General features: G+C 68.8%; 52 protein-coding genes (2 of these 52 only partly in view). 20 read left to right on the top strand and 32 right to left on the bottom strand.

Annotated elements, in window-relative coordinates:
* Positions 1-635 carry the beginning of a phosphoenolpyruvate synthase gene (ppsA, locus tag IGS68_RS11195; protein WP_201079940.1) on the bottom strand. 1,774 nt of this gene lie to the left of the window's left edge, so the window shows 635 of its 2,409 coding nt (coding positions 1-635); its start codon is at positions 633-635; the stop codon falls past the left edge of the window.
* A 159-nt stretch (positions 636-794) separates the two neighbouring features.
* Between ppsA and glgP the strand changes: the two genes are divergently transcribed.
* A complete protein-coding gene (gene glgP / locus IGS68_RS11190) occupies positions 795-2,483 on the top strand; it encodes an alpha-glucan family phosphorylase (protein WP_201079938.1) in 1,689 nt (562 codons plus the stop codon).
* A 25-nt stretch (positions 2,484-2,508) separates the two neighbouring features.
* Here the strand turns inward: glgP and IGS68_RS11185 are convergent, their stop codons facing one another.
* A complete protein-coding gene (locus IGS68_RS11185; protein ID WP_201079935.1) occupies positions 2,509-2,784 on the bottom strand; it encodes a hypothetical protein in 276 nt (91 codons plus the stop codon).
* 57 nt (positions 2,785-2,841) lie between these two features.
* Complete coding sequence (locus IGS68_RS11180) at positions 2,842-3,159, bottom strand: DUF5335 family protein (protein ID WP_201079933.1); 318 nt, start codon at positions 3,157-3,159, stop codon at positions 2,842-2,844.
* A gap of 741 nt (positions 3,160-3,900) precedes the next feature.
* Between IGS68_RS11180 and IGS68_RS11175 the strand changes: the two genes are divergently transcribed.
* From IGS68_RS11175 to IGS68_RS11165, 4 genes are all read left to right on the top strand, one after another.
* A complete protein-coding gene (locus IGS68_RS11175) occupies positions 3,901-4,152 on the top strand; it encodes a hypothetical protein (protein WP_201079931.1) in 252 nt (83 codons plus the stop codon).
* A gap of 245 nt (positions 4,153-4,397) precedes the next feature.
* Positions 4,398-4,820 (top strand): molybdopterin-binding protein, encoded by a 423-nt coding sequence (locus tag IGS68_RS11170; protein WP_247881280.1) that lies wholly within the window; start codon positions 4,398-4,400, stop codon positions 4,818-4,820.
* Positions 4,757-4,897, top strand: coding sequence for a hypothetical protein (locus tag IGS68_RS35515; protein WP_247881279.1), 141 nt, complete (start codon positions 4,757-4,759; stop codon positions 4,895-4,897). Before IGS68_RS11170 ends, IGS68_RS35515 begins: the two co-directional genes overlap by 64 nt.
* 35 nt (positions 4,898-4,932) lie before the next feature.
* Positions 4,933-5,643 (top strand): Crp/Fnr family transcriptional regulator, encoded by a 711-nt coding sequence (locus tag IGS68_RS11165; protein WP_201079929.1) that lies wholly within the window; start codon positions 4,933-4,935, stop codon positions 5,641-5,643.
* A gap of 19 nt (positions 5,644-5,662) precedes the next feature.
* Here the strand turns inward: IGS68_RS11165 and IGS68_RS11160 are convergent, their stop codons facing one another.
* The 8 genes from IGS68_RS11160 to IGS68_RS11130 form a co-directional block, all read right to left on the bottom strand.
* Complete coding sequence (locus IGS68_RS11160; protein WP_201079927.1) at positions 5,663-5,995, bottom strand: metal-sulfur cluster assembly factor; 333 nt, start codon at positions 5,993-5,995, stop codon at positions 5,663-5,665.
* Positions 5,992-7,299, bottom strand: coding sequence for a hypothetical protein (locus tag IGS68_RS11155; RefSeq protein ID WP_201079925.1), 1,308 nt, complete (start codon positions 7,297-7,299; stop codon positions 5,992-5,994). The genes IGS68_RS11160 and IGS68_RS11155 overlap by 4 nt, the downstream gene beginning before the upstream one ends.
* Entirely contained in the window at positions 7,296-8,132 is an 837-nt protein-coding gene (locus IGS68_RS11150) for a DUF2249 domain-containing protein (RefSeq protein ID WP_201079923.1), read from the bottom strand. Before IGS68_RS11150 ends, IGS68_RS11155 begins: the two co-directional genes overlap by 4 nt.
* Before the next feature lie 106 nt (positions 8,133-8,238).
* A complete protein-coding gene (locus IGS68_RS35955) occupies positions 8,239-8,367 on the bottom strand; it encodes a hypothetical protein (protein WP_256445764.1) in 129 nt (42 codons plus the stop codon).
* Between the two features lie 463 nt (positions 8,368-8,830).
* On the bottom strand, positions 8,831-9,139 hold the full coding sequence (locus IGS68_RS11145) for a type I restriction endonuclease subunit R (protein ID WP_201079921.1): 309 nt from the start codon (positions 9,137-9,139) through the stop codon (positions 8,831-8,833).
* 143 nt (positions 9,140-9,282) lie between these two features.
* Positions 9,283-11,364 carry a hypothetical protein gene (locus IGS68_RS11140; RefSeq protein WP_201079919.1) on the bottom strand — a complete coding sequence of 694 codons (2,082 nt, stop codon included), beginning with the start codon at positions 11,362-11,364 and terminating at the stop codon, positions 9,283-9,285.
* 205 nt (positions 11,365-11,569) lie between these two features.
* Complete coding sequence (locus IGS68_RS11135; protein ID WP_201079917.1) at positions 11,570-11,863, bottom strand: hypothetical protein; 294 nt, start codon at positions 11,861-11,863, stop codon at positions 11,570-11,572.
* Between the two features lie 1,221 nt (positions 11,864-13,084).
* Positions 13,085-14,653, bottom strand: a complete 1,569-nt coding sequence (locus IGS68_RS11130) for a sigma 54-interacting transcriptional regulator (RefSeq protein WP_201079915.1) — start codon at positions 14,651-14,653, stop codon at positions 13,085-13,087.
* A 233-nt stretch (positions 14,654-14,886) separates the two neighbouring features.
* Between IGS68_RS11130 and alr the strand changes: the two genes are divergently transcribed.
* The 4 genes from alr (at position 14,887) to mgrA (ending at position 19,214) form a co-directional block, all read left to right on the top strand.
* The gene (gene alr / locus IGS68_RS11125; protein ID WP_201079913.1) at positions 14,887-15,996 is read left to right on the top strand and encodes an alanine racemase; all 1,110 of its coding nucleotides are present in this window, start codon (positions 14,887-14,889) and stop codon (positions 15,994-15,996) included.
* Between the two features lie 35 nt (positions 15,997-16,031).
* The gene (locus tag IGS68_RS11120) at positions 16,032-17,330 is read left to right on the top strand and encodes a D-amino acid dehydrogenase (RefSeq protein ID WP_201079911.1); all 1,299 of its coding nucleotides are present in this window, start codon (positions 16,032-16,034) and stop codon (positions 17,328-17,330) included.
* Positions 17,331-17,354: 24 nt separating this feature from the next.
* A complete protein-coding gene (locus tag IGS68_RS11115; RefSeq protein WP_201079909.1) occupies positions 17,355-18,110 on the top strand; it encodes a class I SAM-dependent methyltransferase in 756 nt (251 codons plus the stop codon).
* Positions 18,111-18,188: 78 nt separating this feature from the next.
* Entirely contained in the window at positions 18,189-19,214 is a 1,026-nt protein-coding gene (gene mgrA, locus IGS68_RS11110; RefSeq protein ID WP_201079907.1) for an L-glyceraldehyde 3-phosphate reductase, read from the top strand.
* A 58-nt stretch (positions 19,215-19,272) separates the two neighbouring features.
* Here the strand turns inward: mgrA and IGS68_RS11105 are convergent, their stop codons facing one another.
* The 4 genes from IGS68_RS11105 to IGS68_RS11090 form a co-directional block, all read right to left on the bottom strand.
* Positions 19,273-20,244: an ABC transporter permease gene (locus IGS68_RS11105; RefSeq protein WP_201079905.1), complete on the bottom strand. Its 972-nt coding sequence runs from the start codon at positions 20,242-20,244 to the stop codon at positions 19,273-19,275.
* 74 nt (positions 20,245-20,318) lie between these two features.
* Entirely contained in the window at positions 20,319-21,830 is a 1,512-nt protein-coding gene (locus IGS68_RS11100; RefSeq protein ID WP_201079903.1) for a sugar ABC transporter ATP-binding protein, read from the bottom strand.
* Positions 21,830-22,792, bottom strand: a complete 963-nt coding sequence (locus tag IGS68_RS11095) for an ABC transporter substrate-binding protein (protein ID WP_201079901.1) — start codon at positions 22,790-22,792, stop codon at positions 21,830-21,832. Before IGS68_RS11095 ends, IGS68_RS11100 begins: the two co-directional genes overlap by 1 nt.
* A gap of 123 nt (positions 22,793-22,915) precedes the next feature.
* Positions 22,916-24,751, bottom strand: a complete 1,836-nt coding sequence (locus IGS68_RS11090) for an ABC transporter ATP-binding protein (protein WP_201079899.1) — start codon at positions 24,749-24,751, stop codon at positions 22,916-22,918.
* Between the two features lie 70 nt (positions 24,752-24,821).
* Here IGS68_RS11090 and IGS68_RS35510 point away from each other — a divergent pair, with 70 nt between their 5' ends.
* On the top strand, positions 24,822-25,649 hold the full coding sequence (locus tag IGS68_RS35510; protein WP_201079897.1) for a flagellin: 828 nt from the start codon (positions 24,822-24,824) through the stop codon (positions 25,647-25,649).
* A 106-nt stretch (positions 25,650-25,755) separates the two neighbouring features.
* On the opposite strand, the gene IGS68_RS11080 is transcribed toward IGS68_RS35510, so the two are convergent.
* Positions 25,756-26,043: a hypothetical protein gene (locus IGS68_RS11080; protein WP_201079895.1), complete on the bottom strand. Its 288-nt coding sequence runs from the start codon at positions 26,041-26,043 to the stop codon at positions 25,756-25,758.
* Positions 26,044-26,422: 379 nt separating this feature from the next.
* Here IGS68_RS11080 and IGS68_RS11075 point away from each other — a divergent pair, with 379 nt between their 5' ends.
* On the top strand, positions 26,423-27,076 hold the full coding sequence (locus tag IGS68_RS11075; RefSeq protein WP_201079893.1) for a terminase small subunit: 654 nt from the start codon (positions 26,423-26,425) through the stop codon (positions 27,074-27,076).
* On the opposite strand, the gene IGS68_RS11070 is transcribed toward IGS68_RS11075, so the two are convergent.
* A complete protein-coding gene (locus IGS68_RS11070; RefSeq protein ID WP_201079891.1) occupies positions 27,054-27,923 on the bottom strand; it encodes a pirin family protein in 870 nt (289 codons plus the stop codon). The genes IGS68_RS11075 and IGS68_RS11070 overlap by 23 nt on opposite strands.
* An 82-nt stretch (positions 27,924-28,005) precedes the next feature.
* Between IGS68_RS11070 and IGS68_RS11065 the strand changes: the two genes are divergently transcribed.
* From IGS68_RS11065 to IGS68_RS11045, 5 genes are all read left to right on the top strand, one after another.
* The gene (locus tag IGS68_RS11065) at positions 28,006-28,560 is read left to right on the top strand and encodes a DUF488 domain-containing protein (protein WP_201079889.1); all 555 of its coding nucleotides are present in this window, start codon (positions 28,006-28,008) and stop codon (positions 28,558-28,560) included.
* An 84-nt stretch (positions 28,561-28,644) separates the two neighbouring features.
* Positions 28,645-29,823 carry an N-acetylglucosamine-6-phosphate deacetylase gene (gene nagA, locus IGS68_RS11060; RefSeq protein ID WP_201079886.1) on the top strand — a complete coding sequence of 393 codons (1,179 nt, stop codon included), beginning with the start codon at positions 28,645-28,647 and terminating at the stop codon, positions 29,821-29,823.
* A 116-nt stretch (positions 29,824-29,939) separates the two neighbouring features.
* On the top strand, positions 29,940-30,581 hold the full coding sequence (locus IGS68_RS11055) for an NADH-quinone oxidoreductase subunit C (RefSeq protein WP_201079884.1): 642 nt from the start codon (positions 29,940-29,942) through the stop codon (positions 30,579-30,581).
* Positions 30,581-31,786: an NADH-quinone oxidoreductase subunit D gene (locus IGS68_RS11050; protein WP_201079882.1), complete on the top strand. Its 1,206-nt coding sequence runs from the start codon at positions 30,581-30,583 to the stop codon at positions 31,784-31,786. The genes IGS68_RS11055 and IGS68_RS11050 overlap by 1 nt, the downstream gene beginning before the upstream one ends.
* A gap of 129 nt (positions 31,787-31,915) precedes the next feature.
* Positions 31,916-32,380: a TauD/TfdA family dioxygenase gene (locus tag IGS68_RS11045; protein ID WP_201079880.1), complete on the top strand. Its 465-nt coding sequence runs from the start codon at positions 31,916-31,918 to the stop codon at positions 32,378-32,380.
* 22 nt (positions 32,381-32,402) lie between these two features.
* On the opposite strand, the gene IGS68_RS11040 is transcribed toward IGS68_RS11045, so the two are convergent.
* From IGS68_RS11040 to IGS68_RS11010, 7 genes are all read right to left on the bottom strand, one after another.
* Positions 32,403-33,254, bottom strand: a complete 852-nt coding sequence (locus IGS68_RS11040; protein WP_201079878.1) for a sugar phosphate isomerase/epimerase family protein — start codon at positions 33,252-33,254, stop codon at positions 32,403-32,405.
* Positions 33,251-34,570, bottom strand: a complete 1,320-nt coding sequence (locus IGS68_RS11035) for a DUF6005 family protein (RefSeq protein ID WP_201079876.1) — start codon at positions 34,568-34,570, stop codon at positions 33,251-33,253. Before IGS68_RS11035 ends, IGS68_RS11040 begins: the two co-directional genes overlap by 4 nt.
* Positions 34,567-35,820 (bottom strand): AMP-binding protein, encoded by a 1,254-nt coding sequence (locus IGS68_RS11030; protein WP_201079874.1) that lies wholly within the window; start codon positions 35,818-35,820, stop codon positions 34,567-34,569. Before IGS68_RS11030 ends, IGS68_RS11035 begins: the two co-directional genes overlap by 4 nt.
* A gap of 36 nt (positions 35,821-35,856) precedes the next feature.
* The gene (locus tag IGS68_RS11025; RefSeq protein ID WP_201079872.1) at positions 35,857-37,575 is read right to left on the bottom strand and encodes an IucA/IucC family protein; all 1,719 of its coding nucleotides are present in this window, start codon (positions 37,573-37,575) and stop codon (positions 35,857-35,859) included.
* Positions 37,559-39,343 carry an IucA/IucC family protein gene (locus tag IGS68_RS11020; protein ID WP_201079870.1) on the bottom strand — a complete coding sequence of 595 codons (1,785 nt, stop codon included), beginning with the start codon at positions 39,341-39,343 and terminating at the stop codon, positions 37,559-37,561. Before IGS68_RS11020 ends, IGS68_RS11025 begins: the two co-directional genes overlap by 17 nt.
* A gap of 42 nt (positions 39,344-39,385) precedes the next feature.
* On the bottom strand, positions 39,386-41,638 hold the full coding sequence (locus IGS68_RS11015; RefSeq protein ID WP_201079868.1) for a TonB-dependent receptor: 2,253 nt from the start codon (positions 41,636-41,638) through the stop codon (positions 39,386-39,388).
* A gap of 187 nt (positions 41,639-41,825) precedes the next feature.
* Entirely contained in the window at positions 41,826-42,830 is a 1,005-nt protein-coding gene (locus IGS68_RS11010) for a FecR family protein (protein ID WP_201079866.1), read from the bottom strand.
* A 263-nt stretch (positions 42,831-43,093) separates the two neighbouring features.
* Between IGS68_RS11010 and IGS68_RS11005 the strand changes: the two genes are divergently transcribed.
* From IGS68_RS11005 to IGS68_RS10995, 3 genes are all read left to right on the top strand, one after another.
* Complete coding sequence (locus IGS68_RS11005; protein WP_201079864.1) at positions 43,094-43,615, top strand: RNA polymerase sigma factor; 522 nt, start codon at positions 43,094-43,096, stop codon at positions 43,613-43,615.
* Positions 43,616-43,741: 126 nt separating this feature from the next.
* Positions 43,742-45,481 carry an ABC transporter ATP-binding protein gene (locus IGS68_RS11000; protein ID WP_201079862.1) on the top strand — a complete coding sequence of 580 codons (1,740 nt, stop codon included), beginning with the start codon at positions 43,742-43,744 and terminating at the stop codon, positions 45,479-45,481.
* Between the two features lie 221 nt (positions 45,482-45,702).
* Entirely contained in the window at positions 45,703-46,578 is an 876-nt protein-coding gene (locus IGS68_RS10995; protein ID WP_247881278.1) for a DMT family transporter, read from the top strand.
* A 308-nt stretch (positions 46,579-46,886) separates the two neighbouring features.
* Here IGS68_RS10995 and IGS68_RS10990 read toward each other — a convergent pair whose 3' ends face one another.
* The 4 genes from IGS68_RS10990 to IGS68_RS10975 all read right to left on the bottom strand — a co-directional run bounded on the left by IGS68_RS10990 (position 46,887) and on the right by IGS68_RS10975 (position 50,533).
* Entirely contained in the window at positions 46,887-47,225 is a 339-nt protein-coding gene (locus IGS68_RS10990) for a hypothetical protein (protein ID WP_201079858.1), read from the bottom strand.
* A 241-nt stretch (positions 47,226-47,466) separates the two neighbouring features.
* Positions 47,467-48,459, bottom strand: a complete 993-nt coding sequence (locus IGS68_RS10985) for a mechanosensitive ion channel family protein (protein ID WP_201079856.1) — start codon at positions 48,457-48,459, stop codon at positions 47,467-47,469.
* Positions 48,460-48,498: 39 nt separating this feature from the next.
* Positions 48,499-49,038, bottom strand: coding sequence for a DUF421 domain-containing protein (locus tag IGS68_RS10980; RefSeq protein WP_201079854.1), 540 nt, complete (start codon positions 49,036-49,038; stop codon positions 48,499-48,501).
* A gap of 496 nt (positions 49,039-49,534) precedes the next feature.
* On the bottom strand, positions 49,535-50,533 hold the full coding sequence (locus tag IGS68_RS10975) for a CAP domain-containing protein (protein WP_201079852.1): 999 nt from the start codon (positions 50,531-50,533) through the stop codon (positions 49,535-49,537).
* A 159-nt stretch (positions 50,534-50,692) separates the two neighbouring features.
* Between IGS68_RS10975 and IGS68_RS10970 the strand changes: the two genes are divergently transcribed.
* The gene (locus IGS68_RS10970) at positions 50,693-52,525 is read left to right on the top strand and encodes a chloride channel protein (RefSeq protein ID WP_201079850.1); all 1,833 of its coding nucleotides are present in this window, start codon (positions 50,693-50,695) and stop codon (positions 52,523-52,525) included.
* Between the two features lie 9 nt (positions 52,526-52,534).
* Here the strand turns inward: IGS68_RS10970 and IGS68_RS10965 are convergent, their stop codons facing one another.
* The 4 genes in view from IGS68_RS10965 to ctaD are tightly spaced (at most 10 nt apart) and all read right to left on the bottom strand, a layout consistent with a single transcriptional unit that may run on beyond the window.
* The gene (locus IGS68_RS10965) at positions 52,535-53,806 is read right to left on the bottom strand and encodes a c-type cytochrome (protein ID WP_201079847.1); all 1,272 of its coding nucleotides are present in this window, start codon (positions 53,804-53,806) and stop codon (positions 52,535-52,537) included.
* Positions 53,806-54,519, bottom strand: coding sequence for a cytochrome c oxidase assembly protein (locus tag IGS68_RS10960; protein WP_201079845.1), 714 nt, complete (start codon positions 54,517-54,519; stop codon positions 53,806-53,808). Before IGS68_RS10960 ends, IGS68_RS10965 begins: the two co-directional genes overlap by 1 nt.
* Entirely contained in the window at positions 54,516-54,893 is a 378-nt protein-coding gene (locus IGS68_RS10955; RefSeq protein ID WP_201079843.1) for a hypothetical protein, read from the bottom strand. The genes IGS68_RS10960 and IGS68_RS10955 overlap by 4 nt, the downstream gene beginning before the upstream one ends.
* Before the next feature lie 10 nt (positions 54,894-54,903).
* Positions 54,904-56,469 carry the 3' portion of a cytochrome c oxidase subunit I gene (ctaD, locus tag IGS68_RS10950; protein ID WP_201079841.1) on the bottom strand. The gene runs 984 nt beyond the window's last position, so only the last 1,566 of its 2,550 coding nucleotides appear in the window; its start codon lies beyond the right edge, outside the window; the stop codon is at positions 54,904-54,906.

Here is a 56,469-nt window from a genome sequence, read left to right as displayed (position 1 = left end):
CCCGATTCCGTGTCGAGCGTGAACATCACCCCGGCCGACGCCAAGTCGGACCGCACCATCTTCTGCACCCCGACCGAGAGGGCCACCTTGAAATGGTCGAAGCCCTGGTCGACCCGGTAGGAGATCGCGCGGTCGGTGAACAGCGAGGCGTGGCACCGCCGCACCGCGTCCAGCAGCATCGCCTCCCCGGCGACGTTCAGGTAGGTTTCGTGCTGGCCGGCGAAGCTGGCGGTGGGCAGGTCCTCCGCGGTGGCGGAACTGCGGACCGCGACCGTCAGCCCCTCGCCGTACTCGGACAGCAGCCTGCGCCAGGCGGCCTTCACCTCCGCCTCGATGCGAGGGGTCAGCCCCGCGGCGTAGACGATCTCCCGGGCCCGAGCCCCCGCCCTGGCCAAGCCGGCGACATCCGATTTGTCCAGCCCGTCGAGCAGACCGTGCAACTCGTCCCAAGCCCTCGCCTCGGTCAGCGCGTCGCGGAAGGCGTCCGCGGTCAGGGCGAAGCCGTCGGGCACGTCGACGCCGAGCGGCTTCAGGTTCCGGTACATCTCGCCGAGCGAAGCGTTCTTGCCACCTACCGACGGGACGTCATCGCGTCCCAGTTCGGAAAACCAGCGGATATAGGTCTCGTCCGGCATCGCCGCCTCCCCTACTATCATATCCTTTTATGCCGTCGGGGAGGATAGGCGGGTCAGCCGCGGGCGCCTTAACCTCGATCAAGGCCGTCGTCGACCGGATCTGATGACGTTGCCCGCCGCGGCACGGAGAACGCCGGACGGAGAGACGAGGAGAGACCCATGATCGACGAGTTCACGCGTCGCAGCCGGATCGCCTATTTCTCGATGGAAATAGCGCTCCGCCCCGAAATCCACACCTATGCCGGCGGCCTCGGCATCCTCGCCGGCGACACGGTGCGATCCTGCGCCGACCTGGAGCTTCCGGTCGTGTTCGTCACCCTGGTCAGCCGGATGGGCTACCTGCGGCAGGAGATCGACGCCGGGGGCCGGCAGGTCGAGCATCCGGACCCGTGGGAACCGGATCGCTGGGCGCGGAGACTGGGCGCCAAGGTCGCCGTCGTCATCGAGGGGCGCGACGTCTGGATCCAGCCCTGGCTGTACCGTCACCGGGGAAGCCTCGGCTACGAGATCCCCGTCCTTCTCCTCGACACCGTCCTGGACGAGAACGCGCCGGAGGACCGGGACATCTGCGCCAGCCTCTACGGCGGCGACGACGCCTATCGCCTGAGCCAGGAGATCGTCCTGGGCATCGGCGGCTACCGCCTGCTGCGGTCGCTCGGCTTCGACATCGAAACCTACCATATGAACGAGGGGCATTCGGCCTTGCTGGCGATGGAGCTGCTGCACGGGCACCGCCGGCCCAACGGCGGCCCGGCGGACCATGCCGGCTTCGACCCGGAGATGGCGAGGCAGCAGTGCGTCTTCACCACCCACACGCCGGTGGAGGCCGGCCACGACCGGTTCCCTTACGATCTCGTGATGCGCAAGCTGGACGGCACCCTCGACATTCCGGCGCTCAAGGCGCTGTCGGGTCCCGACTGCCTCAACATGACGCGCCTGGCGCTGAACCTAAGCGGCTACGTCAACGGCGTCGCCAAGCGGCACGCGGAGATCTCGCGTCGGCTTTTCCCCGGCTACCGCGTCCACGCCATCACCAACGGCGTCCATGTCGAGACCTGGACCTGCGACAGCTTCGCGCGGCTTTACCAGGACCACTTCCCCCAGTGGCGCCACGAGCCCGAAGCGCTGATGCTGGCGGACGGCCTGGACGACGGAGAGGTCTGGAAAGCCCACCGGCAGGCCAAGCTGGCCTTTCTGGACCGCATCGCGGCGGAGACAGGAACCCGCCTGGCACCGGATGTCCTGACGCTGGGCTTTGGCCGCCGGATGACCGGGTACAAGCGCCTCGACCTCCTGTTCAGCGACCTCGACAGGCTTCGGACGCTGGCCCGCGGGCAGCCATTCCAGGTCGTCGTCTCGGGCAAGGCGCACCCCCGCGACGAGGGCGGCAAGCGCATCATCGAGGCGATTCACCGCTGCCGGGACGCCCTGGGCGGCGACGTGCCCGTGGTCTTCCTGCCCAACTACGACATGGACCTGGCCCGCTCCCTGGTGTCCGGCCCGGACGTGTGGCTGAACACGCCGCTGCCGCCGCTGGAGGCGTCCGGGACCAGCGGCATGAAGGCGGCGCTCAACGGCGTGCTGAACCTGGGAGTGCTGGACGGCTGGTGGATAGAGGCGTGCATCGACGGAACGACCGGCTGGGCCATCGGCGACGCCGATCTCGGCACCGCCGGAGACGACGCCGAGGATCTCTACCGGAAACTGGAAGCCGATGTCCTGCCGCTCTTCTACGGGGACCGGCCGCGCTGGATCTGGATGATGAAGCAGTCGATTAGCAAGATCGCCAGCCAGTTCAACAGCCAGCGCATGATGCGGAGATACGCGTCGGAAGCGTATCTCCGCTGAGGCCGTCTGGCCCGCCGGGGCGGCGTCAGCCGCCCGCCTGCGGCCATTCCAGTTCCCGGACGGACCGGCCGAGATAGCTCCTGGCGATGGCGTCGGCTGTGGTGGCGAGAAGGGTTTCCCGTTCGCCGTGCCGTTCGCGGCAGCCGACCCGGTACATCGTTCTCGCCAGTTCCCTGATCCACTCGCGGGTCTGTTCGCCGTCTCCGAACATGGTCCGGAAAAGGCGGACCGAAGCCATCGCGTCCGCGACCAGCAGGTGTTCGTCACGCTCCCGTCGCAGTTCCTCTTCCGTCAGGGTCATCGCGTCCTCCCTGGATGAGTGCATGTCCGTGCGATCGAAATCCGGGCCGGGGCCGGCCTACGCCCCGACCACCTGGACGATGTGCTTCCGACCCTCTCCGTCGACGGCTTCGAAGACCATGGCCCCATGGGGGGATTCGTCGACATAGATCTCCTGGGGATGCCGGATCAGATGATCCAGCCCGTCCAGGGCGATCTCCAGTAGCTGGTCCTTCGAATCATAGGTGACCCCGACGATCCGGAGTCCCTCCGCCGCGAGCTGGGCACCGATATCCGGCCCGATCACCTGGACCGTCGCCTTCCGGCCATGCAGCGCACCGCCGTTGGCGTCGAAGTACCGGCGCCAGTCCGCCTGCTCGATCTTCTTCGTGGTCATCGTCCCGACCTCCCTCCTTCCCGCACCTCCCGGCGCCAGATCCCGGGCCGGAAACCATAGGCGAACAACGATTTCCGTGCGTTGATGCAGGTTAAGTCCCGGGAGACGAAGGCACTCGATCGGCAAGGGTGGAACGCCACCGCAATCAACCGGTAGGGTACTTGACGGGCGATGTCATGGGAAAGTGGCGGGTAGGGTGGGACTCTCCGCCACTTCGCCCCGCAGAACCGCCGGAATCCCTGGAAATCCGCGGCCCGCCGGGCGGCCGCCCCGCTGGACTGGTACACACGGCCGGTACACACCGGGGCTCCGGCCCGGCGGTCACGCTGGGCCTTCGGGCGGAGCCACGGCGTCGACGACGGCGTGCCCTACCCGGTGCCTGGGACTAGGTCTTGCGGCGGCGGGCCCAGCTGGCGATCGGCGATTACCGCGAGATCAGGGTGAACGCCGAAGACCTGCTGGCGCGGCACCGGCTGGCGGAGGCCGCCGACCAGGACGACATGGACGCCGTCTGCGAAACCCTGATGCGCGCCGAGATCGAGGCCGCGGCCCGCGCTGCGCCGTCCCGAGCAGGCGCCCGACCACGCCGACGAGAGCCCCGTCGCCTACGTCGAGCGGATCATCCGGGAGAAAGACCTGAAACCCAAGACCGCCGAGAAGTGCAGGGTCGCGGCGCGCCGCGCCGATGCCCGACTTCCCGGGGACCAGCAGGTACCCGTCCCGGAACACGCGAGGCCAAGCATGCGGCAGGCGCGCGAGGACAACCTGCGGCGACCCGAGCCTGAGCGGCTGCCGGTCCTCAAGCGCGAAACGATCAACGACGGCTACATCACCTTCCTGCGCCAGCTGTGGGGCTTCGCCGTCGGCAACCGGGGAGCCGAGGTGAACATCTTCAAGGATGTCAGGGTGGTTTCCAAATGGCATCGGCAGGGAGATCCTGGACGATCGCTCCCTGGAGCAGAACGACCAGGTCGTTCGCCGGCAGGGAGTTGAAGACAGGGTGGCTGGAGATCCGATCCCTGTCCGAGTTCTTCATGTCACGGCACCTCGTCCAGTAAAATCGCGGCAGGTTGATAGTCAACAGAATTGATATTTATCAATCCATATCTCAACATTCGCCAAAATCCAACAGCTTGTCGAAATTACTGCCAAGTTTGACCTGAATCAAGCTTGCCGGCCCCTCGTGATCCTATAACGCCTCGGGAGAAAGGCACGACCGCCGGAGCGTCGTCGGGACTTTGGCCGAGGCCGCCTGCGGCCACGACCTGATCGTGACATCAGGCGGCATGTCGGTCGGCGAGGAGGACCACGTCAAGGCCGCCGTGGGCGAACTGGGCTCGCTGGGGTTCTGGCGCCTCGCCGTCAAGCCGGGCAAGCCGGTGGCGGTCGGGCATGTCGGCGCGGTCCCGTTCGGGGGCCTGCCGGGCAACCCGGTCGCGGTGATGGTGACCTTCGCCCTGGTGGCCCGGCCGCTGATCCGCCGGATCGCCGGAGCGGTCGCCGCCGAACCGCGGCGCTGGCAGGTCGCGGCCGATTTCGCCCACGACAAGCCGGCCGGCGCGACTATCTGCGCGGCCGGCTGCTGGACGGCGGCCGGGTGGCGAAGTTCCGCCACGACGGCTCCCATGTCATCTCCTCCATGGTGGAGGCCGACGGGCTGATCGAGCTGCGGGACGGGACCACCCGGATCGAGCCGGGCGACAGCGTGGACTTCCTGCCCTTCGCCGAGCTGCTATAGTCGGCGGCGCCAGCCCGAAGGAGCACGCGACCGCCATGCCCGCCCAACTCGCCGACCTGTCGCCCCGCGACTCCGCGCTGCTGCGCAACCTCCCGCTGTTCCAGCAACTCGCCGAGCCGGTGCTGGCGTCCCTGCTGGCGACCGCGACGGTGCGAACGGTGGAGCGGGGAACCGACCTCTTCGTCCAGGGCGATCCGGCCGACCGGTTCTACATCGTGCTGGAAGGCTGGGTGAAGCTGTACCGGATCAACCGCGACGGGGCGGAGGCCGTGGTCACCATGGTGAACGCGGGCGAGAGCTTCGCCGAGGCGGCCATGTTCGCCCAGGGAAACTTCCCCGTCTGCGCCCAGGCCGTCACCGACGTGCGCGCGCTGTCGATCACGTCCCAGGCCTTCGCCCGCTGCGTCCAGGCCGACGTGCGGACCGCCTTCGCGATGCTCGGGTCGCTGTCGATGCGGCTTCGCACGCTGGTCCAGCAGATCGAGCAGCTCCAGGTCCAGTCCGCCCCGCAGCGGGTCGGCGGCTTCCTGCTGAAGCTGTGCCCGGCGGGCGCCGGCAACGCCTCCTTCATGCTGCCGCTCGAAAAATCGCTGGTCGCCCGCCGGCTCGGCATCCAGCCGGAAACCTTTTCCCGCGCGCTCGCCAAGCTGCGGCCGATCGGCGTCGAGGTGCAGGGCGCCGTGGTGTCGGTATCCGACATCGACGCCCTGCGGGAGTTCTGCCAGGAAGAGCCGGCGGAGGCGTGACGGCGCCCGGCCCTCGCCCTCAGCGCTCCCCGGCCAATCGGCGCCGGCCCTCCTCCGTGATCCGGTCGGGGGTCCAGGGCGGCTCGAAGGTCAGCTCGATCCGCGCCGGTCGGCCGGTTGCCGCGATGTCGGCAAGCGCCGCCTCCGCCCGCTCCACGATCAGGCCGCCCATGGGGCAGCTCGGATGGGTCAGGCTGAGCAGGACCCGCAGGCCGTCCTCCGTGTCCTCGACCCCGTAGACGAGGCCCATCTCGACGACGCTGAGATCGGTTTCGGGATCGAACACCCGGTTCAATGCCCGCCATGCGGCGGCGACCGGGGTTTCGGATGAAGTCGGGATGTCGGTGGTCATGGGCCGGCCTTTCCGGAACTGGTCCTGGCGATCGGGGCGGCGGCCCGGGCGGGCGGCAGGTCGCCGATGCGCAGGTAGAGATCGATCGCGTAGATGATGAAGGCACCCGCCCCGGCGGCCCCGGCAAGCGCCCCCGCCCGGATCGCCCCTTCCAGGTTGAGGACGATTCCCGCCCCGACGCCCGCGAGAGCCGCGCCGTGGAGAGCCGCCTGGACATACAGGATCGGACCGGCGCCGAGTTCCGACACCTTGGGGATGCGCCGGCCGGCGCGGGCGGCATGGATCGCGGCCAGGAACGGCAGGATGCGCTGGAGCATGCCGAGCACGAGGCTCAGCAGCCATCCGCCCACCAGCGTCAGCGCGAAGAGCGCCGGCCCCCAGGCGGGCAGCAGGTCGAGCGCCAGCAGCAGCCCCAGGACCAGGCTGGCGGGAAGCAGGACCCAGGACAGCCGGATCAGCAGGAACGATGACCCGAGATCGCGCCGCGTCCTCCGGCGCATCAGGCCGGCCATGCCGTGGACATGCAGGCACGCGGCACCCAAGCCGACGACGGCGGCGGCGGCGAAGGACCCGGCGCCGGCCAGCAGGAGCCCCGCGACGGCGAGCCCGAGCACGAGATTGACCCGGCTTTCGGGCGGCGGCCCGACCAGGGCGAACATGGGCACCAGCACCTGGACGAAACCGGCGGCCAGCAGTCCCAGGAAGCCGTAGCAGGCGACCGCCAGATGGATCGCCGCGACGGTCCGGTGATCGTCCAGGTAGCCGTGGGCGAAGTCGCCGAGCAGGGTAAGGCCCAGCGCCGCCAGCGCCGCGACGCAGGCCAGCGCCGCCCAGAGATGGCGCACGACCGGCCGGATCTGCGGCCTGGAGCAATCGGCGCGCCGCAGCGCCATGCCGACCACGACGGCGAACACCGCCAGCGCCAGGGCGACGGCGCTTCCGCCGATCCCCAGCAGCGGGAGATCGCCTGTCGCCATGCCCCAGGCCAGCGCCGCGACCCCCGGCAGCAGCAGCCAGCTCGCCAGCCGGCACGGCCAGACGGCGGGCAGGTCGGCCTGGATCGCCACCGGCAGCAACTGGAACCCGGCGCCCATCGCGGCGGCGGTCAGCACGCCGAGCGTCATCAGGTGAAGGCCCGCGACCTCCAGGCCCAGCCCGCCGCTGGCTCCGGCGAGCACCGGCGCCGCGGCGGCGAGCGCGGTCCACCCGACGAGGTGGAACAGAAGCGCCGCCGCCAGGAAGCGGAACGGGATCGAGGCCGGGAGCAGCCGCGAGCCCGGAGCCATACCCCCGACAGCGATCACCACTCCTCCCGCGCCAGCGTGACCCGGACCTCGCCCTCCAGGTGCTCGACCGACAGGCAGGACCAGCCGCGCTCGGCCAGCATGGGGAAGAGGAAGACCGGTTCGCGGTCATGGTGCAGGACGAGGCACTCGGCGGTGCCCGCGTCGATCAGGTCGAGCACCCGCGTCATGGGCTCCGGCGGCTGGAGACCGCGCACGTCCAGATGGGTGCCGTCCGCCGCCTGCCACGGCTCCGGCCCCCGGCGCGGCTCCGGCACCGGCGGCTGCGCCGCGTCGTCGAGCCCGGCCGGTTCCTCGCGGCGCCAGCAGATGCGCCAGTGCCCCGCGCCCAGTTGCCGGCCGAGCGAGGTGAAGCCCTTGCCGGCCAGCACCCGGCGCAGCGGGGCCGGGTCGAAAGGCGCGTCCACCACCATGAAGCCACCGGGCGGGACCCGCGCCGCGGTGGACATGACGTGGGCGAAGGGGTCCTGGCCGGACGCCAGCAGCGGCCGCACGTCCAAGTGGGGAGCGGACTGGCTCAAGGCCTGCTCGAACCAGTCCCCGACCGGCGCGCCGGCCGCGGGGCCGGCGTGACCGGAAGCGTCGGGACGGCCGATCCCGGCTGCGGACAGCCGGCCCTGAAGCACGGCGCACAGGATGTCGAACGGCACCTCCGCGATGCGGGCCGCCTCGCCCAGCCGGATCTGGCCGGCCATGGCGTTCTTGTGCTCCGGCTCCAGCAGGACGGCGAAGACGGGGTTGAGCCCGGCCAGCCGGCCTATCGCCTCGCCGTCCCCGGCGATCACGTCGGCCAGCAGCATGTCGGTGGTAAGGGGGAAGGACGTCACGCTCATCGTCAACTCCGGGTGATCTCGCCGCCATCCTGCCGCATCGGCGGCGGCGGCCCTTGACAGCGGTCAAGCGCCCGGTCTTTTCGTCGGCCGCGGGCGCCCGTCGATGTCAAAGGTAGGCCAGCGGGTCGGGGCCGATCACCACGGGATGGAGCAGCAGCAGCGCCGCCCAGAGGACGACGGCCAGGAGCGGCCGTGCCCCGCCGATCTCGCCCCAGGCGATTCTTTCGCGCCCCAACAGGATGCCGGTGAAGGGCTAGATGCCGTCCCGGGGTGCTGCCCGGGAGATGTCGAGGTGCTGGCGGCCAATGGCCTGGGGACAAACTTGACTGCGCCGGTCGGAGATCCCTTGACCGTGGTCAAGCGGCGCGCATTTGCCGGGCCGTGCCGTCCCCCTATGGGCGATTCAGTACTTGCGCCGCCTGCCCGCAGTCCATCGCATCAACGCGGAGCGTGAAGCCGGCGCCCACGACGATATCGCGGAGTGCTGTCCCGGAGTGATCTGCCGGCACGATCGGCGGCACTCCCGCTACACGGAACCTTGCCGTCACGGGAAGTCCGGTCACGTCGGCTCCGCGGGTGACCGCTTCGGCCTCGACATCCGACGGGATCACCGAAAGCCGTCCGAATGCCCCAAATCGCCTTTCGGGCGCGGTTCAGTTCACTTCGATGCCCTCACGCCGCACTTGCGAATCCATGGTTCATTGCCTGCTGCCAGACATAGGTATAGACGTTGCCAGCGCCTCCCGCAGGCTTTTCAGCATGCCGTTGCAATCGACGATCAGGCCGAAATCCCTGCCGGGATAGACCCGATTGGCCCGCGCGATGGCCTGCATCAGATTATGCGCCTTCATCGGCTTGTCGATATACAGCGTGAACAGGGATTCCCCGTCGAAGACGGTCAGCCACATGGCGCAGACGATGGCGACGCGGAACGGGTGTTTGGGATTCTTGAATGCGGTCTCGACAGCGACCCGCTGGCCGTCCATGGTGGCGAAGCCCTGTTTCATCAGGGCGCGGTGCGGGATGATGTCGAAGCCCCATTTCGCGAAGTCGGAGACCTCGTTCTGCGCTTCGCTGATGACGATCTCGACGATCGTCTCGTCATGGCCGGACTCGATCCATGGCTATCCGGCAGGAACGCCGAAAGCTGTCAGTCGTCCAACGCAAGCAAATTCTTGAGTCCTGCAATCAATTCGGCGGGAAGATGATCGCCCACCTGTTCGATGAGCCTCGCCATGTCGGCTTTCAACGGCCCTAATCGCGGCCGAATTCCGTCCAGTACCGAGAAATCGTCGGTGCCGGCCGCATACAAGGTAATTACTATTGCGGCCCTGGCCTGATTCTCGCGTAGGGCCAACTCGCCGGGGTGGCCCCGGGCGAGCTCTTCCAGCCGGTCGTAGAGCCCGCGCGCCGCCCACGGGTCCGTCGCCCCGAGGTCATAGATCAGGTTGACCGCCGCCTTGGCCTGTTCCTCGCGGAGGGCCGGCTCGCCGGGGTGGTCCCGGGCGAGCTCTTCCAGCCGGCCGTAGAGCCCGCGCGCCGCCGCCGGGTCCGTCGCCCCGAGGCCCCTGATCAGGTTGACCGCCGCCTGAGCTTGTTCCTCGCGCAGGGCCGGCTCGCCGGGGTGGTTCCGGCGGAGCTCTTCCAGCTGGTCGTAGAGTCCGCGCGCCGCCGCCGGTTCCATCGCCCCGAGGTCAAGGATCAGGTTGAACGCCGCCTTGGCCTGTGCCTCGCGCAGGGCCGGCTCGCCGGGGTGGCCCCGGGCGAGCTCTTCCAGCCGGTCGTAGAGCCCGCGCGCCGCCGCCGGGTCCGTCGCCCCAAGGCCGTTGATCAGGTTGACCGCCGCCTGGGCCTGTGCCTCGCGCAGGGCCGGCTCGCCGGGGTGGTCCCGGGCGAGCTCTTCCAGCCGGCCGTAGAGCCCGCGCGCCGCCGCCGGGTCCGTCGCCCCGAGGCCATGGATCAGGTTGACCGCCGCCTGAGCTTGTGGCTCGCGCAGGGCCGGCTCGCCGGGTTGTTTTTCCGCCAGCGAAGCCAGATCCCGGTACACTCTCGTGGCTGTTTCAGACTTGGTCGGCCCCAGCCGGGCAGTCGCATTGACGGCCAGCATGGCCCAGGCCACCGCTCCATCTCCCGGCACTGCGGGGGGATGCAGGAAAGCCGGAAGGCCGGCCTCGTTCCCGAAATCGACCACCATCCGGTCGAGGGTCGGCCAAGTCGTCCAGGGAGCGAGATGCCAGGCGCAGTCCAGCCATGGCCGGACCCTCGTTTCCCGGGTAGCGAGATGCCCGGTGTCGAAATGGTCAAGGATGAACTGTTCGCCGAGAATGTCGGGCACGAGGCCTGGCAGGACATTCTCGACTGCCGGGATACCGGCCATGGCCCGATAGCGGTTCGCCGCTTGCGGGTCCTCCGGACTCGGCAGCCGGTCCAGCAGGGGTTTCAGCGCGGGATGGCCATACCATTCCAGGTGAAAGCCACCGGTCAGGGTCGCCAGCATCAGCAGGTTGCGGTCCTCCTCGGTGGCGCCGGCCTTTCTCCAGACGCTTCTCTCGTGCTGCAGCACATGGCCGAGCAGCGCCGCCTTGTCCCAGGCCCGCGGGTCTTCGCCCCTGGCAAGCGCATCCCCCAGGAAGGCGGCGAAGAGCGCACGGGAGTCAGGGTCGATCCCCTTCAGAAGGCCCACGGCGTCGCGCGCGAGATGGGCCTTTCCGCCCGCCATGGCGGCGATCACCTCGGCGAGAGCCTCGTCGTCCAGGTCGGGCAGCGGCAGCGGTTCCTCGTGGCGGTATTCCCGGGTCAGCACGCCGTCGGTCTCACCGGCACCGCCTTCCAGACGGTCGAGCCATGTCCGGTCGGCCGAGCGTTCCAGCAGCAGAAGGCGCACGGGATGGCGGAGGTCCCGCCGCCCGCCCAGGGTGCGGCCCAGGGTCCGGATGACCTCGCCCAGCCGCTCGGCACGAGTCTGGGCATAGTCGACCACGATCAGCGTCGGCCGGTCGGGCTGCCAGGAACTCCAGGAAGCTTTGTCCGCCCAGGCCAGGAAGCCCGCATGCCAGCCTTTGCCATCCCCCGCCTTTTCCAGGCAGAGTTCCAGCCCGATGCGGCTCTTGCCGGCACCGCCAGGCGCCGTCACAAGCCACCAGAGGAACGGGGCCGGCTGGTCCAGGAAAGAACGAAGCCGCGCCATCTCCCCCTCGCGGCCGACGAAGGGCGTGCGGCGTGCGAAATACACGAACCGGTTTTCGTCACGGGCCGAACCCAGACGGGGAATGCTCAGGTCGGGTTTCCAGGGCGGGTCGGACGGAGAAGCGTTGACTGTGACGGATAATTTTGAGTTGTCACCCACCGTCGCCTGCACGATCTGCCCGGAGTTATCCTGCCCCCTCAGGCTGTTCCCGGCACCGCCGAGCAACTTTCCGAACCACCCGATCATCGGGTCAGTCGCCCTTGGCGCCCGGCAGGAGGCTGAAGATCGCAAGCACCAGCCCGAGAATGCTGCATAAGGAGCCGATGACGGTCAGCAGGCTGTCTTTCGACCGCGCCGGTGCCGGCTCATGGGCCGGTCCGGGGGGAGCGGTACCCGATACGCTGACATGGCCGTTGCCGCTGCTCTGCACCACCGTCCCACTGATGTCGCGGGCACGCAACGTGTTCCCGCCGCCCCGCCCCTTTCCAAGCAGCAGCAATCCGACGATGAAAAGAAGCCCTCCGGCAATCAGAGTCGTATCCATCCCGCCGTCCAGTCAAAACCCAAAGATGCCGAACCTCTATCACCATTCAAAAAATGAGATTTTTTCTACAAATTGCAAGCGCCAGGTTTCGAACCAGAACATCAGTGATGTCCAAACCGAAAAACCGTGGTTCTTCCCCGATCATTCGAAACTCGGAAAATCATGATCCTTGCACCGATCCGGGCGCACCGTATCGGGTTCATGGTCCACCATCAGGTCAGAACATTTCTTATCCGGATTGAAGCGGCTTATCATTGCCGGCAGATCGGGATGGCAGTTGGGCGACGCCAAGGGGCGGAATGCGAAAGACCTCGATGTCGGACAGGGCTCCGCGACCGCGCCACCGCCGCCTCCCGAAGAGGATCGGACTATACAGCGCGATATTCGGTATATCATCGGGTTGAAACGATCAGTGGTTGATCGCTCGGCAGGGAAAGCGCCAATTCCGCCGTCCGGCGGCGTCCAAGCCCCCCCGCTCCTTGACATCCCGGGGTAACCCCTTCAGACTCGCCGCAGCCCCGCACCCCGCGAGGCGGCCGGGAAGCGGAACGCCAATTCCGCCCCCCGGCCTGACCAACGATAGCCTGTCTTGAGGAGTCGTATCGATGGCTGAGGCGAGCAATAGCACACCGCCTGGTGTGTTTTCGCACCGTTTTTTGTGGACCGTCGCCGCGGGGGTTTCGACCCTCGCGGCGGCGGGTGAACCGTTCGGCGCCGCGGATTTCCGCGGCGCCACGGTCGGGGCACGGCATCCCGCTCCCATCCCGTCCTGAGATCCGGCGCACCTTTTCCCTCTCCGCTCCGGGCGTAAGCCGCACCCGTTCCGGGTAACGGCGGCCCCCGTGCGCCCACGCCTTCCCGTCGCTTCCCTCCAACGGAGACGCGGACCCGCCCCCATGCCCATATCCCGCCCGCCCGAACCAACCCGACTCGGCCCCCCCCTACACCCCTGCCCGGACCGGAGGCACCCATGCGAACGATAGGCAAGCTGCTGGTGATCTGGGGTGTCCTGCTGCCGCTGATCGCCCTGCCCTTCACCGCCTTCGGCTACTACGCCGTCATCCCGCTGCTGGGGGGTCTCCCTGCACCACATGCCGGCCCGGTTCGGGCCGCTGACGGTCGCCTACGACACCATCATCGTCGGTGCGCTGGTCCTTGTCGGCGTCGGACTGTCCTGCTGGGTCCTGCCGCGCCGCGCGCCGTGACGGGCGTCGGCTCGCCCTACCCCCGCCCCTGCGGAATCCCGTATTTCCGCAGCTTGTTCGCCACCATCGTGTGCGACGTCTTCAGCCGCGCCGCCAGCTTGCGGCTGGAGGGGAAGCGCGGGAACAGGCGGTCCAGCAGTGCGCGCTCGAACTCGGCGACCGCCTCCTCCCAGCTCCCGGCGCCCTCGTCGCCGGCGCCGTCCCCGCCCCGCCCCGGCTCCGCCGCCATGCGCGAGGTGGCGATCTCCAGGTCGGGCGCGTCCAGCCAGGGGCCGTCGGTCATGGTCACCGCCCGGAAGATCACGCTTTCCAGCTGCCGCACGTTGCCGCGCCACGGGTTCGCCAGCAGCGCCGCGGCGGCGCCCGCGGTCAGCCGGCAGGGCCGGCGCTGGACCTGGGCGCAGGCGCGCAGGATGAAGTGGCGGGCCAGCAGCAGGATGTCGTCGCCGCGCTCCCGCAGCGGCGGCACCTGGAGCGCCAGCACGTTCAGGCGGTAATACAGGTCCTCGCGGAAGCCGCCCTCCGCCACCATCTGGTCCAGCTTGCGATGGGTGGCGCTGATGATCCGCACGTCCACCTTCATCTCGTGGTCGCCGCCGACCCGGCGGAAGCTGCCGTCGTTCAGGAACCGCAGCAGCTTGGCCTGGAGATAGGGCGACAGCTCGCCGACCTCGTCGAGGAACACGGTGCCCTGGTGCGCCAGCTCCAGCAGCCCCGGCTTGCCGCCGCGCTGCGCCCCCGTGAAGGAGCCGGGCGCATAGCCGAACAGCTCGCTCTCGGCCAGGTTCTCCGGCAGCGCCGCGCAGTTCAGCGCCAGGAAGGTCCTGCCCATCCTGCTGCTGGCCCGGTGGCAGGCATGGGCGATCAGCTCCTTGCCGGTCCCCGTCTCGCCCAGGATCAGCAGCGGCGCCTCGACCGCGGCCAACCGGGCGGCCCGGGCCTTCAGCCCCGTCATGGCGGGGGAATCGCCCAGGATCGCGTCGAAGCCGCCCTCGTCGAAGTTCCGCAGCGCCTGGAGCCGCTCGCCGATCCGGCTCGGCGCGTGCAGCGTCAGCACGCCGCCGGCCACCCGGGACGGCTGGTCGGCGATCGGCCGGACATCGACCTGGAACGGCTGCCCGCGCAGCATCACCTCCCGCGCCGGCACCTGAAACCCGTTGGCGACCATCTCGCGCTGGAAATCCCCGTCGCCGGTCAGCTCCGCGATCCCCCTGCCGGCCAGGCCCCCGCCGGACAGGGCCGCCTCGCCCACGATGTCGTCGGCGGCGGCGTTGGCCAGGATCACCGTCCCCTCGGCATCGACCGCCAGCACCGGATCGGGCATCGCTGCCAGCACCGCCGCCAGGTGCAGGCGGCGGCGCATGCCCGGCAGCATGTCCACCGGGGCGACGCCCTCCACGCCCTCGACCTCCAGCAGGGCCTGCCGCAGCCCGTCCAGCGCCTCGCCGGCCAGCTCGGGCGCGTCGATGAAGATGTCGGGCGGATCGACCTCCACCGCGACGACGTTCAGCCGCCGGGCGGCGAGGACTGCCAGGACCTCGTGGGCGATGCCGACGCGGTCGGTGAAGCTGATGGCGATGCGCACGCCGGGATACTCCGTACAAGATCGCTTACAGTGTAACGAATCCGATACGGACTTCCCATACTCTTGCGTTCCAGGGAAAAGCGCGCCGGAAGCCCGCCCCATGCCGCCCGCCGTAAACATTCGCGTACAGCCCGGCACCCGCCGGAACCGCCCGCCCCGCCGGCCAGCGGCGTTTTCCCGCTTGGCACGGCGATTGCTGAATACATCTCTACCGAAACCGGAGAAAGCACCCCATGCTGGACACCCGTGAAGCAAGCGCAGGCGCCGTGCTGACCGTCGATCTCGACGCGATCCGCGCGAACTACCGTCTGCTCCGCGACCGGCTGGGCGGCACCGCCTGCGCGGGCGTCGTCAAGGCCGACGCCTACGGGCTGGGAGCCTCCCGGGTGGCGCCTGCCCTGGCGGCCGAGGGGTGCCGGCACTTCTTCGTCGCGCACCTCGACGAGGCGATAGCGCTTCGGCCCCATCTTTCCGACGATGCCGACCTGTTCGTCCTGCACGGCGTGATGCCGGGGGTGGAGGCGGACTGCGTCGCCCACCGCATCATCCCCGTGCTCAACAGCCTGCCCCAGATCGACGCCTGGACCGGCCTGTCCCGTTCCCTGGGCCGCCGGCTGCCGGCGATCCTCCAGGTCGATACCGGCATGTCGCGCCTGGGCCTGTCGGCACGGGAAATGGAGATTCTGGCCGCCGACCCGGCCCGGCTCGACGGCATCGACCTGCGCTTCGTGATGAGCCATCTCGCCTGCGCCGAACAGCAGGGCCACGGGATGAACGCCGGACAGCTCGCCCGCTTCCGCGAGGCGCGGGCGCGGCTGCCCGCGGCGCCGGGCTGCTTCGCCAATTCCTCCGGCATCTTCCTCGGCCCGGACTACCATTTCGACCTGGCCCGGCCGGGTGCCGCGCTCTACGGCGTCGCCCCGGTCGCCGGGGCGCCCAACCCGATGCGCGGGGTGGTCCGCCTCCAGGGACGGGTGATCCAGGTGCGCGACGTCGAGGCCGGCGCCCGCGTCGGCTACGGCGGCACCTGGACCGCGCCGGCGCCCGCCCGCATCGCCACCGTCTCCGTCGGCTATGCCGACGGCTACCTGCGCAGCCTGGGCAACCGGGGTGCGGCGTGGCGCGGCGGCGCCCGCCTGCCGGTCGTCGGCGTCGTCTCCATGGATACCGTCACGCTCGACGTCTCCGCCCTCGGCGACCATCCCCCCGCCCCCGGCAGCATGGTCGACCTGATCGGCGAGCACAATCCGGTGGACGCCGTGGCCGAGGCCGCCGGCACCATCGGCTACGAGATCCTGACCAGCCTCGGCGGCCGGTATTTCCGCCACTATCTCGGCGGCTGAGCCCGCCCCTTCCTTTCATCCAAGGAGACCGTCTCGTGAAGGTACTGGTTCTCGGCAGCGGCGTCATCGGCGTCACCTCGGCCTATTTCCTCGCCAAGGCCGGCCACGAGGTCACCGTGGTGGACCGCCAGCCCGCGGCGGGGCTGGAGACCAGCTACGGCAACGCGGGCGAGGTCTCCCCCGGCTATTCCTCCCCCTGGGCGGCGCCGGGCCTGCCGTTCAAGGCGGTCAAGTGGCTGTTCATGAAGAACAGGCCGCTGGTGATCTGGCCGAAGATGGACCCGGCCCAGTGGATGTGGGGCCTGTCGCTGCTGCGCAACTGCACGGCGGAGCGGTACGAGATCAACAAGGCCCGGATGGTCCGCATCGCCGAGTACAGCCGCGACACGCTCCGCGACCTCCGCGCCGAGGCCGGCATCCGCTATGACGAGCGGACCAAGGGCACCCTCCAGCTCTTCCGCAAGCAGGAGCAGCTCGACGCCACCGGCGCCGACATCGCGATCCTGAAGCGCTTCGGCGTGCCGTTCGAGCTGCTCGACCGCGACGGCTGCATCGCGGCGGAGCCGGCGCTGGCCCGGGTGCGCGACAAGTTCGCCGGCGGCCTGCGCCTGACCGGGGACGAGACCGGCGACTGCTTCAAGTTCACCCAGGCGCTGGCCGAGCGCGCCCGGGACCTGGGCGTAACCTTCAAGTACGGCGTCGGCATCCGGCGCCTGGCCGGCGACGGCCGCCGGATCACCGGCGTGGTCACCGACCAGGGCGAGCTGACGGCCGACCGCTACGTGGTGGCGCTGGGCAGCTATTCGCCGCTGCTGCTGAAGCCGCTCGGCATCCGCATCCCGGTCTACCCAGTCAAGGGCTACTCGCTCACCGTGCCGATCACCGACCCGGCCGGCGCGCCGGAATCGACGGTGATGGACGAGACCTACAAGGTCGCCGTCACCCGCCTCGGCGACCGCATCCGAGTCGGCGGCACGGCCGAGCTGGCCGGCTACGACCTCACCCTCCGCCCGTCGCGCCGGGGGCCGCTGGACCATGTGGTGACCGACCTGTTCCCCCGCGGCGGCGACGTGTCGCGGGCCGAGTACTGGACCGGCCTCCGCCCCATGACCCCGGACGGCCCGCCGATCATCGGCCCCACGCCGCTTGCCAACCTGTACCTCAACACCGGCCACGGCACCCTGGGCTGGACCATGGCGGCCGGCTCCGGCCGCGTGCTGGCCGACATGGTCTCGGGACGCACCGCCGACATCGACCTGGAAGGCATGACGATCGGGCGCTACGGTGTCGCGACCGGCGGTACCCTCGCCCAGGCCAAGGGGGCGCACGCCTGACACGACCTTGAGGGGAGAGGACACATGGGCGGCTTCAAGGATCACTTCTCCGGCCATGCCGCCCTCTACGCGGACTGCCGCCCCACCTACCCGCCGGCGCTGGCCCAGGCGCTGGCCTCCGCCGCCCCGGCCCGGCGGCTGGCCCTCGACAGCGGCTGCGGCTCCGGGCAGCTCTCGGTCCTGCTCGGCGCCGAGTTCGACCGGGTCGAGGCGACCGACGCCAGCGCGGAGCAGATCGCCCAGGCCACGCCCCATCCCCGCGTCGCCTACAGGGTGGCCAGGGCGGAGGCGAGCGGCCTGCCCGACGGCAGCTGCGACCTCGCCGTGGCGGCCCAGGCCGCCCACTGGTTCGACCTGCCCGCCTACTGGGCGGAGGTGCGCCGGGTGCTCCGGCCCGGCGGGCTCGCAGCATTGGTCGGCTACGGGCTTCTGCGGATCGATCCCGCCCTGGACGCCGTGGTGGACGGGTTCTACGGCGACGGTCCCGGGGGCATCGGCCGCTTCTGGCCGCCCGAGCGGAAGCTGGTGGACACCGGCTACCGCGACCTCGACTTCCCCTTCCGCGAGGCGCCGCCGCCCCGGATCGACATGACCGCGCACTGGGACCGGCCGAAGTTCATCGGTTACATCGGCACCTGGTCGGCCCTCAAGGCGGCGGAGAAGCAGGGCCTCGACCCCCTGCCCGGCTTCGCCGAGGCGGTCGCCCGGCTGTGGCCCGACGCCGGCGAGATCCGGCAGGTCCGTTGGCCGCTGCTGCTGCGCATCGGCTATTCCGCCTGAGCATGGGCGGCAACCGGCGGGCGGTGCGCCGCGTTAAGCCTCTTTCCCGACAGTGTTTCGACAGGAAGAGAGCTTTTCATGCCTTATGATGCCGCCGCCGACCGTTACGAACGGCTCTCCTACCGCCGGTGTGGCCGCAGCGGGCTCGACCTGCCGGCGATCTCGCTCGGCCTGTGGCAGAATTTCGGGGGCAAGGACGTGTTCGAGACCGGCCGCGCCGTGCTGCGCCGGGCCTTCGACCGGGGCGTCACCCATTTCGACCTGGCCAACAACTACGGCCCGCCGCCCGGTTCAGCGGAGGAGAATTTCGGCCGCTGGATGACGTCCGACTTCCGCCCCTACCGCGACGAGCTGGTGATCTCGACCAAGGCCGGCTACGAGATGTGGCCCGGCCCCTACGGCAATTTCGGCTCGCGCAAGTACCTGACCGCCAGCCTGGACCAGAGCCTGAAGCGCATGGGCCTGGACTACGTGGACATTTTCTACTCGCACCGGGTCGACCCGAACACCCCGCTGGAGGAGACCATGGGCGCGCTCGCCCAGGCGGTTCGCCAGGGCAAGGCGCTCTATGTCGGCGTCTCCTCCTACTCGCCGGAGATGACCCGCAAGGCGGCCGACCTCCTGAAGTCCATGGGAACCCCCTGCCTGATCCACCAGCCCTCCTACTCCATGCTGAACCGCTGGATCGAGGACGGGTTGCTCGGCACGCTGGAGGAGCTGGGCATCGGCTGCATCGCCTTCTCTGCGCTGGCCCAGGGCATGCTGACCTCCAAGTACCTGGACGGCATCCCGGAAGGATCGCGCGCCACCCGCGGCGGCTCCCTCAAGGAGGGCTTCCTGTCGGAGGAGAATATCAGGCGCATCCGCCAGCTGAACGAGATCGCCCGGCGGCGCGGCCAGTCGCTGGCCCAGATGTCCCTGCTCTGGGTGCTGCGCGATCCCCGCGTCACCTCGGCCCTGATCGGCGCCCGCACGGTCGAGCAGCTCGACGACAGCCTGGACGCCCTGAACGGCTCGCCCCTGACGCCCGAGGAGCTGGCCGAGATCGACCGGTACGCCACGGACGGCGGCATCGACCTCTGGCGCGCCTCCTCGTCGCGCTGATGCTCGGGAGGGTGCGCGTCCCGCGCACCGCGGGCGGCGGGACGCCGCCCCTCCCCGCTCACCGCTTCTTGCGCCGGCGCAGCTGGTCGAAGAACACGATCGCGATGATCAGGAAGCCGGTGATGATCCGCTGCCAGAATGGGTTCACGTTCAGCAGGTTGGCGCCGTTGTTGATGGTTGTCAGCAGCATCGAGCCGAGCAGCGGCCCGGTGATGCTGCCGACCGCGCCGAACAGGCTGGTCCCGCCGATCACCGACGACGCGATCGACTGGAGCTCCCAGCCCTCGCCGGTGGTCGCCACGCCGATCGCGATCCGGCTGGCGGTCAGCACCCCGGCCAGGCAGGCCAGCGTGGCCGACAGGATGTAGGCCAGGTAGATCGTCCGGGCGATGTGGACGCCGCTCAGCCGGGCGGCCTCCGCGTTGCTCCCGACCGCGTAGATGTACCGGCCCCAGCGGCTGTGGTGCAGCAAAATGTAGCTGGGTATCGCGATCAGGATCACGACCCAGAACAGCGACGGGATGCCCAGCAGCTCCAGCCGGGAGAAGCCGGTGAATTCCGGCGGGAAGCCGCTGATGGTGGCGCCGTTGGTCAGCAGCAGCCCGATGCCGCGGAACGCGGTCAGCGTCGCCAGGGTCATGATGAAGGGGGGCAGCCCCAGCTTCAGGATGCCGAAGGCGTGGAAGCAGCCGATCACCGGCCCCAGCAGCAGCGTCAGCGTCACCGCCAGCCAGATCGGCACCTCCGCCTTCAGCAGCAGCGCCACCACCGTGCTCGACAGCCCGACCACCGCGCCGACCGACAGGTCGATGCCGCCGGTGATGATCACGAAGGTCTGCCCGATCGCGATGATCGCCCACAGCGACGCCTGACGCAGCAGGTTGACGATGTTGTTGGTGGTCATGAAGGCGTCGGTCGTGACGCTCAGCACCAGCCACATCAGCAGCAGCAGGCCCAGCAGCGTGAGGTTCAGCAGGAAGCCGAACCGGAGCCCCCGCCGGGGCTTGGTCGCGATTGCCATATCAGCCATGGTCGTCAGCCATTTCAGGCGGTTCCCCCGATGGTTTCTCGTTCCGCTTCAGGTCCCGGCCTCAGGTCCCGCCCTCAGGTCCCTATGGCCTCGGCGAGGATGGATTCATGGTCGGTGCCGCGATGGCCGAAGCTGGCCGCCAGCCGCCCCTTGCGGAAGACGTGCAGGGTGTCGGCCAGGTCGTGGACCTCCGGCAGGTAGGAGGAGATCAGGATGATCCCGGCGCCGTTCCTCAGCAGCGCCGCCATCAGCTTGTAGATCTCCGCCTTGGTGCCGACATCGACGCCGACGGTCGGCTCGTCGAAGATGAAGAGGTCGGCCCCGTGGTTCAGCCACTTGCCGATCACGATCTTCTGCTGGTTGCCGCCCGACAGGGTCAGGGCATCGACGCTGCGCGACGCCGCGACGATCCGCAGGTCCCGCATCTGCTTCTCCGCCCGAGCGCGTTCCTCGCCCGGCTGGATGAAGCCCGCGACGCTGATCCTGTGGAACACCGGCAGGTTCAGGTTGAAACCCACGGGCAGGTTCAGGCACAGCCCCTGGTCGCGGCGGCTTTCCGGCAGCAGGACGATGCCGTTGCCGATCGCGTCCGACTCCCGCCGGAAATCGACCGCCTTCCCCCTCAGCAGCACCTCGCCCGCCGTCTTGTGCGTCCGGCCGAACAGGCACTGCACGAACTCGCTCCGCCCCGCGCCGATCAGGCCGTACAGCCCGACGATCTCGCCGCGCCGGACCGTCAGGGAGACGTCCCGGAAGCCCGGCCCGCTCAGGCCGCGGACCTCCAGCAGGGTCTCGCCCAGGGGAATCTCCTCCTTGTGGTGGACCTCGTCCAGCGGCCGGTTCACCATCTCCCGGATCAGGTCGCGCTCGTTGGTCTCGGCCACCACGTGGGTCGCGATCAGCTGCCCGTCGCGCAGCACCGAGACGCGGTCGGCGATCTGGAAGATCTCCTCCATGCGATGGCTGATATAGATGATCGTGACGCCTTCCGCGTGCAGCCGCCGGATCAGCGCGAAGAGCTGGTCGGTCTCCGCCCGGGTCAGGTAGCCGGTCGGCTCGTCGAACACCAGGAAGCGGGTGCCCCGGCTGGCCGCCCGCGCGGTCGCGACAAGCTGCTGCTGCCCGATGGTCAGGTCGCTCAGCATGGCGTCGGCCGGCAGGTGGAAGCCCAGCCCGTCCAGGATCTCCTGCGCGCGGCGGTTCATCTCCCGCTTGCGCAGCAGCCCGAACCGGGTGGTCTCGTCGCCCAGGAAGATGTTGGCCGCGACCGTCAGGTGCGGGCACAGCACCACCTCCTGGTGGACCGCGTTGATGCCGAGCGCCAGCGCGTCCTGCGGGCCGGCGAACTCGACCTCCCGCCCTTGCCACAGGATGCTGCCGGAGGTCTTGGGATGGACCCCCGTCAGCAGCTTGATCAGCGTCGATTTCCCGGCCCCGTTCTCGCCGACGATCGCGTGGACCTCGCCGGGAAGGAATCCCAGGCTGACCGCCTTCAGCGCGTGCGTCCCGGCGAAGCGCTTGTCGAGCCTGCGGAGCTCCAGCGTCGGGACGGCCGCCGCGGACGCGGCGGCCGGCGCCGCCGTCATCACTTGACCTTCGGGTTCAAAAGCTCCTGCGACCGGGGGTCGTCCATGTTGGCCTTGGTGATCACGTTGACGCCGGTGTCCACCTCGGCCGGCACCGCCTCGCCCTTCGACGCCGCCAGGGCGGTCTTCACCCCATCATAGCCCATGCGGTAAGGGTCCTGGACCACCAGGGCCGCGATCACGCCCTCCTTCAGGAAGCTGACCAGCCGCTCGTCGTTGTCGAAGCCGATCAGCTTGATCTTTTCGCCCAGGTTGTTCTCCGCGATGGCTTGGCCCGCGCCCTGCGCCATGATCAGGTTGCTGGCGAAGACGCCCCGCAGGTTCGGGTTGGCGGTGATCAGGTCGGTCATGATGTTGAGGCCGGTGGTCGGCTGCCCGTCGGCGACCCGGTCGGCGGTCAGCTTCAGCTTGGGATACTTGGCGGCCAGCTGCTCCTTGAAGCCCTTGGCCCGCTGGTCGAGCGAGCCGACGCCCGGCAGCGACGTGATCAGCGCCACCTCGCCCTCGGCGGCGCCGTACTGCTCGGTGATCGCCGCCGCCAGCGCGTCGGCCGCCGCGCGCCCGCCCTGGACGTTGTCGGTGGTCAGGAACGACGTGAAGGCCTTGCTGTCCGCCGCGCTGTCGATGCCGATCACCTTGACCCGCTGCGCCGCCTCGGTGATCGCCGGACCCAGGGCCGCGAACTGGGTCGGGGAGATCACGACCGCCGCCGGGTTGCTCGACACGGCGTTCTCCAGGATGCCGATCTGGCCGTTGATGTCGGCTTCCGACTGGGCTCCCAGTTCCTGGACATTGACGTTCAGGTCCATGCCGGCCTGCCGGGCGCCGGCCAGGACGATCTGCCAGTAGAAGGAGGTGGTGTCCTTGACGATGATCGGGATCGTCGGCTTCTGGGCCTGCGCCGGGGTGTGCGAGAAGGCGAGCGCCAGCGCGAGGCCGGTGGCGGCCAGGAACTTCCTCATGTGCTTCCTCCCAATGGATGCCGGCCCTTGGTGGGCCTTTTCGGATGCCGTTCGTGCGGACCGTTGTATTTTGTTAGACAACCAATCAAACCACCGCTCGCGCCGCCCCGTCAAGACACCCATTCACTCTGCCGGCAGCCCCAGGAAGCCGCCGGACTGGCGCTCCCACAGGCGGGCATAGAGTCCGCCGCGCCGGACCAGCTCGCGGTGGCTTCCCTCTTCCACGATCCGCCCGCCATCCATCACCACCAGCCGGTCCAGCGCGGCGATCGTGGACAGGCGGTGCGCGATGGCGATCACGGTCTTGCCTTCCATCAGCGTCTTGAGCTGCTCCTGGATGACGGCCTCGACCTCCGAGTCCAGGGCGGAGGTCGCCTCGTCCAGCACCAGGATCGGCGCGTCCTTCAGGATCACGCGGGCGATGGCGATCCGCTGGCGCTGCCCGCCCGACAGCTTGACGCCGCGCTCGCCGACCAGCACGTCGTAGCCCCCGCGGCCGCGCTGGTCGCTCAGCCCGTCGATGAACCCGTCCGCCGCCGCAAGCCGCGCCGCCCGCACCATGTCCTCCCGCGTGGCGTCCGGCCTGCCGTAGCGGATATTGTCGGCGATCGAGCGGTGCAGCAGCCCCGTGTCCTGGCTCACCACGCCGACATGGGCCCGCAGGCTGGACTGGGTCACCGTCGAGATGTCCGTGCCGTCGATCAGGATGCGGCCGCCCTCCAGGTCGTAGAACCGCAGCAGCAGGTTCACCAGCGTGGATTTCCCGGCGCCGGACCGTCCGACCAGCCCGACCTTCTCGCCCGGCCGGATGTCGAGCGACAGGTTCTCGATCACGCCGCCCTCCTTGCCGTAATGGAAGCGCACCTGCTCGAACCGGATCGCCCCGCGCGTCACCGCGAGGTCCGGCGCCCGCGGCCGGTCGGTCACCCCGTGGGGCCTGGAGATGGTCTCGATGCCGTTCTCGATGGTGCCGATATTCTCGAACAGGGTCGTGACCGTCCGCAGGATCCAGCCCGACATCTGGGTCAGGCGGATGATCAGCCCGGTCGCCACCGCGATCGCCCCGGCGGAGATGGACCCCGCCAGCCACAGATGGATCGCCAGCGCCGTCATGGCGAGCAGCAGCAGGCTGTTCAGCACCGTCAGGGCCACCGTCATGTCGAAGATCGCGCGCATCACCGCGCGGTAGGCCGAGAGCTGACGCACCAGCCCGCTCCGGACGAAGTCGTCCTCCCGCTCGGCGTGGGCGAACAGCTTGACCGACAGGATGTTGGTGTAGCTGTCCACCACCCGGCCGGACAGCGCCGACGTCGCCTCCGACAGGGTTTCCGACTTGCGGCGGACCGGCGGCACCATGTACCGGATGACGGCGGAATAGCCGGCCATCCAGGCCAGCACCGGGATCAGCAGCCGCCAGTCCAGGGCGGCGAACAGGGCTATGGCGCCGATCAGGAACGTGACCAGGAGCCAGACGCCGTCGATCACGTTGACGACCGCCTCGCGCAGCGCCGGCCCGGTCTGCATCACCTTCTGCGCGACCCGCCCGGCGAAATCGTTCTGGAAGAAGGTCAGGCTCTGCCGCAGCACCCAGCGATAGTTCCGCCACCGGACCCGGCTGGTCAGCGCCGGGATCAGCGTCAGGTTGATCAACCCGCGCGAGGCCAGCACCAGCGCCGGGCGGATCACGATGGCGATCAGCGCCATCCCGGCCAGCGACCAGCCATGGACCTGCAGGAACTCCTCCCGCGGGGTCGTCGCCATCCAGTCCACCAGCCAGCCCAGGAAGGCGTAGAGCGCCAGTTCCGCGAAGGACGCGAGACCGGCCACCGCCAGCGTGACGGCCAGCAGGCCGCGGATCGGCTTCAGGAAGTAGCTGATGAAGGCGCCGGGACGCTGCGGCGGCTGGACGATGTCGGCCGGCGCCAGGGCGTCGAGCAGCTTTTCGAAATAGGCGTGCATGGGTGTCCAGGTCGAAAGCCGGTTGAGTTGTCCGCAATAAAGAGGTATCTTTGCGGCATGAGGTGACGCCATGATCAGTTCACTCAACACCAACACCGCTTCATACTCTTCGATCCGCAGTTTCGGCGCGGCGGAAAGCGCGGCCCAGGCGTCGCAGAAGCGCATCGCGTCCGGGCTCCGGGTGGCCGACGCCTACGACAACGGCGCCGCCTTCAGCGTGGCGGAAGGGCTGCGCGGCGACACGGCGGCGCTGGGTGCCGCGAACGAGCGGCTCGCCGTGGGCAAGGGCATGATCGACGTCGCGGTCAAGGCGGGGCAGTTCATCTCCTCGTCCCTCCAGGATGCCAGGGCCACGCTGATCAAGCTGTCCGACCCGTCCCTCAGCGCGGACGACCGCGCGAACTATCAGGCCCAGTTCAAGAACCAGGTCGGCGACATCGGCGCCTTCGTCAAGGACGCCAAGTACAACGGCGTCAACCTGCTCGAACAGGGCGCGCAGAACCGGAACATCGTCTCCAACGGAAGCGGAGGCTCCGTCTCGGTCCGGGCGCAGGACCTCCAGACCTCCCTGGTGGACGTGCTGTCCAACGCCGACGTCTCCACCGCCGGCGCCGCCGCCTCCCTGCTCCAGCCCGGCGGCCAGTTCGCCCAGGCGGAAGATACCCTCGGCTCCGCCCTCAACACCCTGTCGGCCGACGCCAAGAGCGTCAACAACTCCATCAAGTCCAACAACTCGATCATCGACGCCACCAACACCGGCTTGGGCGAGATCGTGGACGCCGACCTCGCGAAGGAGGCCGCCTCCCTGTCGGCCGCCCAGGCCAAGCAGCAGCTTTCCGGGCAGTCCCTGTCGATCGCCAACCAGGCCCCCCAGGCCCTGCTCGGCCTGTTCCGGTAATCCGGCCCCCGCGGCGGGGGCATGGCCAGCGCCGTGTTAGAGCTGTACCCGATCAGGTCGATTCGTCCGAGACAGCTGATCCGATGCGTTGCGCCATAGGCGCAACCTACGACCGTCGGCCTGCATCACCTCCACCCTGCATCGAGCCGTAGGTTGCGCCCGTGGCGCAACACAGTGGAGCCTTGAACTCCCTGAGGAAAGCCGTTCCGTTCACTTCCGCGTACTCCGTACGCGCGATCACGCATTTGGCCTCGGCCGCCGTCTGGAACTCCGGCCGAAGGCTCTGTATCCTGAAATCCTTGCAATCGACCGTTCCGACCTGCCCGGAGGTATAGGCCGGTTCGCTGGTCTTGCAGGCCGACAGCAGCGCGGGCTCGATCAGGCAGAGGGTCATTCCGACGACCCGGATGCGTCCGGACGCGGAGCGGAGCGGCGAGAGCAAGCGGCTTGGGTGCCGAAACATGAGAAGGCCCACGACAGGCAAGGCGGCCGTTGCGGATTTCGGCCACCGACGTGCTGGCGCGCATTCTTGATGACATCGGCGAAGTCATCCACCCGACAGGGGTGCCACGACCTGCGGGCGGACGCGGCACATCGCCGCGTTCAGCTCCGGCTTGCCCTGCGCCGACGAGCCGAATGGCGTCCGCCCTTTCCGGAGGGGCGGCGTCCCGCCGCCCGCGGTGCGCGGGACGCGCACCCTCCACATCTTGCATCTAACGCGAATTCGCACTAATGTTCATGAATTGTTCCCATCCGGCCAAGGCGCCCCAGCCATGCTCGACCATCAGCCCCCGACACAAGCCGCCTCCGCCCCGCCCGTGATCGTGCTGACGCCCCGCCAGGAAGCCTTCTGCCAGGCCATGGCCTGCAACGTCGGCGCGGCGGAGGCGGCGCGCCGGGCGGGCTACTCGCCCAAGGGCGCCAAGCAGCGCGGCGCCGTCCTGATGGGCCAGCCGGAGATCCGGGTCCGCGTGGCCCAGCTCCGCGCCGACCGCACCGCCGGCCATCAGGCCGACCTGGAGGAGGCGGCAACCCTGGTCCGGACGATCATGGAGGAGGCCCTGGAGCGCAAGAGCCTCGGGCTGAGCCTGCGCGCGGTCGAGCTGTGGCTGAAGCTGCGCGGCGTGGTCCAGGACAAGCGCATCCCGCACCACTTCCTCGGCGACCGGCCGCACCCCGACGCAGATCTGGAGAGCCTGGACTGCGACCCGGACGACGAACCTGCCCAGGCCGCCCCGGCCAAGCCCGCGACCCGGCCCGCCCCGACGCGGAATAGTGACCTTTCGGCCCTCCCGATAGTGACCTCCCCCAAGACGGCCGCCCTGTTCGGCTCCACCTCCCTGTCAGCCCCGGTGCCGCCCTTCCGGAAGGCGCCCTCCCGGATCGCGGCCGCCGGCGCGCGGGTCACCGCTCCGGCAGCGGAATGAACTCGGCGTCGTCCGGCACCGCGCCGAAGCGGCCGGCCTTCCAGTCGGCCTTGGCCTGCTCGATGCGGTCCTTGGAGCTGGAGACGAAGTTCCACCAGATATGACGCGGCCCGTCCATGGCCGCCCCGCCCAGCAGCATCAGCCGCGCCGGTTCCAATGCGGTGACGGTGATCGCGTCGCCGGGGCGGAAGACCAGGAGCTGACCGGGCTCGAACCGGTCTCCCGCGATGTCGATGCGTCCCTGGACCACATAGACGGCCCGTTCCTCCTGATCGGCCGGCAGCGGGATGCTCGCCCCGGCATCCAGCGCCGCGTCGGCGTAGAAGGTCTCGGTCAGCGTCGCGACCGGCGAGGCGGCGCCGTACATCGCCCCGGCGATCACCCGCACGCGCTTGCCCTCGCCCTCGATCACCGGCAGGTCGTCCACGGGATGGTGGACGAAGGCGGGATCGGCCTCCTCCGCATGGGCGGGAAGGGCGACCCAGGACTGGATGCCGAACAGGTTGAAGCCCCGCGCCCGCAGCTCCGGCGCCGTGCGCTCGGAATGGGAGATGCCCCTGCCCGCCGTCATCCAGTTCACCGCGCCGGGCTGGATCGGCTGGACCGTGCCCAGGCTGTCGCGATGCAGGATCTCGCCCTCGAACAGGTAGGTGACGGTCGCCAGCCCGATATGCGGATGCGGCCTGACGTCCAGGCCGTGGCCGATGATGAACTCCGCCGGCCCCATCTGGTCGAGGAAGACGAACGGGCCGACCATGCGCCGCTTGACCGACGGCAGCGCCCGGCGGACCGCGAAGCCGCCGATGTCCCCGGTGCGCGCGACGACGAGTGTTTCCAGAAGATCCATCGTAACCTCCTTGCCCAGCCTTTCCCGACTGTACAGGATCGGCCGGGACGGGATCACCGCAAAGTCGAACGGGAGGAAACCCATGGCCCCAGCGCCAACCATCTGGACGGTCGGCTACGAACGGGCCTCGTCGGACGCCCTGCTGGCGGCCTTGGGGCAGGCCGGCGTCAAGGTGCTGATCGACGTGCGCGACCTGCCCCTGTCGCGGCGCGCCGGATTCTCCAAGAGCACGCTGCGCGCCTCGCTCGAAGCGGCCGGGATCGAGTATCTTCACCTCAAGGGGCTGGGCACGCCGAAGGAGGGCAGGCTTGCCGCCCGGCGCGGCGACCATGACCTGTTCTGGCGGATCGTGGACGAGCGCATGGCGACTCCCGAGGCCGAGTTCGACCTGCTGCGCGCCGCCGACGTCGCCCGGGCGCGTCCCAGCGCCCTGCTCTGCTTCGAGGCCGACCCGGCCGTCTGCCACCGCCAGCGCGTCGCCGACGCCCTGGCCGCCCGCTTCGGCTTCCGGATCGAGCACATCCACCCGGCCCATCTCAACCCGGCCCATCTCAATCCGGCCCAGGCCCGCCCGGACCCCGACCCGCCTGCCGGGACGGCGCCGTCACCTTCGGAGGACGCGGCGGGCGGGCCTTGAAGGCGGCATCATCTTCCACGATGCCGCCCGGACCAGCGGCTGCTATAGGGTGGCCGGGCGGGTTGGATAAGGAGGGAGCATCCTTTGCTACAGTTTCTGGCCGGGTCCCGGTTGTTCACCGGCGACGCCATCATCGAGGGCCAGGCGATCGCGCTGGACGGCGGGGTGATCGCCGGCCTGGTGGCGGAGGCGGATCTGCCTGCCGGTTCCGCGACCGTCCGGCTGCCGGCCGGCAGCCTGCTCGCCCCCGGCTTCATCGACGTGCAGGCCAACGGCGCCGGCGGCGTGCTGTTCAACGGCGATCCATGCGAGGAGACCGTGCTGCGGATGGCGGAAGCCCTGCGCCGCTTCGGCTGCACCGGGCTGCTGCCGACCCTGATCACCGACGACCGCTCCCGGATGGCGCCGGCCGCCGAGGCCGTGATCGCCGCGATGCGGCGGCCCGAAAGCGGCATCCTCGGCATCCATTTCGAAGGGCCGTTCATCAGCCCGCACAAGCCGGGCGTCCACGATCTCCGATACATCCGGCACCCCGACGGCGCCGACCTGGATTTCCTCTGCGCCTTGCCGGAGCGGATGCCCCACGGCCGGGTGCTGGTCACCCTGGCGCCGGAGGAGGTCGAGGACCGGACCATCGCCCGGCTGGCCGGGGCCGGCGTGATGGTCTCGGCCGGCCATACGATCGCGGGCCACGGCCGGACGCTCGACGCCGTCCGGCACGGCCTGACCGGCTTCACCCACCTGTTCAACGCCATGCCGCCCATCGCCGGCCGGGAGCCGGGCGTGGCCGTCGCGGCGCTGGAACGCAACGGCACCTGGTGCGGCATCATCGCGGACGGCATCCATGTCGATCCGGCCACGCTGCGCATGGCGCTGGCCGCCAAGGGGCCGGCCGGTCTGTTCCTGGTGACCGACGCCATGCCTCCGGTCGGGACCGACGCGGACGGGTTCGAGCTGTACGGCCGGCGCATCCTCCGCCGCGGCGGAAGGCTGGAGACCGAAGGCGGCACGCTCGCCGGGGCCGATATCGACATGGCCTCGGCCGTCAGGAACTGCGTCGATCTCCTCGGCCTTCCGCTGGAGGAGAGCCTGCGGATGGCGTCGCTGTACCCGGCGACGTTCCTGGGCATGGGGGACCGGCTGGGCCGGCTGGAGGCGGGGTACGGGGCGGACCTCGTCCTGCTCGATGCCGGACTGCGCGTCCTGGACACCTGGATCGGCGGCGTCCGCTCGTCGGCGGGACGCCCCGCCGCGCAGGGATAGCCGCCGGCCCATGTCCGAAGGGTGTCTGCCCGCAGGTCCCGGGACGAATCCTCCGCGGGACTGTTTGTGGCCCGCGTCGGCTCGACCGGAGCCGGCGGCGGGAAAGGACACTTGCCATGAATACGGAAGCGCTTCGGAAACTCGGGGACCACGTCCAGACAAGCCTGCCCGGCGCCGTCCGGTCGGCGGAGGTTCTTCTGAACGAACTGGTCCTCCGGATCGAGCGGAGGGACACCGTCAAGGTCATGGCGTTCCTGCGAGACGACGCCATGTGCCAGTTCCAGCAGCTGATGGACATCACGGCCGCCGACTATCCCCAGCGCGAGGAACGCTTCGACGTGGTCTACAACCTGCTCAGCCTGCGCCACAACCAGCGGATCAGGATCAAGCTGAGCACCGACGAGGACTCGGCCGTCCCCTCGATCACCGACGTCTATACCGTCGCCAACTGGTTCGAGCGGGAGATCTGGGACCTGTTCGGCGTGTTCTTCTCCGACCATCCGGACCTGCGCCGGATCCTGACCGACTACGGCTTCGAGGGGCATCCCATGCGGAAGGATTTCCCCCTGACCGGCTATGTCGAGATGCGCTACGACGACGAACAGAAGCGGGTCGTCTACGAACCCGTGAAGCTCCAGCAGGATTTCCGGACCTTCGACTTCCTCAGCCCCTGGGAAGGCATGACCAACGTCATGCTGGCCGGGGACGAGAAGGCCGAGGCGCCGACGGGGCAAGACCAGCCGGGGAGCAACAAGTGATGGCCGTCCAGACCGCGACCAACGCCGCCGAGCCCGGCAAGATCAAGACCTACACCATGAATTTCGGGCCGCAGCATCCGGCGGCCCACGGCGTCCTCCGCCTCATCATGGAGATGGACGGCGAGGTCGTCGAGCGCTGCGACCCGCATATCGGCCTGCTCCACCGCGGGACCGAGAAGTTCATGGAGTACAAGACCTATCTCCAGTCGATCCCCTATTTCGACCGGCTCGACTACGTCTCCCCGATGTGCATGGAGCACACCTACGTGCTCGCCATCGAGAAGCTGCTGCGCATCCAGGCGCCGCCGCGGGCCCAGTACATCCGGGTGATGTTCGCGGAGATCACCCGCATCCTGAACCACCTGCTGAACATCACCACCTACGCGCTCGATGTCGGTGCCATCACCCCGTCGCTCTGGGGTTTCGAGCAGCGCGAGGAGCTGATGGGTTTCTACGAGCGGGTGTCCGGCGCTCGGCTCCACGCCAACTATTTCCGCCCGGGCGGCGTCAACCTGGACCTGCCCGCGGGACTGGCCGACGACATCTGGGCCTATACCGAGCAGTTCCCGAAATTCGTCGACGACCTGGAAAGCCTGCTGACCGAGAACAGGATCTTCAAGCAGCGCACGGTGGACATCGGCATCGTCAGCGAGGCCGAGGCGCTCGATTGGGGCTTCACGGGTCCCTGCCTCCGCGCCTCCGGGGTGCCGTGGGACCTGCGCAAGGCCGAGCCCTACGACGTCTACGACCGGATGGACTTCGACATTCCGGTCGGGCTCACCGGGGACTGCTACGCCCGCTACCTGGTGCGCATGGACGAGATGCGCGAGAGCAACCGCATCATCCGGCAGTGCCTGGAGCAACTGCCGGATGGGCCGGTGCGGGTCCAGGACCACAAGGTGTCCCCGCCGCGCCGGGGCGAGATGAAGCGCTCCATGGAAGCTCTCATCCACCACTTCAAGCTCTACACGGAGGGCTTCCACGTCCCGGCCGGGGAGACCTACACGGCGACGGAATCGCCCAAGGGCGAGTTCGGCGTTTTCCTGATCGCGGACGGGAGCTACAAGCCCTACCGCTGCAAGATCCGCGGAACCGGCTTCGCGCACCTCCAGGCGATCGACGCCATGTCGAAAGGGCACATGCTGGCCGACGCCGTGGCGATCATCGGCTCCATCGATATCGTGTTCGGGGAGATCGACCGCTGATTTCAGCGGTCCTGATGGGCCGGATGGAGCCTCCGGGCAAGCTCGGCGCAACCGGGATAGTCGTATTCTTCAGGGCAAAGGGTTGCGCGGCTCGAATCCCAGCAATTCGGCATCTCCTACCTGCCGCTGATGGTGATCAAGGAACGGAAGCTGAGCGAGCGGCACGCCCGCGAAGGCGGCCTTCCCGAGCCGGAGGTCACCTGGACCCGGTTCAGCGGCGGCAGCGTCATGGACGACGCGCTGATCTCGGGAAGCCTCGACCTGGCGGCGGCCGGCGTGGCGCCGGTCGTCCATCCCGTGGTGCGCGTGCATCCGGCGAACGGGCGGAAGGCGTTGTTCGTGAACGAAGGCTTCATCACCCACATCGTCGGATTGGTCGAGGACGAAAGCGCAGCCCTTCTGGCCGAACTGTTCCGGCACTCCACGGACGACCGCTTCATCCATCGGCATCGGTGGCAGCCGTTCGACCTGGTCATGTGGGACAACTGCTCGATCCTCCATCTGGCGACAGGACGCCCTCCTCACCTCCGCCGGACGCTCGACCGCACCACCATGCGCGGCGACGAACCCGTGGCCATCGCCGCGGCGGGCTGAGCGCGAGGGTCCTCCGACCGGCCTACATCGCCGCCAAGCTCCGCACCGTCGGCTCCCGATGCCGGGTCCGATCGCCGCCGATGGCGAGACGGTCCCGGCGCAAGGTCTCGTGGCAGTCGTTGCCGAACCATTCGAGCGAGGCTTCGGCCTCGGGATCGTCGGAGAGTTCGGCCAGGAAGGCCCGGTAATCGACCATGCCGTCGAACAGCGGTACCATGCCGTCGCGCCGCCCCGCCGCGGCATAGACGTTGGCAGGCTCGAACACCGTCAGGTCCGCCCGCGAGCGGATGTTCTTCAGGTGGTAATGGCCGATATGGGGAAGCAGGTCCCGGCGCGCCCTGATCGGGTCGTCGCCGCCCTCCCACACGTGCAGCACGTCGAAATTGATCCTCAAGGCCGGATGATCCACCGCCCGGATCAGGGCACGGGTCGCCGCCAGGCTGTCCGCCAGCGTTCCGGGATGGGTCTCGACCAGGAGGGAGAGGCCGTGGCCGGCGGCATGGTCGCAGATCATGCGCAGCCGGTCGGCGATGAAGGCCTGACGTGCCGCCGATGTCTCCCGGCTGCCGGTCCCGCCGGCAAAGGTGCGGATCTTGCCCGCCCGCCAGCGCTGCGCCAAGCGGCAGAGATCGGCCGTTTTCCGCATCAGGTCGTCGGCGTCCCCGTCGAGCGGCAGGTAGTCGCTCAGCATCGGGACGGACAGGCCGAAGCCGGCCAGCCAAGTGGCGTTGCGGCTGGGATCGTGCGCCATGTTGCGGGCGTGGGCCCCCCACAGCTCGATGCCCTGGAAGCCGTTGGCCCGCGCCCAAACCGCGAGATCCTCCAACGACACCAGATGATGGCGGAAGGTGATGGTGCAGAGCGAGATCTTCATGAGGCCACCTCGGCATCGCGCTGAAGATGCTCGTCTGAAAGCCGGTTCGCCGCGCACCAGGACCGGAAGACGGCGCCGAGCGCAGCCTTGATGGCGAATTCGAGCCGATCCAGCCGGTCGAGCCGCTCGAAGATGTCGGGGGCGAGGCCGGCGTCGCCGGTCTCGGCGAGCCGCAGCACCGCGTAGTGCAGCGCCTTGAAGCCCTGGATCAGCTCCTCGATCTCGTCGCAGTGCGCCAGGAACGTCTCGTCGGGCAGGCCGAGGGCGCGCCAGAAGAACGCGAACCCGTGCTCGTAGGCGTATTTGCGGATCGAGATGACGGGCAGTTCCCGCAGCGCGGTCCCGAGGTGCTTCGGGGTCCGGCCGTTCTTTCCCGCGAGGTGGGATGCGACGATCCGGCGGACGGCGCCGGTCAGCGGGTTTGCGTCGGGACGGAAGCAGGCTTCGAAATAGGCCTTCAGGTCCTCGGCCGCCGGAGCATGGATCTCGCTCCGGTCGAACGCGAACCCGCCGCCCACCGTCGGCTGGCAGAAGGCATTGACGATCCTGTGCTTCGCGATCTCGCCTTCCCAGCGGAAATCGGGGTCGGAGACGAAGAAGACCTCCGGGTCGGCCGACTTCTCCAGCATCAGGTAATGGGGGAAAGGGTTCTGGTTGAACTTGTTCTCGCGCTCGGGCAGATGGTGGAGATCCACCATCGCCATGACGCTCAGCGTGTCGGACCTGGTCTCGACGAGGTCCAGCAGGGTCGCGAGGTTGTCCGACTTGCTCCTGGTCCGATCATACCATTCCCGGACCTCCGGCCCGTAGAGGCGCCGGAACCAGTGCCGGAAGAAGTCGTGGCTGACGGATGGAGCATGGTAGAGCAGCATCCACTCCTTGCCCGGGGTGCCGTCGCCGATCGCGAAATCGGCATCCCAGACGCCGAAGTAGAACGGCCGGTGGTCGATGCCGGGGGTGCGCTTCAGGGCATCGCACACGGAGCTGACGAAGCAATGCACCTTGATATCGACATACTCCTCGCCATGGACGCTTCCCGGCGGCGGTCCCGGCACGGCAGGCGAAGCGGCTTCCTCCTCCGCGAACAGGCCCGCCAGATCCGCGACGGTCGAGAGTTCGCGCGACGTCATGACGTGATCCGGCACGCACAGGCCGAACGACAGTTCCAGCTGGAGGAAGATTTCCATCATGAGGATGGAGTCGATGTAAAGGTCCTCGTTGAGCCGGGCCGATGGGCCGAACAGGTGCAGATGCTGGTTCTGCAGATGGTCGCGCAGGACGGTGCGGATGGCCTCGACGACTTCGTCCCGTCTCATCGGCCGGCCCCCGCGGCGTAGGACTCCGCCACCTGCCGCCGGCTGATCTTGCCGTTCGCCATGCGCGGGAGGGCGTCCGCCTGGAAGATCTCGGTCGGCTGCTGGTGGGCCGCCAGATGCTCCCGGCACCAGGCGCGGATGGATTGATGGGGCACGGGCTCGGTGGCGCTGAACGCCAAGCCGACCCTTTCGCCGGCGAAGGGGTCGGCCTTCCGGAAGGCGACCGCATCCGTGACGCCGGGCAGCGCCATCACCACGTCCTCGACATCCTTGGGATAGACGTTCAGGCCCGAGACGTTGATCGTGTCGTCCAGCCGGGAGACGAAGACCAGCATGCCGTCCGGCCTCCGGTAGCCCAGGTCGCGGGTGCGGATCTCCCCTTCGGGACCCTCGACGACGATCTCCTCCGGAGCGTCCGGACCGGCGCCGGTCCGCAGCCGATGATGCGGGAGCGGCAGGCCCATGTCGCCGGAGGCGGTCATGTCCGGATTGACGGCGATGCAGCCGGCCTCGGAGCAGCCGTACTGCTGATACATGTGCCGGGTCTTGGCTCGGATCTGCACGAACCAGGGATCGGGCAGCAGGGTGCCGGAGGTCATGGCGGCGTGGATCTTCTCCCCCTCGGGAAGCAGCTTCGCCAGCGCCTGGAGGATCACCGGGGACGAGTAGAGCAGCGGCCGTTCCACCTCCGCCAGCTTCCTGAGGATGTATTTGGGGTTCCCGGTATTCAGGATCAGCGGCTCCGCTCCGCGCCGAAGTCCGACCAGCAATCCGCAGATCAGCCCATAGGAATGGGTCGTCGGGCATGCGATCACCGGGGTCATGCCCTCCGGCTCGCGGAAATGGCCGACATAGCTCTCGACCTCCCGGTCGATGTCGGTCCAGCTCCGGGATATGTATTTCGGAGCGCCGGTGGTCCCCGAACTCATCTGCACGAGCCGGCCGGTCTCGCCGGGCGCCGCCTCGGGCGCGACTTCCTCGGGAACCACGTCGTCGAGGAAGAGGAAGCGGCAGCCCCCTTCCCGCGCCATGCGACGCGCCGCCGCCGGCGGGGTGCTGGGATGGAGCGGCAGCAAGCTGCCGCCGGCGGCCCGGACGGCGAAGAAAAGGGCCAGCCAGTCGATCGTTTCGCCGAAGCATGCGGCGAACCGGACGCCGGGGTGGCTGGAAAGGCCCGCCTGCTCCGCGATCCGCGCCGCCCGGCCCTCGATCTCCGTGCGGCTGTAGACCGTGTCGTCGATCCGGATCATGCGGCACCTCGATCGCTCGGAAGGGTCCCCGTCCCTTCAGCCCCGGAAATCCGCGAAGATGTTCGGGACCGGATGGTGAAGTTCTTCCGTTGCATTGAGCAGTTTTCCTCTCATCAGGGACTCGGTGAGTATTTCCTGCGCCGCGTGCCCGATCCGCCGGTGGCGCTCCTCAAGGCCCTGCCGCCGGGCATAGCGCTCGAGGCAGTCATGGACCTTCCGCCAGAACACCGGTTCGGGCAGGCCGTAATGAAGGTTCAGGAGGTGGGATACTTCCGTCAGGTTGTAGATGAACAGGGTGTCCATTACCAATTCCCGCAGGGCATCCAGGCGATCCGACCAGTAAAACCGATCGGGCGGAGCGTCGCGGTAAACCGGGTTCAATTCGGCGAAGTCCGGCACGCTTCCCCGGTCCTTCAGGAACTCGGGCACGTATTCCACGCTCTCGTGGAAGTCGCGCAGGATCAGCCGCTCCGGCCAGCCGTCCCGATGGACCAGGACCATGTTCTGGCCATGCGCCTCGACCGCGATGCCGTGGCAGGCCAGGAGGTGCCAGACCGGGAGGATGGCGATCTCGAAAAGCCGTTCGAGCCAGGGAAGCAGGCCGAACTTCCCGACCCAATCCGAGATGAAGGGCTCGCCGTCCGTTTCCACGGCCATCAGCATGTTGAAGGGAACCGCCGCCTCGCCCTCGCGCAGGGCCTCGGCGACGCTTCGGCGCCAGAGCACGGCCAGTTGCCCGGCGAGCGGCCCATCCCTGTCGGCGATGATGCCGGCATGTTCCGTCCGCAGGGTGAGCGGGCAGACCTGATCGAAGAACGGGTCGGATTCCACGACCTTGGTAAGCCAGCGGGAGATCGCCGGCCCGGTGCAGACCGAATGGGGCACGATGGTCCGGCGCGAGGCCGTGTTGACGATGTTCATTGCCAGCTTGACGTCCGCCTTGCGGGGGTCGTCGACGTTCATGACCGTCCGGACCGACTGGCTGGCGCGGTAGCGATCGCCTAGCGGCCCCAGGGCGAGCGCGCGCCCGTCGGCCAGCCAGCCTGCCAGCTCGCGGTCGCGGAGAGAGCGCCACTGCCAGGGATGGACGGGCAGGAAGCCGTAGTCGGCAGCACTTTTGCCGGCGGCCGCACGACGCGCCTCGAGTTCCTCCCAGGTCCTGCCGCCCAGTTCCGCGCGCCAGAACGCCTCCTCGTCGCCACCCAGGTCCTGATCCAGGTGGGAGCGCTCGACCAGCAGCCAGACCAGCCGGAAGGTCCGCCCCGCCTCGGGTCCGAAGGCGGCGTGATCGTCCTCGTCGAAGCCGAGACGGGCCTTGAAGCAGGGATGATAGGGATGGCCCTCCTCCAACGCTCCTTCCAGGTCCGCGAAGGACATGCCGCGGCGGGGCGTCCGGGGCAGGTTGGCGTCGTTCCACCGGCACAGCGCCACCGTGCGGTCCAGTTCCGCCAGCAGCGACACCTTGTACGCGGCGGGCGTCGGCAGGCCTTCGACCAGGGGACGGGGGTCGGCCGGCACCCACTGTCCGCCCGGCACACGCATCAGGACCGATCCCGGGACGATCCGCGGTCGTCCGAACGGACCGGCGGAGCCGCGGCACCGGAACCGCACGCCGCCCGACTCCCATTCGAGGCCCAGGGTCCCGTCCAGTTCCGCGGCCTGCGGCTCAAGCACCCGCTCGAACAGCAGGGCACCGACGAGTTGCCTCAGGACCCGCTCGTCGGCCCGGCCTGGCAACTCATGAGGTAAAGGCATGACGCTCCCTTCCGAAGCCCTCGACCGCCAGCCGGCACAGGGGGTTGGGCAGGTGCGCGTAGAGCGCCGCCTCGTTCGCCGTCTGAAGTTCGTCGATGTCGAGCAGCCGGGCGGTGAGGTTGAACTTCGCCCCGATCGTCGGGCTGTCGAGCAGGCCGCCGATGAAGGACCGCCCGGACCGCCTCATCTGCGGCGCCAGGACTTCCAGGCGCCCCCGCAGGATGCGCAGCAGTTCCTCCTCGGCGATCAGGCCGTCCTTGCCCATGCGGGATATCACCGAGAAGACTTGGTTGACGATCGCGTAGTAGGAGAAGCGCCTGTTGATCTCGTCCTCGTCGTAATAGAGCGACGGCAAGTTATCGGCTTCCGGGGCATGCCGCCTCAGCGACTGGCGATAGGAATTGCACAGATAAAAACCCTGGTTGTCGCGGTAGTAGAAGCGGCTCGGCAGTCCTTCCGCGATATCCAGGAGGCCGTTCTGCTGATGGGCTTCCAGGGCGATGCCGTGTTCGTCGTAAAGCCGCACGAGGGGTTCCAGCGCGCAGGCGAGGTACCGGTCGAACCAGTGGCGGCATGCTTCGTCCAGCCGCCAGCCGTATGCCGTCGAGACGCGCCGGACCAGCCGCTCCAGCCGGGAATCCTGCCCGGGCAGCGGGTCGGCGGTGAGGGCCGCGATGGCGACGACTCCGTTCTGACGGCCGCCGGAGAAAGGGTTCTCGCGGATGATCACCTCGAACCCGCTCTCGCCGCCGCCCGGCGCCTCGAGCGTCATGTAGGCAGGGTCCAGCAGGAAGCGGAGGCGCTGGGCGAGCAAAGGCCCGATGGAGCCGATCAGCTTCGCCATGATGACGCCGGCTTCCAGCTCGTGCCGCCGATTCACCCGCACGGAGTTGGTGATCCGGACCGGCAGCGAGAACTTGAGCATCCACGGGCTGTCGGGGCTGTAGACCGTACGGACGGAGGAGGTGGCCGTGAAGCATGGCCCGCCCTGCCCCAGCGTCCGGAGCACGCCCTGGTCCCGGAGGGCCTGGACGGCGGGATCAAGCAGCAGCGCCTCGGCCTGGAGCGGATGCATGGGGATGATCTGCTCGCCTGCGGCAAGGTCGAACCGGCCGGCGTCGGTTCCCAGCGCCTCGGCGATCATCTCCGGGGCGGTTCGCCGGAAGGCGGACCGGTGGCTGACATGGTCCGCCGCGACGGCGAAGAGCTGGAGCCGAAACCGCCCGTGCAATTCCGGGGCGTAGCACGGCTGTTGCCAGGGGGTCATGCCCTGCACGCTTTTGGGCGTCGGGTGAAGCCAGTGGCCGAACACGAGCGACTGCTCCGCGGCGATGAAATCGTCCGCCACGGCGGGACAATCCCGGTTCGCGTCGAGATAGCAACGCACCGACTGATAGCTCTGGAGGACCCGGAGCAGGAGTTCCAGCTCGCTGTCCCGGAGATCGGCTGCGCCTTCCCGCCGCACCCGACCGTAGCTTTCGCGCGCCAGGGTGCAGAGGGCGGAGAACGGCTCGACCTGCTGCCACACGCTGTCCGCCAGGGACCGGGTCCAGAGCCGGCCGAAGCAACTCGGTCCGCACAGCGACCGCGTGACGATCTCGCTGCGCAGGACCGCCCGCTGGGAGGTCAGGGTCCATTCGACGCACTCGACCGCCGAGCCGTCCGAAGCGGTATGCCGGGCATGTCTGCCGGCATCGATCTCCCGCCAGTAGCAGTTGGCGAAACTCTGGAAGGTGACTTGCTCGGCGATCTGCTGAGTTGAAGGCATGACTTGCCGATCCTGGCGGTGGCACACTGGAAGGCAGGGATGTCAGAACTTGGCCGAGGCGCTGATCAGGAAGGACCGGCCCGGTTGGTAGAGCGGGGTGACCGTCCCGAACTCCTGTCCGTAGGTGGCCCGATCCGCGTAGGTGGCGTCGAACAGGTTGCGGACGTCGAGCCGGAAGCTCAGGTTCGAGTACTGGGCCGGCCGGTACTCCGCGAAGATGTTGAACACCTCGTAGCCGTCCAGGGGACGCTGTCCCGCCTGGACGTCGTCGTAATCCAGCACAATCTCCACGTCGGCGCCGACGGTCAGGTCCAGGTTCGTGAAGGACTGGGCGCCGCCCAGCGTGATGATCTGCCCGACAGGCGTGGCGAGATAGGTTCCAATGTCGGAATCGGCGGGCTGGCCGTCGATCGTGACGTCGATATCGGCGAACTTGGCGCGGACATACCCTTCGTTCCACGAATAGCCGGCTCCGAGCTCATACCCCTTGGATTCGACGTCGCGCCTGAGCGTGGCGCTGGCGGCGGCGAACCGCGCGGCCCGCGCGTCGTCGATGTCGGTCCGGAAGACGCGCCCCTCGGCCGTGAAGCCGTGGTAGCGCGCTTCGAGCCCGGCGGTCACGTTGTCCGCGGTCACCGGCTCCGGCCCGGCGCCGTAGCGCCATGCGCTGTTCATGATGAAGTTCTCGGCCAGCGGAATGCCCGCCCAGGAATGGGAGTATCCCGCCTTGGCGGTCAGGAACCCGGGGATCAGGTCGAATTCGCCGGACGCATTGTGGCTGACGCCGGAATTGGTCCATTCCTCCCCGGTGGTTCCCTCGAACTTCTGCCGGTCGCCGCGCAGGCCGAAGGACAGGCGCAGGCGCTCCCACGGCTCGATCCGGGCCTGGGCATAGAGGCCGAAATTGTTCGCCTTCTCCGTGGCCTTGAAGGTCTCGTCCTCGTACGTGCCCTCGTCCCGGTAGAAGTCCGCGCCGGCCGTGATCGTTCCGAGGCCGAACGAGAAGACGTTCTCGGCCTTGCCGTTCAGGGAGTCGGTCTTGCCGGTGCCCGGGATGCTGGCGGGAACGGTGCTGGGCGGCACGGGACGGAAGAAGATGGGCGTTTCCACGTCGGTGCGGCCATAAGCGAGGACCACCTTCGGATTCCACAGGTCCGTCGGCGTCGTATCGCTGTAGGTGAAGACCAGGTTCTGCCGGTCCAGGGTGTAGTCGCGCACCCGCGGCTCCCACGGCGGCCGGCCGGAGATCCCGCCGACATTCGCCCGGAACGGCCGCGTCGCGTCGTCGTAGACGCGCTCGTAGCTGAGCTGGAAACGGTTGCCGCCGTCGCTTTCCACGGCGGCCTTGGCGAGGCCGCTCAGGATGTCGGTCCCGGTGCCGGCCACCTCGTCGCCGTTGCCAGCCTCGAACTTGCCGCCCTTGCCGTAGGTGACGAAGCCGAGCGCCTCGAGTCCCCGATGCATTCCGTAGCCGGCCAGATTGGTCGTCAGGACCGGCCCGTTGGTGTTGAACGTGGACTTGACGAAAGCCCCGACACCATCCTCGGTCAGGAAGTCGCGCGCGTCCTTGGTCTCGTAGGCGATGGACCCGGCCAGCGCCCCGGGACCGGCATCCGCCGGGGCAACCCCGGCATCGACCCGCACGATCTTCAGGAAGCTGGGGTCGATCAGGGTCGTGCCGTTGTGGTGGAACACCTTGTTGTTCTGGCGGCTGCCGTCGATGCTGACGGCGAGGTTGGTCTCCTCGACGCCGTTGACATAGACCTTCTGCGACATCGGCACCGAGCTGCCGACCCGGATGCCGGGCTCGCCGGCGAAGACTTGCTGGAGGCTCGTGGGGTTCCTCCGCTGCAGGTCCTCCGACGTGATGGTGGTCCGGCCGACACCCCAGCCGCCGGTGGAACCGGAGACGGTGACCGGGTCCAGCATCAGGGCACCCGCCGGAACGGCCGTGCCGTCGGTTTCCGGCTGGGCCGGTGCCTGCGTCGCGACCAGGGAGGCCGTGGCCGGTCCCGCCATGCGGAAGCCGACACCGGTCCCGGCCAGCAGCATTTCCAAGGCCTGGGCAGGCGGCATGGCGCCGCTGACGGCGCGGGAGGTCCGCCCGGCCGCCAGGGCGCTGGAGTAGCCGATCTGCCAGCCGGTCTGGCGGATGAAACTGTCCAGCGCGGCCTGGAGCGGCTGCGCCGGGATCGCGAAGTCGACGCTATCGCCGGCGGCACCGGCCGGTGCCTGCCGCTGGGCCGAGGCCGCCGTGGGAAGGGCCAGGGCACAACCGAGGGCCGTGGATGCCATCAGTGCCAGGATCAGATGCCGGGCGGCCGTCTTATTTACGCGTGTCGAAACTTCCGGTGTTACACCCGTCCGGCAATCCATTCCCTACAACTCCCGTCTTCTGCTGGCATCGGGGAGCGGTCGCACGCGGCTGTGCGTCTCCCCATCCAGCCAGACGTTCGGAGCCGGCGGGTCTCACAAAAAAAGATCAGGCGAGGATGACGATTCCTCCGGGCAGCACGGTCAGGCTCGCGCCCGCGATCCCGGCCAGGGACCGGAGCACGCCGACCGGGTCGTCCAGCCGGTAGTTCCCGCTTACCAGCGCGTCGTCGATCCCGGGGGCGAGTGTCAGGATCGGCCCCGCGTAGTAGCGGCGCAGGTTGTCGATCACGTCGCCGAGCGGTTGCTCATGGAAAACATACCGGCCGTCGCGCCAAGCGAGCGCCACGGCCGGATCCACCCGGATCGCGGCGGACAGCCCGCGTTCGGTCGCCGTGACCCGTTCGCCCGGCTCGAGGGCGAGGGGCAGCCCGGCAGCGCCCAGCTTGCCGACGGCGATCCGGCCCTCTTCCAGGAAGATCGCGTCCTCGGCCCCGTCGGAGTGGACGGCGAAGGCGGTTCCGGTGACCACGGCGGTGCTGAAGCCGCCGGTCACCCGAAACGGCCTCGCCCGGTCGGTGACCACGTCGAAGAACGCATTCCCCTGCAACAGGCGGACATCGCGGCGCCTGTCGTCGAAATCGAGCGCCACGGCGGAAGCGGCGTCGAGCAGAAGCCGCGAGCCATCAGGCAGTGCAACTTCCCGCATGGCGCCGGCATCGGTCAGGTAATCGGCGTTCCATCGGAGCATCAAGGCGGGTAGCCGGTGGAAGCCTGCCGCCAGGATCACCGAAGCGGCCACCAGCGACACCCACCACAGGCGTCGCGACGCCTTCCGGACCGGACGGGACCGGAGAGCGGACGCCTCGGGGCTGGCCAGGGTCGCGGCCCGCAGTTCCGCCATGCCGCCCACGCCCGCGACGTGGTCGAATGCGGGGCCATGGCGCGGATCGCTGCGCCGCCACTCCTGATAGTCCGCCAGGGTCTCCGGATCGGCGGTTCCGTCCTGAAGCGCCACGAACCAGGAAAGTGCCGCATCGGTGATCGAATCGGGGTGGCGGTAGTTTCCGGTGCCTCCCGGACGGTCCGCTTCGCTCTGCTCCACTCGGGTCATCCACCGTTCCATTTCCGGGTACGTATATAGCTTAGACGTCCTTGAAGATGCACAACACAATATGTGGCGCAGATTCCTGCACGGAACCGCGGGCCGCAGTCTCTGTGATAATGCGAATAATTATCAGTTGCAGGCGTCGCGCAATTCTGGCAAGGGTTTCCCGCAACTATCCCACGGAACCCCGGGAACGAACCGTCCCGGCACAGGCAGGCAATCCTCCCGTCGCGAGGAAGGTGCGCCTGCATCGCATGATAAGGCTGACCATGCCCGCAAGTTTGAACGCCATCTATCTTGATCATCGCCATTCGCTGCTCGGGCGCGCGATGAGGGTCGTGCGGAATCTTCACACTGCCGAGGACGTGCTTCAGGAAAGCTACCTGCGGGCGCACAGGGCGGCGGAGAACGGGTCGATCGACAATGTCAGCGCCTTCCTGCATCGGACGGTCCAAAACCTCGCGCTCGATCACCTGAGACGGCGGAAGACGCGGGAGCGGTTCGAAGTCTGCCCGCCCGAAACTTTCGAATCGCTGGAGATCGCCTCCGACAGCCCTTCGGCGGAGGACCATCTGCTCCACCGCGAGCGTCTGAACAGTTTCAAGGGAGCACTCGCGACGCTTCCCGAGCGGGCCCGCAAGGTGTGGGTGCTCAATCGTGTCGAGGGCTGGTCCTATCCCAGAATCGCGGACCACCTGGGTGTTTCCCAGGGGACCGTTTTCAACGACATGAAGCTGGCGATGGGCCATTTCCTCGATACGATCTCCCGCGCCGAGCGGGAGCGGGATTGACACGACCGCGCCGGCCTGATCCGGGTCGTTTTCGGAGATCCGGGCGCGTCGAACGTCTCAGCATCGGAGCCGCATGCCGCGGCTGCCATGTCCGCGACCGTCGTCCGGCAGAATTCTTGGGGCCCCATGGTGTTGAAGGACTTCTTTAGTTATTACCGCCCGCACCGCCGCCTGTTCCTGGTGGATTTCGGCGGGGCGATCCTGTCCGGCCTGCTCTCCCTGGGCTTCCCTTTCGCGGTGACGGCCTATGTGGACCACCTGCTGCCCAAGGGCGATTGGGAACTGATCCTGCTGGCCAGCGTCGGTCTGCTGATGGTCTACCTGGTCAACACCGGGCTGATCGCGGTGGTGACATACTGGGGCCACGTACTGGGCATCAGCATCGAGACCGAGATGCGCCGCAGAGCCTTCGACCACCTGCAACTGCTGCCGCTGCGCTTCTTCGACGAGCACAAGACCGGACACCTGGTCGCCCGTCTCACCAAGGACCTGGAGGAGATCGGCGAACTCGCCCACCACGGGCCGGAAGACCTGTTCATCGCCGTGATGACCTTCCTTGGCGCCCTGGCGCTGATGATGTCGGTGCATATGCAGCTGGCGCTGATCACGCTCCTGATCGTGCCGGTGATCATGGTGATCGTGCTGCGGTTCGGTCGGGACATGACGGCCAACTGGCATGCCCAGTTCGACCGGGTCGGCGCGTTCAACGCCAGGATCGAGGAGGTCGTCGGCGGAGCGCGCGTCGTCCGGGCATTCGCCAACGAAGCCCACGAGCGGGCGCTGTTCGCCCAGGACAACGGTCAGTACAGGCATGCCAAGCTCAACGGCTACCGCATCATGGCCTATAGCCTGGGACTGAACTATCTGGGCATGCGGCTGGTCCAGGTGGTCGTGCTCGTCGCCGGGACCTGGTTCGTCCATGCCGGCGACCTGACCATCGGGGGCTTCGTCGGGTTCCTGCTGCTGATCAACGTCTTCTACCAGCCGCTGGAGCGGATCGCTGCGGTGATCGAGAACTACCCGAAGGGAATAGCCGGGTTCCGCCGCTACCAGGAGTTCCTGACCACCGAGCCGGAGATCATCGACCGCCCCGGTGCCGTCGCGGCACCGGCGTTCAAGGGCGCCGTCGCCTTCGAGGGCGTGCGCTTCGGCTATGATCCGGCCCGGCCGGTCCTCGACGGCGTGTCGCTCTCGGTCCGCGCCGGCGAAACCGTGGCCTTCGTCGGCCCTTCCGGCGCGGGCAAGACCACCCTGCTGTCGCTCCTGCCGCGCTTCTACGAGGTCGACCAAGGTCGGATCACGATCGACGGACACGATATCCGCGACCTGACGCTGGCGTCCCTGCGCCAGCAGATCGGCATCGTGCAGCAGGACGTCTTCCTGTTCGCCGGCACCCTGCGCGACAACATCGCCTATGGCAGGCTGGACGCGACGGAAGACGAGATCCTGGAGGCCGCCCATCGCGCCCGGCTGGACGGATTGCTCGCCGACTGCCCCGACGGCCTGGACACGGTCGTGGGAGAGCGCGGCGTGAAGCTTTCGGGCGGACAGAAGCAGCGCGTCGCGATCGCCCGGATCTTCCTGAAGAATCCCCCGATCCTGATCCTCGACGAGGCGACCTCCGCCCTGGATACCGAGACCGAGCGCGCGATCCAGGCGTCCCTGCAGGAACTGGCCCGCGGCCGGACCTCCCTGATCATCGCCCACCGTCTCGCGACCATCCGCGACGCCGACCGGATCGTCGTCATCAACGGCGGCGGGATCGCGGCGGAGGGAGCTCACGAGAGCCTGATCCGGGCCGGCGGCCTTTACCAGCGCCTGCACGAAGCCCAGGACCTCGCCCTGCCGAACCGGACGACCGCATAGCCAACGGCCCAGGCCGGCCCGATCCCGTCGGCGGGTCCTGCAAGGTTGCCATGCCGCCGGTGCCAGAGCATTGTGGGGCCAGACGCGAGCAGCATGGCGATCCGAAGCGGCAGCATGGGACCAAAGGATTCATCGATCGACGCCGGACAACGCCGGCGCGCACGTCCGGGGGCCGGGGACGGCGGGCCTTGACGCCGCGACAGCCGGACCTCCGGAAAATCGTGAGCGGATTCGCCTGGGCCGCGGTCACGGTGACCATCTTCGCCGGCTGGTTCGTCGTGACCCGGTTCGGCGTCACCCGTGAACTGCGCGTATGGGATATCACCGCGCTCCGTTTCGGGTTCGGCACGCTGATCCTGCTGCCGGTCCTGCTCGGCCGGACCGGCCGGCTGCCGAAGGGTGCCTGGACCGAAGGACTGCTGTTCGCGGCGCTGTGGGGGGCGCCCTTCGTCCTTCTGGTCGCGATGGGGCTCCAACTCACCTCCGCCGCGCAGGCCTCGTCGGTCACGCCGACCATGATGCCCGTCTTTTCCGGAGCGATCGCGTGGCTGGCCCTGCGGGAGCGGCCCGGCCGGGACCGTCTCGCGGGATATGCCGCGATCATCGCCGGCCTCGTCGGGCTGACCGTCGGCGCTTCGCTGTCCGGAGCGTCTCCCAGCCCGGCGGGGTTCGCCTGCCTGCTCCTGGCTTCGGCCATGTGGGCGCTCTATACGCTGCGCTTCCGGCGGAGCGGCCTCGCCCCGATCCAGGCGGCGGCCCTGATCTGTTTCTGGTCGGCCGTCCTGTTCCTGCCGGCATATCTGGCGTTCGGCCTCGCCCGCCTCGGCAGCGCCCCGATCCAGGAGGTCGTGGTCCAGACCGTCTATCAGGGCATCCTGATGAGTGCGGTCGCCATCGTGACCTTCAACAGGGCGGTCTCCCTGCTTGGCTCGGGGGCGGCCACGGCGATCGTAGCCCTGGTCCCGGTGATGGCATCGGTGATGGCCATACCCATCCTGGGAGAGATCCCGACGCCCATCGAGGGCGTCGCGATCGCCGTCATCGTGATCGGCGTGACGCTGGCCGCGCGCCCGCCGCGGGCCGGGGCGCCGGCATGACCGGTCCGTTCGCCGGCGAAGCCTGACCGGCAAGGCGATCCCTGCCAGCTATTCCTTCACCGGAGCATTGCGACAGGGCGTCATGTCATCTCCTCCTTCGAGCGGCGCGCGGCGATGTGCTTGTCCGACCCGACGCGGCGAGCGGGGCAAGCTGCGTGCCGTTCCGGCCGGCGGATGGAATCTGGCGATCGGGCATGCTTCCTCCCGCACCGGTGTGGAGGTCGGCGCTCGAACGGCCGGCGAAGCCGCTGGGTCGGGAGGCCGTCGCGGTCGGCGTGAAATCGCTCTCCCGATACGGTGGGGATCGGTTACCTGGACTGCTCCCCTGGCTCGTTCGCATCCGGTACGTCGGCGCGGTCCTCCATGCTTTCGGGGGATTCCGGGGGCTGCGGCGGCTGGCGGCTGTCCCGGCTCCGGCGTTCCACGTCGTTCCCCTCGACGTCGACCGGATCCTCCTTCAGGTGCTCGAGGGCGCCCTGGAGCCCGCTCTCCTCGTCCGTCTCGTCGATCGTGTCCGGCGAGCGCGTGCCCTGGGGAGCGGGGTTGGGTTCGAGGCTCCGCACGACGCCGGGGTCGTTCGTCAGCATCTCCTTGGCTACCTGGGCGCCGGCCGGAGCGGCGGCCAGGGCCAGCAGGCCTGATCCCAAGATGATCGGTATCGCATTCAAATGCCGGTACTCCTGTCTTTCATGTCCCGCCGGGCGAAAACCCGCCCGGGTCCGGGCTTGGCCCGCATCGGCGGGAACAACCCTTGCCAGGGGGGCAACAGTGCGGCTGCGGGTTGGTTTCCCGGCCGCCTGCGACGACGCCTCCGGACAGGAAGGCGAAGAGCGGCATGTACCCGATCAGCATGTTGTAGACGGCGAACGATGCGGTGTGCAGCCCATGTCAGCCCGCATCCTCTCCGTTCGCCCCCGGCTGCCGCGCCAGGGTGCCGGCGATGGTCCGGGGCGCCGGGGGTTTCGGGCCGGACGGCCAGCCTTCCCGCTGGCGGGTGCGGTCTCCGTCGGTCTCCTCCGTCTGGTCGTGGAACAGGACCACGCTGGTGGGGAACGGAAGATCGATGCCGCTTGCGCTCATCCTGTCCTTGATGGCCATGATCACTTCGTGCTGCACCCGAAGCACCGCGTGCTGGTGCGCGTCGGTCCACCACCGGGCACGGATGTTGACGCTGGAGTCGGCCAAGGCCACGGCGATGGCTTCCGGCGCCGGCTCCCGCAGGACGCCCTCGACCGTCCGCAGGGTCTCGACGATCACTGCGGCGGCCCGATGCGCATCGTCCCCGTACCCGATCCCGATATCGCACTGGCTGCGCCGGATGCCATAGGCGGTGTTCACGACGACGGCATTGGTGAAGATCTCGCCGTTCGGGACATAGGCGCGCCTCCCGTCATAGGTCTTGATGATGGTGGTGCGCGTCTCGATCTCCTCGACCGTGCCCTCGAATTCCTTGAAAACGATCTGGTCTCCCAGGCGGAACGGCTGCCGCAGCAGGATCAGGATGCCGGCCAGGAAGTTCTGGAGGATGTCCTTGAACGCGAAGCCGATGGCCACGCTGCTGATGCCCAGCAGCGAGAACAGGTCGACCGGCCGGACCGAGGGAAACATGATGGTCACCGCGACCAGCAATCCTAGAAGCGTCAGCCCCCACTGCGCCAGCCGGCCGAGCACCAGCCCGACATTGCGCGCGGATCCCCCGGCGGTTCCCCGCCGCGCGGCCAGGCGCACGCCTTTGCCGATCAGCCAGAACAGCACGAAAACGACGACGCCGATGGCGAGCTTGGGCAGGAAGGAGATCGACCAGTCGATCATCTGGTCGATCGTCGCCCAGGCCGTCGAGATTTCCGCGTCGACGGCGGATTGCAGATCGGTTTCCTGCACGGTTGTTCCTGCGGTCGGGATCAGGAGAGCTCGATGCCGTCAAGCGGCATCGGACGAATGCGCCGCCGGGCCCGGCTTGGGGACGTTGGCCAGGGCGGAGGTGGAACCGTCGGAAGACGGGCCGACGACGCTGAACGTTCCATCGGTCTCCAGCACGACCGCCTCGACCTGTTCCATGCTCGCGAAGCCGCTCGAGCGGACGGCGGCCATCACCTCCTCGGGCGCCACCCGCGCATCGAGCAGGGCCTTGTCGAGGATGTTCCCCTTGTGCAGAAGCAACGTCGGCTCCGCCTTGACGAGGTCCCGAACCCCCTGCCAGCGGGCCGACGCCCAGGCGACGATCATCTGGAGGAAGATCAGGACGGCGAAGGCGAGGATACCTTCCGCCAGGGCAACGCTCTGGGACAGCAGAACCGTCGCCAGCGTCGAGCCCAGGGCCACCGTCACGATCATGTCGAACGCGTTCATCTTCGACAGGGTGCGCTTCCCCGTGATGCGCAACAGGATGATGATGGCGATGTAGGCCAGCACGCCGACCACGAGGGTCCGCAGCAGGCCTGTCCAATCGTCAAAAAACATGTGGCTTCCTTAGCATTTTGGATTCCGTCTCCATCGTCGGCCAGACATGGCCGACGCGGCGACGCTCCCAGTGCAACAACTTCGACCGAAAAAGCTCTCACGTATCGGCTTGCCCGCTTGGACCCAGGCGCCAGGGGAAAGACTGGATGCATCTGCAAAGATTGGCCGTTATAGCGAAATATGACCTGACAGGAAAAACCTTGCGGGAATCATGAAATTATTGACATGGTCCTTTCTATAAACTTTGTTATCACGGTCAAGACAACCAAAGCCGACTTTCCTGCCGGCAGCATTTCTTGATCGTGCAAAATGACGGTAAACGCGATCTTTACCCCGGTGAAGCAATCATCAGTCCGACGTCGCGACGTCGGACTATCGCTTTCTCCGCGGGAGAGCCACACGAGAGCTCACATCATGTTCCCGATGCTGATCCTGTGGCTACCCTACGCGTCCGGTTTAGCGGTCAAGTGACGAACCGGCGCCGGAGGGCCGATCCCTACGGTCCGGCCAGCGTCATCAGGGCCACCTTGCCGCCGCTGCCGTCGGCGGCCATCGCGAAGCCGCCATGGGTGTGGGCGGGGTCCAGGAGGGTCCGACGATAGTCCGCCTGGTCCAGCCACTGCCCGACGAAGAACCGGACGTCGGCGTCCGTCGGCTCGGTCCCGCAGCCGCCGCACCGTCCCGCCACGCTGGAGAAATCGCGCCAGCGCGCCCTGGCGTCCGGCGTCAGATGGTTGAACGGGGAGACGTCCAGCGGCTGGCCGTTTTCCCCCTCGTCCAGGGCTTCGCGTCCGGCCTCGGCCAGCGCCGGAGCGCCTGAAAGCGGTTCGACGCCGTCCTCCCCCCGGGCGCGGTTGATCAGGTCGAGCGCCAGGGCCTGCCTCTCCTCCGGCCCGATGCGGCGCGTCGGCGCGTCGCCTCTTCCGCTTGCGGCCTCCCCGCCCGCGCGGCGCGGGGTACCGGCACCGGCGAAGTTCTGGACGGCGTAGAGGCCCTGCCCGGCATCGCCGGCGATGCCGAAGCCGAAGCGCTCCAGGCCGTGAGCCAGGATGTTGCGGCGGTGTTCCGGGCTGTTCATCCAGCCCTGCTGCAGCTGCTCGACGGTCGAGCGGTCGGGCGGCAGCGGACAGCCTTCGCACCGCGCGATGTTCTCCGCGACCACTCGGGAGGAACTGCCGCCGGCTGCGCGGTAGCGGTCCATGACGGTTTCCCCTTCCGGCGAGGTGTGGCTGTAGTAGTCCCGGCGAAGCATGTCCTCCGCATGGTTCTGCGCAGCCTCGTCCAGCGTGTCGTCCAGCTCGAGGGGCGGCAGGTCGTGCTCGCGGCGATCCTGGTTGAGCAGGTCCAGGGCCGCGGTCCGGAGCGTGGCCAAGTCGCCCGTTTCCATGCCGGACGCGGCGCGGACGGCGATCAGGCATGCCAGCAGCCCGGCCGCTGCGATCGCCGCAAGCCGGCGGGTCGCGGGCGGTAGCGAGGTTCTCGCGAACTTGGTCATCCGTGGATCCTTCTCGGTCGGGTCAAGCTTTGAACTGACGGGAGGACCAAGGGTTCCGCGCCGCCGGCGTCCGGGCGGGGCCGGACGGGCCACCGGGAAGTGGACTGCCGGACGGTCGCCGCCCTATTCTCGCGGCCGGTTTGAGGGGGTTCCAGAGATTTGAAGAATCGACCGCCGGCCGGCGACAGTCGGAAAACCATCGCGGGAGGTCCGCACCCCGCCATCGACGCGGCGCGCCGGGCTCCCGTCCGCCTCCTGGTCCGCCTGCGCCGGCTGATGCGGCACGACCAGCTTCTTCTCGCCGTCCTGGCCGTGCTGGTCGGCGGGGTGGCCGCGGGCGCGGCCATCGTGTTCCGGACCGCCATATCGATTTCCCAAAGCCTCGCCTACGGCACCGGCGGCCTTCAGATCCTGGACAGGCTGGAACAGCTGGCATGGTGGCACATCCTGCTGGCGCCCTGCGCGGGCGGGCTGCTGCTGGGCCTGTTCCAGCACCGGTTCCTGCCAGGAGGACGGCCCATGGGAGTTCCCGACGTCATCGCCCAGGCCGGCAGGGCCAAGGGCCGCCTGCCCTTCAGGAGCGGATTGGCCGCCGCCGTGGCATCAGCCGGGGCGCTCGGGGTCGGCGCCTCCGTCGGGCGCGAGGGACCGGTCGTCCACCTGGGAGCCGTCCTTGCATCCTGGTTCGGCGAAACCCTCCGCCTGTCGTCGGGGCTGAGGCGCACGCTGCTCGGCTGCGGCGTGGCATCCGCCGTCGCGACTTCCTTCAACGCGCCGATCGCGGGCGTGTTCTTCGCCATCGAGGTCGTGGTCGCCCAGTACGGCGTTGCCGCCTTCGCCCCCGTGGTGCTGGCCTCGGTCACCGGCACCGCCATCGGCAGGGCGTGGTACGGCGACTTCCCGGCCTTCATCCTGCCGGCGAACCCGGTCGGTACCCTGTGGGAGCTGCCCGTCTTCGCCCTGCTCGGTTTCGCATCGGCCGCCCTCGCCCTGGCATTCATCCGGTCGATCTTCCTGGTGGATGGCCTGTTCGATGCATGGTCTCCCAAGGTCGGGCTGCCGCGCTGGGCCCGGCCCGCCCTGGGCGGGCTGGGCGTCGGGCTCCTGGCGCTGGAGTTCCCGGAGGTGCTGGGCGTCGGCTACGAGGTGACCGACCGGGCGCTCCAGGGCGACCTACCCTTCGGCCTGCTGGTCGCGCTGCTGGTGGCCAAGTTCTCGGCGACGGCGCTGTCGCTGGGCAGCGGCTTCTCCGGCGGGGTCTTCAGTCCGTCGCTGGCCGTCGGCGCGCTCGGCGGCGGGGCGTTCGGGCTGGCGGTGGCGGCGGTGTCGCCGGACCTGGCGTCCGGATCGGGAACCTATGCGACGGTCGGAATGGGCGCCGTGGCCGGCGCGGTGCTGGGCGCGCCCATATCGACCATCCTGATCGTGTTCGAGATGACCGCCGACTACGGCGTCACCACGGCCGTCATGGTCGGCACCGTGTCCGCCGCGATGACCATGGGGCGGCTGAACGCGCGCTCCATCTTCCAGCTCCAGCTGGAGCGGCGCGGGCTGGTCCCCGCGGTCCCCGCCCGGGGGACGGCAGGAGCCAGGGCCGTCCGGGTGGGGGACATCCTGCGGCCTTCGGACCATGCCGTTTCCCCGGAGGCCGGAGTCGGCGACATCCTGTTGGCCTGCCGCGCCGCTCCCGGCGGGCGGGTGCTGGTCCTGTCGGGCGATGGCCGGCTCGCGGGGATGGTGTCACCGATCGACTTGGCGGCGGCGCTGGCCCGGAGCTCCGGAAGGGTCACGGCCGGCGCGCTGGTCCGGTCCGACGTCCCGGTGCTGGAGCCGGACGACGAGGCGCGCGCGGCCCTGGCCCTGATGGCGGAGCGGGATCTGCCCTGGCTGCCGGTGGTGGACGGCCGGGAGACCCGACGCCTGGTCGGCATCGTCCACGAGCGCGACATCCACCGGTCCGGCGCGCGCGTCACGCCGCCGGGACAGGGCTGAACGGAGCGGTCAGCGCCCCAGCGGCTGCTCCGCATACCAGGCCGCGACGGCGTCGATCTGCTCGTCCGTCAGGTCCTCCGCCACCTCGGTCATCAGGTGCTTGAAGCGCGTGCCGCCCCGCTCCTTTTCTTTCCAGAGAGTCAGATGCGTCTTCAGGTACCATTCGGGCTGGCCGGAGAGATAGGGATAATGGTCGTTCTTCCGGCGTCCCTCGGCGCCGTGGCAGCTGGTGCAGGACGGGATCTTGCGCGAGGCGATCCCCTCCAGCGCGATCCGGCGCCCGAAGTCGAGCAGCGCTTCCCGACCCTTCGGCAGGCCGTCCGCGGCGGCCGCGGAGACGATGGCGCTCTCGCTCCGGGCTCCCTGGGGAAGGATCTGGCGGGGAATGCCGTCCAGCGCCGCCACGGCCCCGACGGCGGGCGCCGGGTCCCTGTCCTCCCCGGGCGACCGGGCGTCGGCCGGCTGCGAGGCGTACCATGCGGCCAACTGGGCGAGCGTCGCGTCGTCATAGCGCTTGGCGGGAGGCTGCATGAAGCCGGAATGGCGCTCGCCGGCCGCGAAGGCCTTCAGCGACGCCAGGAGGTAGGCTTCCGGCTGGCCCGCGATGACCGGAAAGGCCTCCGCCGCCGGCCCCGAGCCCCGGCCGAGGCCGTCGCGGCCATGGCACCGCGCGCAGTCGGCCAGGGCGACCTCGAAGATCCCGTCCAGCGCCGCCATCGTCTCGCCGCCGGCTTCGCGCGGCTTCCGGACCGCCTCTCCGCCCAATGCCAGATCGGCGTAGCGTTCGGGCGTCAGGTCGGGCAGCGCGCGCAGGAAGGCGACCTGGGCCCAGACCTCGTCGTCCCGGTGCTGGGTCACCCAGGACGGCATCCCGGAATACTTGATGCCGTGCTTGACGATCCAGAAGAGCTCGCGGTCCTTCCACTCCCCGACCTGGCCCTCCAGCCGGGGCGGATGGGGGGTCATGGACAGCACCACCGGCGACTGCGGCACGCCCGGCGCGCCGTGGCACGCGGCGCAGCCGGTCGCGAAATGGCCGGCGCTTCTCTGGACCAGGGCGGGATCGGACAGATCGATCCCGGGCGGCACGGAGATGAGCAGGGATTGCCGGTCGACGGCGTTCCCCATCGTCCAGTGCAGGAACCAGCCGACCGGGGCGAAATGCCCCGACGACGCGGCGATGGAGACCATGCCGGAGAGGCTGACGCCGAGCGCCAGGAGGACGGCCGCGACGGCGGCGGCCAGAACCTTCTTCCAGGTGAGCAGGAAATCGATCCGCATCAGGCGGTCTCCCCGGTCGGCGCCCGGTCCCGCAGGACCGATGACAGGAGGGCCAGTCCCCCCGCGAGATAGGCCGAACCCCCGATGACCAGCATGAGGGCGCCGCCGAGCTGCTGGTCGCCCAGCGGCGTCAGAGCGGCGGCGGGCGAGCAGACTTCGGCGCAGGCGTAGAGCGGCCTCGGCGCGAAGAGAAGAAGGCCGCCCAGAAGCACCATGTGCATGGAGGTGATCAGCAGGGCGCAGACGCCGGCCGCCCGCGCGGCCACCCTGCCGTCGCCCGGCGCCCCGACGGCGGTCGCCCAGACCAGGACGCCGGCGGCGAGGAAGGACGCCTGTTCCAGGACGAAGAACGTGGGATCCATCCGCGCGGCGTCGTGCAGGGCCGGGGCATGCCATGTCCAGACCGCGACGAATTCCAGCGCCGAGGCCACGATCGCCAGCGCGGGCGGAAACGAGGAGACCAGACGCGGCATCGCGCGCGCGACGCCGACGGCGAGGAGCGGCGCCGCGACGGCGACGACACCCATGTGCATCACCATGTGCGCCGCGAAGGAGCCCCGCGCCCGTTCGGGAAGCGGCCCGAACCACAAGAGGGCGAGCAGGAGCAGCCCGGCGGCCAGGGGCCAGAGTTCCGCCGGCCCGGACCGGCCGGGTTCCGCGCGTTCCGGCGCCGTGAGGACCGCTCCGGCAGGGGAGGAATGGGCGCGGGTCATCGGCAATCCGCGACGAGAAGCGCCGGAAGGCCGACGAACACGACGCCGACGAAGGAGAGCGCCGCGAGGAGGACGGTTGAGAACTCCAGGAAGCGCTCGCGGTCGATATCGGTATCCTCGTTGTGCCGATAGCCGGCGCCGTGCCGGCGCCATTCGCCGAAGGACCGCCACAGCACCAGGCCGATCAGCACCAGGGCGATCGCCGTGATGACACCCACCATGATCCGGGTCGGGGCGATGGGCTGGAAGATGTCCTCGTTCGGCGCGCAGTGGATGGCCGCGACCACGTAGCTTGCCAGGAAATGCAGGGCCCAGATCGTCGGCGCCGTGATCAGCGTCCAGAGATTGTCGTTGGTCTGCCTGGATTGGCCCATCAAAGCCTCCTCATGCCGCGAGCGGAGACAGCGCGATGGTCGCGACGGTGATCAGGGCGGTCCCGGCCATGAAATGCCAGTAGAGCGCCACGTTCGAGATGTCGATGTCGTAGACCGGGGTCAGCTTGCCGGCGAAGGACCGCGCCAGGCAGTAGGCCAGCATCAGCGCCCCAACGGCGAGATGGGCGGCCGTCCAGATCACGATCACCCACACGGTCGCCTGGTAGACATGGACGACAGGATCGAGGCCGGCGCCGTAGGGAGCCCAGACCAGGGCGGCCCCGCCCGCCAGCGCCAGCGCCACGCCGGCCGCCATCAGCGCCCGCGCCATACCGACCGATCCGGCCCGGTTGACCCGCAGCGCGATCCGAGCGGCCGCCCAGGCCCCCAGCATCGATGCCAGCGAAACCATCGGCCAGAACAGGCCCGGTCCGTCCACCCCGGCCGGCGGAAACTCCGGATGGATGGTGAAATAGAAGAAATACGCGAAGACGAGCGACAGGAACGCCGTCCCGTCGCCGATCATGGTGATGAACATCGCCCACCATCCGACCGACTTGGGGCCGGACATGTAGAGGGGCAAGGTGAGACCGAGGCCGACGTCCTTCTCCGGCTTCTCCGGGATCATCGCAGTCCCGCGCCATAGCCAGACGAGGATCGAGATGGTCGCCCCGATCATGGCGGCGATCGTGGCGTACCAGAAATGGAAAGTCGCCAGGATGAAGACGGCTCCCAGGAGGATCGCGGCGATCATGGCCATGAAGGTGTTGCCGGGAACACGCAGGCACTGCACCGGTTCGCCGTCGAGCACGCTGGTGACCATCGTCTCGCGCTTCATTTCCTCCGCGTCCGGCAAGTAGAAGCGCCCCTGATCGTAGTCCTCGACGAAGCCCGGCTGTTCCCAGAGCGGATAGCGCGTCGTGACGATCGGAACGGATCGCACGCCCCAGTCCTTGCCCGGCACTTCGGCAAGCCACTCCAGCGTGCCGGCCTGCCAGGTGTTGCGCTCCGCGTAGGGCTGCTTCCCCTTCGGCCGGAGTATGTCGAAGACGATGATGAGGATGCCGGTCGCGAAGATGAAGGCCCCGATGGTCGACAGCAGGTTGGGCAGATCGAAGCCGAGCCCGGCGGGATAGGTCCAGACCCGCCTCGGCATCCCGATCAGGCCCGACAGATGCATCGGAAAGAAACCGAGGTTGAAGCCGAGGAACATCAGCCAGAACGCGATCCGGCCGAGCCGGTCGGAGAGGCGGCGGTTGCCGACGAGCGGCCAGTAGTAATAGACCCCTGCCACGAGCGGGAACAGCATGCCGCCGATCAGGACATAGTGGAGATGGGCGACCACGAAATAGGTGTCGTGGGCTTGCCAGTCGAACGGCGCCAGCGCCACCATGACTCCGGTCAGTCCGCCTATGACGAAGACCGCCAGCGCGCCGCTCACGAACAGCATGGGTACGGAATGGACGACCCGGCCGGTCCACAGGGTCGCGATGAACACGAAGATCTGGACGCCGGTCGGGATCGCCACCGCCTCGGAGGCGGCCGAGAAGAAGCCCAGCGTGATCGCCGGCAGGCC

This window comes from Skermanella sp. TT6 (assembly GCF_016653635.2).
Classification (GTDB): Bacteria; Pseudomonadota; Alphaproteobacteria; order Azospirillales; family Azospirillaceae; genus Skermanella; species Skermanella cutis.
Note: the sequence above shows the minus strand (reverse complement) of the source record. Positions and strands in the feature narration are given on the sequence as shown.

Coding starts and splice junctions, on each gene's coding strand:
- glgP (WP_201079938.1), top strand. CDS start 795: ATGATCGACGAGTTCACGCGTCGCAGCCGGATCGCCTATTTCTCGATG.
- IGS68_RS11185 (WP_201079935.1), bottom strand. CDS start 2,784: ATGACCCTGACGGAAGAGGAACTGCGACGGGAGCGTGACGAACACCTG.
- IGS68_RS11180 (WP_201079933.1), bottom strand. CDS start 3,159: ATGACCACGAAGAAGATCGAGCAGGCGGACTGGCGCCGGTACTTCGAC.
- IGS68_RS11175 (WP_201079931.1), top strand. CDS start 3,901: ATGCGGCAGGCGCGCGAGGACAACCTGCGGCGACCCGAGCCTGAGCGG.
- IGS68_RS11165 (WP_201079929.1), top strand. CDS start 4,933: ATGCCCGCCCAACTCGCCGACCTGTCGCCCCGCGACTCCGCGCTGCTG.
- IGS68_RS11160 (WP_201079927.1), bottom strand. CDS start 5,995: ATGACCACCGACATCCCGACTTCATCCGAAACCCCGGTCGCCGCCGCA.
- IGS68_RS11150 (WP_201079923.1), bottom strand. CDS start 8,132: ATGAGCGTGACGTCCTTCCCCCTTACCACCGACATGCTGCTGGCCGAC.
- IGS68_RS11145 (WP_201079921.1), bottom strand. CDS start 9,139: ATGAAACAGGGCTTCGCCACCATGGACGGCCAGCGGGTCGCTGTCGAG.
- IGS68_RS11135 (WP_201079917.1), bottom strand. CDS start 11,863: ATGGATACGACTCTGATTGCCGGAGGGCTTCTTTTCATCGTCGGATTG.
- alr (WP_201079913.1), top strand. CDS start 14,887: ATGCTGGACACCCGTGAAGCAAGCGCAGGCGCCGTGCTGACCGTCGAT.
- IGS68_RS11115 (WP_201079909.1), top strand. CDS start 17,355: ATGGGCGGCTTCAAGGATCACTTCTCCGGCCATGCCGCCCTCTACGCG.
- mgrA (WP_201079907.1), top strand. CDS start 18,189: ATGCCTTATGATGCCGCCGCCGACCGTTACGAACGGCTCTCCTACCGC.
- IGS68_RS11105 (WP_201079905.1), bottom strand. CDS start 20,244: ATGGCTGATATGGCAATCGCGACCAAGCCCCGGCGGGGGCTCCGGTTC.
- IGS68_RS11100 (WP_201079903.1), bottom strand. CDS start 21,830: ATGACGGCGGCGCCGGCCGCCGCGTCCGCGGCGGCCGTCCCGACGCTG.
- IGS68_RS11095 (WP_201079901.1), bottom strand. CDS start 22,792: ATGAGGAAGTTCCTGGCCGCCACCGGCCTCGCGCTGGCGCTCGCCTTC.
- IGS68_RS11090 (WP_201079899.1), bottom strand. CDS start 24,751: ATGCACGCCTATTTCGAAAAGCTGCTCGACGCCCTGGCGCCGGCCGAC.
- IGS68_RS35510 (WP_201079897.1), top strand. CDS start 24,822: ATGATCAGTTCACTCAACACCAACACCGCTTCATACTCTTCGATCCGC.
- IGS68_RS11080 (WP_201079895.1), bottom strand. CDS start 26,043: ATGACCCTCTGCCTGATCGAGCCCGCGCTGCTGTCGGCCTGCAAGACC.
- IGS68_RS11075 (WP_201079893.1), top strand. CDS start 26,423: ATGCTCGACCATCAGCCCCCGACACAAGCCGCCTCCGCCCCGCCCGTG.
- IGS68_RS11070 (WP_201079891.1), bottom strand. CDS start 27,923: ATGGATCTTCTGGAAACACTCGTCGTCGCGCGCACCGGGGACATCGGC.
- IGS68_RS11065 (WP_201079889.1), top strand. CDS start 28,006: ATGGCCCCAGCGCCAACCATCTGGACGGTCGGCTACGAACGGGCCTCG.
- IGS68_RS11055 (WP_201079884.1), top strand. CDS start 29,940: ATGAATACGGAAGCGCTTCGGAAACTCGGGGACCACGTCCAGACAAGC.
- IGS68_RS11050 (WP_201079882.1), top strand. CDS start 30,581: ATGGCCGTCCAGACCGCGACCAACGCCGCCGAGCCCGGCAAGATCAAG.
- IGS68_RS11045 (WP_201079880.1), top strand. CDS start 31,916: ATGGTGATCAAGGAACGGAAGCTGAGCGAGCGGCACGCCCGCGAAGGC.
- IGS68_RS11040 (WP_201079878.1), bottom strand. CDS start 33,254: ATGAAGATCTCGCTCTGCACCATCACCTTCCGCCATCATCTGGTGTCG.
- IGS68_RS11035 (WP_201079876.1), bottom strand. CDS start 34,570: ATGAGACGGGACGAAGTCGTCGAGGCCATCCGCACCGTCCTGCGCGAC.
- IGS68_RS11030 (WP_201079874.1), bottom strand. CDS start 35,820: ATGATCCGGATCGACGACACGGTCTACAGCCGCACGGAGATCGAGGGC.
- IGS68_RS11025 (WP_201079872.1), bottom strand. CDS start 37,575: ATGCCTTTACCTCATGAGTTGCCAGGCCGGGCCGACGAGCGGGTCCTG.
- IGS68_RS11020 (WP_201079870.1), bottom strand. CDS start 39,343: ATGCCTTCAACTCAGCAGATCGCCGAGCAAGTCACCTTCCAGAGTTTC.
- IGS68_RS11015 (WP_201079868.1), bottom strand. CDS start 41,638: ATGGCATCCACGGCCCTCGGTTGTGCCCTGGCCCTTCCCACGGCGGCC.
- IGS68_RS11010 (WP_201079866.1), bottom strand. CDS start 42,830: ATGACCCGAGTGGAGCAGAGCGAAGCGGACCGTCCGGGAGGCACCGGA.
- IGS68_RS11005 (WP_201079864.1), top strand. CDS start 43,094: ATGCCCGCAAGTTTGAACGCCATCTATCTTGATCATCGCCATTCGCTG.
- IGS68_RS11000 (WP_201079862.1), top strand. CDS start 43,742: ATGGTGTTGAAGGACTTCTTTAGTTATTACCGCCCGCACCGCCGCCTG.
- IGS68_RS10980 (WP_201079854.1), bottom strand. CDS start 49,038: ATGTTTTTTGACGATTGGACAGGCCTGCTGCGGACCCTCGTGGTCGGC.
- IGS68_RS10975 (WP_201079852.1), bottom strand. CDS start 50,533: ATGACCAAGTTCGCGAGAACCTCGCTACCGCCCGCGACCCGCCGGCTT.
- IGS68_RS10965 (WP_201079847.1), bottom strand. CDS start 53,806: ATGCGGATCGATTTCCTGCTCACCTGGAAGAAGGTTCTGGCCGCCGCC.
- IGS68_RS10960 (WP_201079845.1), bottom strand. CDS start 54,519: ATGACCCGCGCCCATTCCTCCCCTGCCGGAGCGGTCCTCACGGCGCCG.
- IGS68_RS10955 (WP_201079843.1), bottom strand. CDS start 54,893: ATGGGCCAATCCAGGCAGACCAACGACAATCTCTGGACGCTGATCACG.